Here is a 57,360-nt window from a genome sequence, read left to right on the forward strand (position 1 = left end):
CTTTCTTGATTTAATGGCTAAACATGAAATCAAGTACCATGAAAAAACACTCGGGCAGTTTTTTTGTGATAACTCTGCACAGGATATTATCGACATGCTGCTCGCAGAATGCCGAGATGCAAATGTTGATATCCAAAACCCGGTATCCGTTAAGGGTGTTCGCCCCCTACCTGAAAACCCCAATGCACCTAAATTTTCGCTGGAAACCAGTAACGGTACTCTAACCTGCCAATCGCTGGTCATTGCAACGGGGGGACTTTCTATACCAAAGATCGGCGCCACAGATTTCGGTCACAAAATTGCACGACAATTCGATATTCCCGTTACACCAACCCGTCCAGCCCTTGTTCCCCTAACGCTGCACGCTGATGACAAGGCCTTCTGCAAAACACTGAGTGGTGTTTCACAAGATTGTATTACATCAGTCAAAAAACAGAGTTTCCGCGAGAATTTGCTTTTCACTCACCGTGGATTAAGCGGTCCGGCTATCTTGCAAATTTCCTCTTATCTCGAACCAGGAAAGTCACTTTCCATTGACTTATTACCCGGCCAGAACATTGAAGAAGTACTCATCGCAGATGCAAACAAAAAAAAGACACTGACCAATGTCTTAGCCCCCTTTATGAGTAAGCGCTTTGCGCAGGAATGGGTAGAAAGGTTCAGTGAAAACCGAACGCCAGCAGATATGGGCAGCAAAAAACTTCGAGCCGTGGCTGAGGCTATCCATAAGTGGGTCATTAGTCCCTCAGGGGATGAAGGGTACGCCAAGGCCGAAGTTACGCTTGGTGGCGTAAATACAAAAGATCTTTCATCCAATACCATGGAAAGTAAAACCCGACCCGGCCTCTTTTTTATCGGCGAGGTCGTTGATGTAACCGGACATCTTGGCGGCTTTAACTTCCAGTGGGCATGGGCATCTGGCCACGCAGCTGGGCAAGCTGTCTAGGTCGTTTATTAATACCCGACAGATCGTTCAACCTGCTTTGATATCTGCCCTGTTTTTCTATAGTTCGCAATATTGCCAGCAACAATATCAACAGCGGTTCCAGGGTTGGTTGGTGCTGCGACGTGCGGTAAAAGTGTGATATGTGGGTGCCGCCACAAAGGGTTGTTCGCCGGAAGAGGTTCTTGAGAAAAGACATCAAGCACTGCATGGGACAGTTGCCCACTATCCAACGCCGCAAGAACATCGCTCTCTACCTGATGTCCGCCACGACCAAAATTAATCAAGCCAGCGCCTTTGGGAAGCTGTGAAAACAAATTCTCAGACAGTATCCCCACCGTCTCTGGTGTCAGAGGCAACAAATTAACCAACATGTCCAACCCAACAAGGAATTCGCTGAGATTGTCTTGCCCAGCATAACACTCAACACCTTCAATATTTTTTTGCGACCTGCTCCATCCACGAACATTAAACCCCAATGCCCGCAGCTGTCGTGCAGATGCGACACCCATTTCCCCAAGTCCAAGAATACCTATCGTACGGTCAGATGATCGTAGCAATTCATGTTGCCACCATTCCTGACGCTGTTGTTGCAAAGCGTAGCGTGGCAGATCACGATGCAAAGCCAAAACATGTGTTGCCGTTGCTTCAGCCATAGCCGCCGATAAAGTCGGATCAATCAAACGAACAAGGGGAACATTCTCGGGCAAGGTTGGATCAACCAGTAATGCATCTACCCCCGCCCACAAACTCTGGATCCATTTTAAATTGGAAAGTGTATGCAACACCTCCCGAGGCGGGTTGGCAACAATTGCGATATCAATCTCGGCTTTGTTATTTAGCTCAGGCAAAATAACAATATCTTCTTCTGGCAAGGCAGATCTAAGCTTGCTCGACCACATGGCCTCTTCTTTGGAAGAGACAGATGTCAGCAACAGAATACTCATGACGCAAAAACCTTATCCATAGACTTAAAGCCCTTAATCTCTATTGGATTACCAGATGGATCAAAGAAAAACATTGTCCACTGTTCTCCAGCTTCATCTTCAAAACGCACCATAGGCTCCAATAAAAACTCAATCCCAGCCTGTTTAAGCTTTTCAGCTATACAAACCCAATCCTTGTGTTCAAGGATCACTCCAAGATGCGGCATGGGCACCAGATGTTCGCCAACCCTTCCCGTTGCTTGCACATCAAAAGGCGTACCAAGATGCAAAGAGATTTCATGACCAAAAAAATCATAATCCACCCAACTGTCAGATGATCGCCCCTCTTCGCAGCCAAGAACACCGCCGTAAAAAGAACGCGCTTCATCCAGATCCCGAACATTATACGCTAAATGAAAAAGGCTTCGCATCATGAACTCCCCTAATGAGCCAGAACCAAAATTATTGTTTAAATACTACCTAGCATGAGGAAGAAATAACAATTACTGTATTATTGTTTCTTTAAACAACAGGATATGTTTGTTTTGAATAGTAATTTTCTTCGAAGCCTGATCGCCTTATCACAAGAAGGGTCTATCGCCCGGGCAGCTCAATCTCAGGGCCTCACCCCCACAGCTATAAGTCAGCGAATAAAAGCCCTTGAAGAACAGATGGGATGTTGTCTGACCATAAGATCTGGCAAAACTGTTCAACTGACAGAAGCAGGACAACGCATTCTGCCCTACACAAAACAGTTACTCAGGGCTGAACAAGATTTGGTAAACAGCTTAAATCAGGATCGGATATCCGGGCGGTTAGAGCTTGGTGTCATCTCCACAGCGATGACAAGCATGATACCCGGCGCATTAAATCTTTTACAAAATGATCAACACGATCTGGATATCAAGCTACACCCCGGCACATCAAAACAACTCTACAATCAACTGCTTTCAGACGATCTGGACGCAATTATTATCAGCGCGCCGCCATTTTCCCTGCCAAAAGAATTTAAAGTCAAGACCATAACCCAGGAGCCACTTTGCCTTATCAGTGCAAAAGGATCTTTACCAGAACATACGCAACAAAAAGCCTGTACCGAACTTCCAGAACTTCCTGCTGAGTTAATCAATAGGCTACGGAAAAAACCCTTTATCCGCTATGACCACCGAGCATGGGGTGGCAAGCTGGTCACACAGTTTTTACGTGACCATAAAATGTCGGTTCATGATTTTTGTGAACTGGATGCTTTAGAAGCCATAACCGTCCTCGTAAACTCAGACCTTGGCTTCGCTCTTATTCCTGATTGGCGAGGCCCTTGGCCTGAAGATCTGAAGCTAAACAAAATCACAATCACAAATACACGCTATTATAGAAAAACAATTTTATTGCGAAAAACTTCGACAGCGAAAGAAACCGCTATTTCCTACTTTGAAAAATTACTTAATTCTCTTCAAACTAGATAGGTAGCAACGATCAAGAGACTCACACCACCAAATGCAACAGCACAGATAAAAATATAAATCGGATGCCAATAGAGTAAGAGCGGATTCTTTTCTCGTTGCCGATCCGGATTCTTGATGCGGCCTTGGAAATAGATTCCCGTTTCATAAAGCTGTAACGCCGAATCGATATTTCGGGAAATTTGAGATGCCTGATGCCGACGACGTCCATGCCGAATCAGAAGCATCACAATAACACCAAACAGAAGCCCGTTGACCAAGAGAATCGCACTGACCAATTGAACAGCCAGTTCAGCCTGATTCGTAATCCATCCAACCAGAATAAATTGAGCCGTCAGGTACCCAAGGACAAGGCGCAGATCCAGATTCGCCATAAACCTTAGCTGTTCGCCCTGTTCTTTTGCCAGTTCAGCCAGAACATGTGCTTTTACACTATCAACTTCGGACATCTAATCTCTCCCAACATCTAGGAAACAAAAGGAATACTTTCCCATTTCCATAGAGGTCTAAATTTATAATTTTGCTGGGTGTATCCGCTGTCGAATAAACGAATCCAAAAACCTGCTAAACGGCGATTTGCGGAAATAAATGGTGCCCCCGGCCTGAGTCGAACAGGCACATCCGAAGATACGAGATTTTGAGTCACGCGCGTCTACCAATTCCGCCACGGGGGCACTTGTGGGTGCGCATATTACTGATGCTTGCGCCTTTGGCAAGTTTCGATTTCATTTTTATAATTTATCTAAAATTAGGCACAAAAATAACACAGAAATCAGGGGTTTTTGCTTTTCCAGATGAATTTCAGTAAACTATGACTAGAACTTAACTATTGATTAAGGTTACTATTAGTTTAAACGGCCTCTTTCTTGGGGGGAAGAGTTTCACAAAAAATGGCCGTTCATAATTCCCCCAAAAGCTCAAATTACACCCTCGGGAGGGGTTAATATTTGAGTTCTACATTTAGGTTAGTCTGGAGCAACCGTGCGCCATGTTGGATACCAGTGTAATAGTAGATCAAACAGAAAATGAGATGCCTGACATACAGGCACGCGTAAAGTGGTTTAATGCCACTAAAGGCTTTGGATTTGTCCAGGCCGGGGAAGAATTACCCGACGCATTCCTTCATATATCCGTTTTAGAAAAAGCAGGACACCGATCTTTGCCCGAAGGGGCTGAGCTTATTTGTGACCTGACTAACGGTGATAAAGGGCTGCAGGTCAAACACATTCACAGTGTCGAATCCATGCCGGAACCACCGCCGCCCCCCGGCAGTGAAAGTGGCGAGCCAACCATCGAAGGTATTGTGAAGTTTTTCAATGCCGACAAAGGCTATGGGTTTGTTTCACCAGATGATGGCAGCAGGGATATTTTTATTTCTGCACGAATTCTGGAGCGATCAGGCATTTACCGCGTTGCCCAGAATCAACGTATCAAGATGGAAACCGAGGATAGCGACAAAGGCCCCTTAGCAACAATTGTTCAGCTCCTTGAATGAATACTGCTCATCTTGGTCAGCATCAAAGCAACTTAGGAACCACATTCCTTAAGAGTTAGAGATACGGGGTAACCCTCTTACCTCGTATCTCTGCTTGACCTTCACGCTTTAGTCCTGTTTTCTTCGCTTCCTGATTAACAAAAGGAAGCTCATCGTGTTTCGTAGCCTTTATAACTGGACCATGGGTCTCGCAGCGCACCCCCATGCGCTTTTAGCTCTCGGCTTTATCGCCTTTATTGAAAGTTCAGTTTTTCCAATTCCACCGGACATTTTGATTATTCCAATGGTCTTGGCGGCACGTGATCAAGCCTGGAAAATAGCCCTCGTTGCCACAATCGCTTCTGTTTTGGGGGGGATGTTTGGCTATGGAATTGGTGCCTTCCTGTTTGAATCTATTGGACAACCAATCATAGAGTTCTACGGAAAGACAGAGTATCTGGAAGATTTCAGAACGAGATATAACGACTGGGGCGCCTGGATCGTATTTATCGCAGGGGTAACACCTTTCCCCTACAAGGTAATTACGATTGCTTCAGGATTTTTTGAGCTTAACTTTACTGTTTTCAGTATATCTTCTCTTGGCGCTCGCGGGCTTCGGTTCTTTTTTGTCGCCGGACTTTTATGGTATTTCGGACAACCCATAAGAATATTTATTGAGAAATACCTCAATATTCTTGCCACAATCTTCTGCATACTACTGATCGGCGGCTTCGTTGCCTTGAAGTATCTTCTCTAAAAACTACAGGTCAGCAAAAATGGCTGCACTTATCGAGATTGTTAAAGATATCAAAACAGGATCAATGGCACTCATCGCCATTGCATCCAGTGTAGCCGTTCTGGGGGCCGCCCTCGCATTCCAATATATTGGTGGCCTTTATCCCTGCGTTCTCTGTATGTATCAACGCTGGGCCTATGTTGTCGCGACAGGTTTCGCCCTGTTGGCCTGGATTCTAAGGAAGCATCCAAGCTTCGCCCGATTGACACTTGGCGCAAGCAGTTTGTCATTTCTTGCTGGCGCTGGCATTGCTGGCTTTCACGTTGGTGTAGAAAAGCAGTGGTGGGAAGGCACCAGTGAGTGTCAGGGCGATGCTCTTGATTTATCTGCATCTATAGAAGACCTGACAAGCCAGCTTATGGACCAGCCAATTGTGCGTTGTGATGTTGTGCCTTGGGAACTCTTTGGCATATCAATGGCAGGCTACAATATCATCATATCCCTCGCCCTTGCTTTGTTGTGTCTATGGACAATCAAGGACTCAAAACACGCTTGATGAACACGTCCTGAGCTTCACCCCCGAAGTCGAACACGCCAGTCAATCAAGGCATAGAGAGCCGCTATCCCGCTCAAGTTCAGCATCCCAATATAGAAAATCGTGCCAGCTTTCGTGAAGATAGTTTGGTGGAAAAGCTCGACCATTTTGATTCAACTCGTGCACGGTCGGACAACGAGGCCAGGATTTTAGCATCATCCGCGCTTCTGACGGTGATCGGCCACCCTTTGACAGGTTACAGGACTGACAGGCGGTAATAATATTTTCCCATGATGTACCGCCCCCTTGGCACCGGGGAATAACATGATCGAAAGTCAGATATTCCGATGCCTCCTGCACACCACAATACTGGCAGGTAAAAGCATCTCGTAAAAATACATTAAAACGGGTAAATGCCGGACGACGATCCATTTCTACATAACTTCTAAGGGCAACAACACTCGGAATACGCATCTGGAAAGATGGCGAATGGACCTCGCTTTCATATTCAGAAACAATCTGAACCCGATCAAGGAACACAGCTTTGATGGCATCTTGCCAGGACAAGAGAGAAAGAGGGAAGTAACTGAGTGGACGAAAGTCCGCGTTTAGGACCAACGCCGGATTAGCTGAAAAGGAAACCACGTTTTTCCTCCGTGGGATCTCAAAACACCAGGGCGAATAATACCAAAGCACCAAAACTGAACGATACTGAAGTATCTATTTAAAAGTAATGCTCTTTTCCCCAACATACAACATTTTGTGTCACAGTAACAAAAGAAACACAAAATTCAGATTCAACTGTCATAATTCAATCCAGCAAACCACAATAAAGTTCATACAAAAAAGGTCCTTTTTCAGCACGAAAAAGGACCCTTACTCAACACCGCAAAATGCGTATTTCTCTTAGCCTATTCATCTTTAACGGCATAACCAAGCAGCTCAGTTACAAAACCAACCCCCATACGAATGCCATTTTCATCAATACCATGCCCAAGTTCGGAAATCATTTCCTGATACACGGTAATGTCATGTTCCGTCATTGCTTCTACTGCAGCAGGAAGTGCTTCCGGAGGAACAACTTCATCCTGATCACCGTGGATCGCAAGTACTGGACATTTGCTTGATAGCTCGTCCTTGAGTAAATCCGGGGCAACCAGCATACCGGAAAAACACATCATGCCAGCAAGGGGGGATTTCTGTCGAAAACCGAGATGATAGGCCATCATGGCACCTTGAGAAAACCCCATTAGGAAAACACGCTCAGGCGGCAGATTATAATGCGCCATTTCCTGCTCAATAAAGGCCTGCACAATAGGTGCTGCCTTTTGAATTCCGTCAAGGATAAGATCCCGATCCCTGCTCATCAAACTGAACCATTGTCGGCCCATAGGCGCCATGTCACAAGGTTGATGAGCATCAGGAGAAACAATTGCAGCATGCGGCAGGGCATTCGCAAAATAGGGGGCAAGACCAATTAAATCCTGCCCATCTGCACCAAGACCATGCAGCATGATGATTAGTTCTTTTGCTGGCCCACCCGAGCTCGGCTCGTGACGAGGTCCAGTTAATGTTACCTCTGACATTTACATGCCCCCCATGAATAACTACCTACTTTTACACGATTTTTTTCCGCAGGTCATCAATTTTAGCCAAATGGTTAACAAATTCTCAATAACGGAGCCATCAGAAGAAGTAAAAAATTGCCAAAATCAGGCAATTCCTGCATGGCGATAATAGTGCCATAAAAACCGGGCACCAGTACTGCGGTAGGGACGCCAGCTTTCGGAAAGCTCGTACATTTCGTGAGGCGTTGGGCGTGCTTCCAAACCCTTGAGATGCTTCATGGACTCTTGCAAAGCAAGATCAGCTGCGGGCATGACATCTGGGCGTTTCAATGCAAACAAAAGGTATACTTCGCAGGTCCAGCGTCCAATGCCTTTGGCCTGTATCAAGTGATCAATAACGTCCTCATCCGGCATGTCAGGTAAACGCTCCAACTGTAAACGGCCCGCCAGGACATCTTCGGCCAGCGCGCGCGTGTAGCGTTGTTTCGGGCGGCTCAACCCCGCCGCCTTCATACCATCATCATCCAAGGCCAAAATATTTTCCGGCGTAATTTCCCCGACCTGTCCTAATAATCGCCCCAAGATAGCTTTTGCTGATTGTACGGAAACCTGTTGGGAAATAATCATTCCGACTAAACCATCAAATCCGGCATCCTGCGATCGTGTTGGCGGCAAACCACATTCAAGATATGCTTTGGCGATGTCTGCATCTTGTCTGGAAAGAGTTTCCAGAGGAACACGTAAAGCTTCATCAGGCATTATTTTATCACTCACGGCTGGACTTTTTCCCTCTTCTCGTTGCACATTCCATTTGATGACAACCCATTCGATAACAACATTGCCTCAACAAATCTTTCGCTTTGCGCCTTCGCCCAGCGGATATCTCCATCTTGGACATGCTTATTCCGCTCTCTATAGTTGGACCCAAGCACAAAAAAACGATGCTCAATTTATTTTGAGAATTGAAGATATAGACACCACGCGATGCCGCAAGGAATTCGCAGAGGCTATTTACGAAGATCTTTCCTGGCTTGGCCTAAAATGGCCTGATCTCCCGCGTGTTCAGTCTGAACATATGGATGATTATCAACAAGCTCTCACAAAGCTAAAAGATCACAATCTCCTTTATCCGTGTTTTTGCACGCGCAAAGAAATTCAGAATGAAGTACAACAATCCGGACGCGCCCCACACGGGCCAGATGGATTAATATATCCGGGCACCTGTAGAAACCTGTCTTTGTCACAAAGAGAAAGACGCATCGCGCAAGGAGACGGCTATGCGTTACGCCTGAACATGGCTCGGGCCTGCCCTTTAGCAGGAGAGCTATATTGGCTGGATCAGAGGAAAGGCAAGATCAAGGCAACACCTGAAATTTTTGGCGACATTGTCCTTGCTAGAAAAGACATTCACACCAGTTATCATCTATCTGTTACTGTTGATGACGCGCTTCAAAATATATCCTGTATAACCCGAGGCACAGACCTCTTTGAAGCCACACATATTCACAGACTTTTACAAGCCTTGTTAAAATTACCTGTGCCGACATGGCATCATCACGACCTGATCCATGATGACAAAGGCAACCGGCTCGCCAAACGACATAACGCCCTCGCCATCAGAGAACTCAGAGAACAGGGAAAAAATCCTGACGACATCAAAAAGATGGTTGGGTTGGCAAATGAGGGATAAAAACCCTTAATCTAAAAATCAGCTTAATTGCGGCCAGATAAAAGCCCACGCGCAATGACCTGTGCCTGTATTTCCGCCGCACCTTCGAAGATATTCAAGATACGCGCATCACATAGTACCCGGCTGATTTTGTATTCTTCGGCGTAGCCATTACCACCATGAATTTGCAGTGCGTTATCTGCATTTGACCATGCAACACGAGCCCCAAGTAGCTTAGCCATGCCAGCTTCGATATCACAGCGACGATCCGAATCCTTCTCTCGCGCGGAAGCGTAGGTCAATTGACGCGCAATCATGGTTTCAACTGTCATCCAAACCAGCTTCCCGTAAACTCTGGGAAAATTGTACAATGACTTACCAAACTGGATACGGTCGTGTGCGTATTGCATCCCAAGTTCCAGGGCACACTGAGCAACCCCAACCGCCCTTGCAGCTGTCTGAATTCTTGCAGATTCAAAAGTTGCCATTAGCTGTTTAAATCCTTGCCCCTCTTCCGCCCCAAGCAGGTTTTCTTTTTTGACTTCAAAACCGTCAAAACCAAGTTCGTATTCCTTCATACCGCGATAGCCGAGTACCTTGATTTCTCCGCCAGTCATGCCCTCAGCCGGGAAATCTTCGACATCATTTCCTCTGGGCTTTTCCGCAATAAACATGGAAAGACCTTTATAACCGGGCTCATCCGGGTTGGTTCGTGCCAACAAGGTCATCACATCGCTTCGAGATGCATGTGTAATCCAGGTCTTGTTACCTGTTATTTTGTAGCAATCTCCAGACAACACTGCCCGTGTTTTTAAAGAGCCCAAATCTGACCCGGTATTAGGTTCGGTAAAGACAGCCGTTGGTAAAATTTCACCTGAGGAAATCAGCGGGAGCCACTTTTGTTTTTGCTCTTCAGTCCCCCCCAAACGAATGAGTTCTGCGGCAATTTCCGACCGTGTTCCCAAAGATCCCAACCCGATATAGCCACGGGACAGTTCTTCGGTCACGACACACATCGCCGTCTTTCCCATTCCTAAGCCACCATATTCTTCAGGAACTGTAAGGCCAAAAATGCCTAACTCCGCCAGTTGCTCGACAACTTCTATTGGAATGAGCTCATCCTTTAAATGCCATTCATGCGCGGCATCACTGTAATCATCGGCAACTTTTCCGAACTGATCCCTGACCATCTCCAGTATTTCATCGCCAAGCCCCAAAGTCCCGAAATCCTTGCTCTCAAGACTGTTCACCAACAGATCAGCCAAGGCTTTTCTGTTCTCTTTTGTATTCCCATCAGCAATCAACGCACGAACATCGTTCGTATGAAAATTTAACAATTGAGTTTCTTCTAGTCCCAAATCCTGAGGACGCAGGATTTCAACCTGGCTAATTGCAATCCCACCAGATAGCTGAGACAGATATTCGCCAAAGGCTATTTTGAGGATAAGCTGCTCGAGTTCGCGAAACTCAGTTTCATTATCCAACCGCTGCGCCCAAAGCAGCATATTCTCCAATGCAGATACATAAGTCGCCATCCAGGCATAGCCATGAGCTGCAAACTGGTTCTCTTCGATTAAGCTTGCTGATATACGATCACCATCAGTCGTTTGCTCCACCAGATAATCGTGCGCTTTTTCCTGTAAGGATTTGGCCAAAGTAATTGCTTTTTCACAACGAGAAAAAAGCACATGATTTTCAGACATTTTTCTGCCTCTAAAGAATTAACCGGATATAGATCTTCTAAATAGCTAGCCCGCCATTAATCAGAGGGAAAATAGCTAAATAGAAGTCTGTCAAAACAAGACATAGCAACGAAAAAGGCCGATAAGCGCAACGCCTCTATCACAAAGAGCGACAGAGATATGCATCCGTATTTGCATAACCATCACACTTATCGGCAGCAGGAAACTTTAAGCGTCAATCACATCTTCCAGTGTACGTAACCCTGGTCGTGTTGACTGAACCAACACAGCCATATTTCCAGGCTTGTGTTCGTTATTCATCATCTTGGTATGCGCCCGCGGGATATCATCCCATGAAAAGACTTCTGACATACAAGGGTCCAGGCGCTGTTCAATAACCAGTTGATTTGCCTGCGAGGCCTGTTTCAGGTTTGCAAAATGGCTTCCCTGAATTCGCTTTTGACGCATCCAGACAAAGCGCGCATCAAACGTCAGGTTAAAGCCCGTCGTTCCCGCACAGAAAACGACCATGCCGCCACGTTTCACAATATTACAGCTAACCGGGAAGGTTTGTTCACCTGGATGCTCAAAGACAAAATCAACATCATTCCCCTTGCCCGTAATATCCCAGATTGCCTTCCCGAACTTGCGAACTTCTTTCATATATTCTTTGTAACCTTCGACATCATTCACCTCGGGCAGACGCCCCCAGCAATCGAAATCTCGACGGTTCAAAACGCCCTTGGCACCAAGAGACATCACAAAGTCACGTTTGGTTTCATCAGAAATAACACCGATGGCATTTGCACCAGCTGTGGCAATTAGCTGAATAGCCATCGACCCCAAACCACCGGAAGCCCCCCAAACCAATACATTATGGCCCGGTCTCAAGATATGGGGGCGATGCCCAAACAGCATGCGATAGGCCGTAGCCAGAGTCAGAGTGTAACAAGCGGACTCTTCCCATGTCAGGTGACGAGGACGATGCATAAGCTGTTGGGACTGGACCCGTGTAAACTGTGCAAAAGATCCATCTGGTGTTTCGTAACCCCAAATACGTTGGGAGGTAGAAAACATGGGGTCACCCCCATTACACTCTTCATCGTCCCCGTCATCCTGATTACAATGAACAATGACTTCATCGCCGACTTTCCAGCGGGTCACCTTTGACCCCACGGCCCAGACAATCCCGGACGCATCAGATCCCGCAATATGGTAGGGTTCCTTGTGTACATCAAAAACTGAAATTGGCTTACCAAGACCCGCCCAAACACCGTTGTAATTCACACCAGCGGCCATCACGAGAACAAGAACTTCGTTATTCTCTAACTTTGGAATATCGACGACTTCAACCTGCATCGCCTGTTCAGGGTTCCCTTGACGCTCCCGGCGAATAGTCCAGGCATACATCTGCTTGGGCACATGCCCCATCGGGGGAATTTCCCCAACTTCATAAAGATCTTTTTTTTCCTGATGTGCCGTAATGTCCACGACTTTTGCTGTTTCACTCATCTTAGCCTTATCCCCATTCATGCCACCTTGCTGGTGGTCTTTAATGTCGCCCGGAATGGCAAAAAATTTCACTCTCGTTAGAAATCAGTTTAGCTCGAGTTGATTTTTTTGCAATGCACAATTATTATATTTTTACTAAACACTGGATAATATAGTAATTTTATGTCCATATCTTAATAAAATAACGACAAAAACGAAATATTTAGGGAAATTTCGAATGCCAGAGGCCTCAAAAAAAACAATTAATGACGCACATGCAGCAAAGCCTGCTGATCGCCCTTGGTTATTCAGAACCTATGCGGGGCATTCCACCGCCCAAACATCCAATAAACTATACAAAACGAATCTGGAAAAGGGGCAAACTGGTTTGTCTGTAGCCTTTGATCTTCCAACTCAAACAGGTTACGACTCGGATCATGTATTGGCACAAGGCGAAGTAGGTAAGGTGGGCGTTCCGATCTCTCATCTGGGGGATATGGAAACACTGTTTCACGAAATTCCGCTGGATCAGATGAATACATCCATGACTATCAATGCGACTGCACCGTGGTTATTGGCACTCTACATTGCCTGTGCAGAAAAACAGGGCGTGGATCGCAGCAAACTTTCAGGTACAACACAGAACGATCTGATCAAAGAATATCTGTCTCGCGGCACTTATATTTTCCCACCACAGCAATCCATGCGCCTTATTACTGATGTGATTTCCTTTACCTACAATGAAGTTCCCAAGTGGAACCCCATGAATGTCTGCTCCTACCACCTTCAGGAAGCAGGCGCGACACCCGTACAGGAACTTGCTTACGCATTGGCAACTGCCATATCCGTGCTTGATGCTGTCAAAGCTTCCGGACAAGTACCGGATCATGATTTTTCAAGAGTCGTTGGCAGGATTTCATTTTTCGTAAACGCCGGAGTGCGCTTTGTAACCGAGCTTTGCAAAATGCGGGCCTTCACAAGACTCTGGGATGAAATCTGCCAGGAACGATACGGCGTGACGGAAGAAAAATATCGACGTTTCAGATATGGCGTTCAGGTTAATTCCCTTGGCCTCACGGAACAACAACCTGAAAATAACGTCTATCGTATCCTGCTCGAAATGTTAGCCGTTGTTCTTTCCAAAGATGCCAGAGCCCGCGCGGTCCAGCTTCCGGCCTGGAACGAAGCTATGGGACTCCCACGCCCTTGGGATCAACAATGGTCTCTCAGATTACAACAAATTGTGGCCTTTGAATCCGACCTCCTTGAATATGGTGATATCTTCAACGGCTCGACAGAAATTGAGAATAAAGTTCAAACGCTCATGGACGAAGCAAAAGAAGAGCTTGCCCGCATAGAAGAAATGGGGGGCGCAGTCGCTGCGGTTGAAAGCTCTTACATGAAAGGTAAACTGGTTGAATCAGCTGCACAAAGATTCAGGGATATCGAAAGCGGCGATCTCACGGTAATCGGGGTCAACAAGCATACAGAAACAGAGCCCTCTCCCCTTACCACGGGCGAAGATAGCGGCTTCCTAAAAACTGATGATGCAGCAGAAGCGCAACAAGTTGAAAAATTAAACCTCTGGCGTCAGAACAGAAATGCTGATGACGTTGAACAAGCACTTTCTCAACTTCGAACTGCGGCCTTGGAAAACAACAATATCATGGAAAGCTCCATCGCCTGTGCGCACGCCGGGATCACAACAGGCGAATGGGCGCAAACTCTTCGGGAGATCTTTGGTGAGTTCCGCGCCCCAACAGGTGTTGGCCAAAGCATGTCAAACGAGAATGACAGACATAGCATTGCAAAAATACGCGCAGATCTGGATCAACTGACCAAAAATCTGGGGCGTCGCCCCAAAATGCTTGTTGGTAAACCGGGACTCGACGGCCATTCAAACGGTGCAGAGCAAATCGCAGTGCGTGCAAAAGAAGCTGGATACGAAGTCGTCTACGAAGGCATTCGGCTAACACCTGCACAAATTGTAAATGCCGCACTGGAAGAAGGTGTTCACATCATAGGTCTCTCTATTCTTTCCGGGTCCCACATTCCCTTGGTCAAAGAGATCATCCTGAAAATGGAAAAGGTCGGAATTACCGACATCCCAGTAGTTGTTGGCGGCATTATTCCAAAAGAAGACGCCGAACAACTGTTGGAATTGGGTGTATCCGCTGTCTATACGCCAAAGGATTTTGATCTTGGCTCAATCCTAAATGATATAACGAGCATTTTGTCCGCTCCCTATAAAACGACTGCAGAGTAACTTTCTGTATCTGTTTTATTAGACAAAAAGCAACTTCAAGAGAGAATGAATGGCGCACATTTCATTCAAGCAAGAACGAATAAGCTTTAGCGTTAACTCGTGCTCACTAAAAAGTGAGTTCCAATCGCAAAAATCCACTCCCATTTAATCTTAAGAAAGTTCATGCATGGCCCTTGTAATAGCTGATGCCATCCATACATAGATCATCAAATTCAATTTTTCGTACTTAGACATTTGTTTTGTCAGTACTTTTAAGCCCAATTGATGGGCAAAGAGATCAAAATGAACCTTTTATTCCGTATCGCTTTTTCAGCCGCTCTTCTCGTCTTTGGCGTTATGTTCCTTGGACGGTCCCATGCGCCTAACATTCAACCAACAACTATTCTCGAATCAAAAAGTTCTACTGACGCTCCTCAAGAATTAATGGAGCTAAACAGCACAACATCAACCAAACACAGTTAATATAAACATTCAAAGCCGATTTTAATCCAAATCAAGTATTTTACTTTTGATTATCGTACATAAATCCCATTGCTAATAAATCTGGGGAACCGCAATATACTCCTGAAATAATGCATCCCCGCAGCAAATAGTTCAGGAGTTTTCTTTGTCTCTAATAGAGCGCGTCAAAACTTGCCATTTCTGGCAGCCAGAAAATTATCGCCCCTTCATCGTCAACAATGAAATTCATGGGCATATCACACATAACTTGGCAACGAAGCTCAAAGATTTTAACTCCGTCTTTAACGTATCATCAAAAAGTGTCGCCCTGTCAGATAAACTGACAACATTCGAAAGTCGCACACGCGAAATCGAGGGTGTGATCAAAGTGTTGGTAAAAGAAGGCATCATCCCCAGATGGCGAGATGAAGAATACGCCGTAACTAATAGTTGGCACTTGTCCCCTTTATTTAAAATGGATCGCGGAGCTTCTGGCCACTTTGGTATTCGCAGTTACGGTGTTCATGTAAACGGCCTCGTAAAGAGCGAAGAAGGTTTAAAAATTTGGATTGGAAAACGCTCCCTCACAAAACCCAACGCACCAGGAGAGCTGGACCATATCGTCGCAGGGGGGCAACCTTATGGATTGAGCATACTGGAAAATCTGATCAAAGAAGCTGAAGAAGAAGCCAACATACCCCGCGCGATATCCTCAGCAGCCAAAGCAACAGGTATGGTTTCCTATCGATGCGAACGCCCTGATGGTCTGAAAAATGATCATCTCTATACTTATGACCTGTATCTGGATGAAAGCTTTGTTCCACAAAACATGGATGGTGAAGTAGAGGAATTTTACCTTTGGCCCATAGAAAAAGTCATTGATCGCATCACAAATACAGATGATTTCAAATACAATGTCAGCCTTGTTTTAATACATTTCCTGATCAGAGAAGGGTATCTCACCCCTGATGACGATGCTTATTCAGATCTGATCAAAGGTATGCACCGTCAAGACATAACATCGTAATTTGTAAAACCGGAAAAAACATTAGCCAGATGCAGAGATAACTCCCCAAATACACGGGTAATTTCGGGGAAATAATTCAGGGAAATAATTATGGATAGTTTTTTAAATATCTTGATGGTGCTTTCGCTAGTTATCGTCGTCGTCATCCTTTTTGCCGGACTTATCAGTATGGCGCGTGGTGGTGAATACAACAAAGAACATGCGAATAAATTCATGCGCTATCGTGTCTTGGCCCAAGGAATTGCACTCATCGTTTTCCTGATCGCGTTTTGGGCCAAAAACCAATAAGCGCAAACTAAAACAGTTGAACGTTTTTCGTGTAAGAAAATTTCAGCCTAATTCGTCAAAAGTCAGTCGCATCGGTGATATATCCCTCAAGTTCTTCCAGGGTATTCTTCTTCTGACAGTTAAAGAAAAAGGAAGGACGATAAACTCAACCCTTTAGAAAGAGAGCTTGCTGTCATGGTCCAATTGACACGTATTTACACAAGAGGCGGCGACAAAGGTAAAACGTCGCTTGGTTCCGGGAAACGCGTTCATAAACACGACCTGCGTGTCGAGGCTTATGGGACTATTGACGAGACCAACGCCATCGTTGGTATTGCGAGATTGCACAGCAAAGATCTTGTTGATGATATTCTGGCACGTATTCAGAACGATCTCTTTGACCTCGGCGCAGACCTCTGTTGCCCGGAAGAAAAAGATCCTGAATATCCTCCCCTGAGAATCACTGCCGATCAGGTAGAGAGGCTTGAACAGGAAATAGATGATTTAAATGCTGACTTATCGCCTTTGAAGTCATTTATTCTTCCCGGGGGAAATGAAATTGCAGCTTACCTGCATCAGGCCAGAACCGTTTCACGCAGAGCTGAACGCTTGGTATCAGCGCTGAGTCAGACAGAGGAAATCAACCCTGAGGGATTGAAATATATCAACCGTCTTTCCGATTTGTTTTTTGTTCTTGCTCGCCATGTCAATGACAAGGGAGCAAAGGACGTGCTCTGGATACCCGGGGCAAACCGATGATCTTCGGGAGAAAGTCTCCAGGGGATCATTGACAGTGTATGTCGGCAGGCCTAATCTTCCCGCCGACTGGCTGTTAGAGAGTAAAGTGACGGATCTTTAGATTCTTGTCATTTTGCTTAGGTAAAGCGCGAATATTAAGGATACTTCTAGATGAAAGTACTCGTCCCAATCAAACGCGTTATAGACGCGAACGTGCAGGTTCGGGTTAAATCTGACCAGACTGGCGTTGAATTAACAAACGTCAAAATGGCGATGAACCCGTTCTGTGAGATTGCGGTTGAGCAAGCTGTACGCATGAAAGAAGCTGGCATCGCCAGTGAGATCATTGTTGTTTCAGCTGGACCAGCCCAGGCTCAAGAAACCCTCCGTACTGGCCTTGCTATGGGCGCAGATCGTGGTATTCACATTCAAAGCGACGAAGATTTACAGCCATTGGCAATTGCCAAGCTGCTAAAAGCTGTTGTGGCAAATGAAGAACCAGGTCTCGTGATCCTTGGAAAACAGGCAATTGATGGTGACAACAATCAAACCGGTCAGATGCTTTCTGCCCTTCTTGGTTGGTCACAAGGCACTTTCATCTCTGCTGTAGAAGTGGCAGGTGACAAGCTAAACATCACCCGTGAAGTTGACGGCGGCCTGCAAAAAGCAAGCCTTGCAATGCCGGCAGTTCTGACAGTTGACCTTCGTTTGAACGAGCCTCGCTATGCGTCGCTCCCAAACATCATGAAAGCAAAGAAGAAACCTATGGACGCGACATCACCTGCGGATCTTGGCGTTGATGTAGCACCGCGTATCAGCACACTGAAGGTGACAGAACCCCCAGCACGTGATGCTGGCGTTATCGTTGGTTCCGTTTCTGAACTGGTCGACAAACTCAAGAACGAAGCAAAGGTGATCTAACGATGTCTATTCTTGTTATCGCCGAACACGACAACGCAAGCATTAAACCTGCGACACTAAACACTGTTACCGCAGCAACACAGCTGGGTGATGACGTTCATGTTCTTGTTGCAGGCTCTGGCTGTGCCGCAGCTGGTGAAGCTGCTGCAAAAATTGCGGGTGTTTCCAAGGTTCTTGTTTCCAATGCTGCTGAATACGCACAGGACATTGCTGAAAACATTGCGCCATTGATCGTTAATCTTGCTTCTGGCTACAGCCACGTACTGGCACCAGCAACGACCTATGGAAAAAACATCCTTCCACGTGCGTCTGCTTTGTTGGATGTTCAGCAGATCTCAGAGATTACAGCAATTGAATCGGCAGATACTTTTGTCCGTCCGATCTATGCTGGTAATGCCCTGGCAACTGTTCAGTCTTCAGATGCAGTCAAGCTTATTACCGTTCGTGGTACCGCGTTTGACGCTGCAGCTGAAGAAGGTGGATCAGCCACAGTAGAAACTGTTGATGCAACAGGGAATGCCGGCCTTTCCACTTTTGAAGGCCAAGAGCTAACGAAATCCGAACGCCCTGAACTGACAACCGCTGGCGTTGTTATTTCTGGTGGACGCGGCATGCAGAACGGTGAAAACTTTGCAATGCTCGAGCGTGTTGCAGATAAACTTGGCGCTGCTGTTGGTGCGTCACGTGCTGCTGTGGATGCCGGGTATGTACCAAATGACTATCAGGTCGGTCAGACAGGTAAGGTCGTAGCACCTGATCTCTACATTGCTGTAGGGATCTCCGGCGCTATTCAGCATCTAGCCGGCATGAAAGACTCAAAGGTCATCGTTGCTATCAATAAAGACGAAGAAGCTCCAATCTTCCAGGTTGCTGACTATGGCCTGGTTGCGGATCTCTTCGATGCAGTTCCTGAGCTTGAAACAGAGCTTGGATAAGTTTTTTGCTTTATCTCTCTCACTTATTGAGACTTGATATTTCAAAGATCGATCTGCAATGATACCCTACGACAAGACGCTATCAAACATGGTAGCGTCTTGTTTTAAATTATAGAGTAGCGGAAAGGCTCGTGAGGAGTATGACTATTCAGGATATTAAATCCGTTGGCATTATTGGCGCAGGGCAAATGGGCAGTGGCATCGCACACGTTAGCTCGATTGCTGGCTTTGATGTTCACATGGTCGATGTCAATCAAGATCAACTTGATACAGCACTCGCCACCATCAAAAAGAACATGCAGCGCCAGGCTTCCAAGGGAAAGATATCTGAATCTGACATTACCACAGCCTTGGGAAGAATTAAAAATTCGCAGGAACTGGAAAGCCTTTCTGACTGCGATGTGGTTATTGAAGCTGCTACTGAAAATGAAGAAATAAAAAAGGATATCTTCCGCAAAGTTTGTCCTTTGATGAAACCGGAAGCCATTCTCTGTTCCAATACCTCGTCCATTTCAATCACGCGTTTGGCCGCAGTTACAAGTCGCCCGGGACAGTTCATGGGCATGCATTTCATGAATCCTGTTCCAATCATGCAACTTGTGGAATTGATTCGCGGCATTGCAACAGAGGCCGACACATATCAGGCTATAAAGGATATGACCCACAAGCTGGGCAAAACGTCTGCTTCATCCGAAGACTTTCCAGCATTTATTGTAAACCGTATCCTTCTGCCTATGATCAATGAAGCAGTTTACACCCTCTACGAAGGTGTAGGCACAGTTGATTCGATTGATACTGCCATGAAACTGGGCGCGAACCATCCTATGGGACCATTGGAACTGGCCGATTTTATCGGACTCGATACCTGCCTTGCCATTATGTCCGTACTTTACGACGGGCTCGCCGATACTAAATATCGCCCCTGCCCTCTACTGGTAAAGTATGTAGAAGCAGGCTGGGTTGGCAAAAAATCAGGCCGTGGTTTTTATGATTACGGTGGCGACACACCTGTGCCAACGCGTTAAAACGAATTTACAAACCAATAAAGAAAGAGCAATCACAGTTTACGCAGATGGCTCTTTCTTCATGCCTTACGGATGAGCTATTCAGACCCAATCCGAGATTTAATTCAGGCTTCCTATTTCGCTGTATAAAAATCAACCAGCGTTTTAACTTCTGGGGCATCCCATTCAAAAGGCCCGATGAGTGCCCCGACAATCATGCTCTCTTTGCTGATCAGATAAGTTGATGGTAGCCCCCGCAGCCCAAAAGCTCGAGAAACACGGCCTTTGGGATCAACATAGGCCGGTAAATTTTTCAAATCTTTATCTTCGAAGAAAGGTAGGACTTTTTTTAGCCCGGCTCTATCTTCAGAAAGAGTGACAACCCGAAACAGATCACTTCCCAATTCAGCCTGTAACCTGTCCAGATCCGGCATTTCTTTTACACAGGGCGCGCACCAGGTTGCCCAGAAATTCAAGAGAATAACCTGCCCCTCCATTTCCTTGAGTGAGCGGAGTTTTCCCTCTTCATTCTGAAAGGTTTCGATCGGCACTGGAATAGGTGGATCGAACAGAGTAAAGTTCCCTTCGAGTCGTCCTTCGAGTGGAGGTTTATCTATTGCTCCAGCTAATGATACGCTTATTAAAAGTGTTACAAATGCTGTGAATAGCATGTGAAGAAAACTGGACAGGCGAAGGGCTTTAATCTGGATCATTTGTACTAGTCCATAAAGTCGTAAGACCGAATAAGGCGAAAGAGAATACCGTGTCAGAACCAAAAACAACCAGCGAGACATCTGCGAATGCAATGTGGGGCGGACGCTTTAGCGTTGGACCTTCCGAAGTTATGGAAAAAATCAACGCTTCCATCGATTTCGATAAACGCATGTCCGCACAGGATATTGCCGGGTCAAAAGCTCACTGTAGTATGTTGGTTAAGCAAGGTATTATCAGCACTGAAGATGGCAATGCAATACTCCAGGGTCTAGACACAATTTCGCGAGAAATTGAAGACGGCAGCTTTACCTTCTCAGCAGCACTGGAAGATATTCACATGAATATCGAAAACAGGTTGCGCGAGCTTATTGGCGATGCAGCAGGCAGACTTCATACAGCACGCTCGCGAAACGACCAGGTAGCAACGGATTTCAAGCTTTGGGTTCGAAGTGCGATTGACGAATTGGACAAGCAAACGGGTCTTCTGATCGAAGCTTTGATCAAGCAGGCAGAAGAAAATTTCGACGTTATTATGCCCGGCTACACCCACCTTCAGGCAGCTCAGCCTGTGACATTTGGTCACCACATGCTTGCCTATGTTGAAATGTTCGGGCGTGACAGAAGCCGACTACAGGATTGCCGGAAACGATTGAATGAATGTCCGCTGGGTGCTGCCGCTTTAGCCGGAACATCTTTCCTCATCGATCGGCATATGACAGCTGAAGCGCTCGGCTTTGAACGCCCAACGGCAAATTCACTTGATTCAGTATCTGATAGAGATCACGCACTAGAATTTATGTCTTCTGGCGCAATTCTAGCAACTCACCTTTCGCGTTTTGCAGAAGAGCTCGTAATCTGGTGCTCTCAAGGTTTCGGCTTTGTCACACTTTCCGATGCCTTCACCACGGGCAGCTCTATCATGCCACAAAAGAAAAACCCGGATGCGGCAGAGCTCATTCGCGGTAAAGTTGGACGCGTCATAGGTTCAATGAACACCCTGTTTGTTGTCATGAAGGGTCTGCCCCTAACCTATGGCAAGGACATGCAAGAAGATAAAGAGCCTGTGTTTGATGCTGCCGACACGCTGATATTGAGCGTTACAGCCATGACAGGCATGGTCAGTGATATGGTTGCCAATCGGGACAAACTTCATGCAGCAACAGCTGACGGATTTTTGACAGCTACAGACCTTGCTGACTGGCTGGTTAAGGAACTTAACCTTCCTTTCCGGGATGCCCATCACGTTACAGGTACAATTGTTAAACTAGCCGAAGACAAAGGCTGTGATATAAGTGATTTGAGCTTAGAGGAAATGCAAACTGTAGAAGCCCGCATTTCTCAGGATATATTCAGAGTTCTTACTGTTGAACAGTCTGCACAAAGCCGCACAAGTTTTGGCGGCACGGCACCTGAAAATGTTAAGGCCGCTGCGAAAGCTGCCAGAGAGAGATTTTTGTCATGAAGCAGGCCCGAACCAGAAAACTAATTGAGACCGGAAAACAAACTGGGACCATGAAGCTAAATCGGATTGTACTGGGACAACAAGTTTTCAATAAAAGATCTCTTGCAACAGCAACTCTTATTGGCGCAGGTTTACTTCTTGCCGCGTGCGGTAAAGTTGGGAGTCTTGATCGCCCCGGCGGAGATTGGGAATACCCACAACAGTACCCTTATCCACCTGCCGTAACACCAAACTCTTCAACAACAGGCACGCAGAATACGGATCAACAAAACGCTATACCCGAGAGTTTACAAATACGTAAGAATTCGAAGGTCAAGACAAAGACATACGGACAGTAGAAATTATGAGTGCCTTTGAATACCGCCATGGCCAGCTTCATGTCGAAGATCTGCCACTGGAAGAAATTGCCCAGGAAGTTGGAACGCCTTTCTTTTGTTACTCCAGTCAAGCGATGGTGAATGCATACACCTCTTTTGCTGATGCCCTTGCAAAAGCTGGTGTTAAAGGTACAATTTGTTATGCGCTCAAGGCAAATTCTAACCAATCCGTTATCCAGACACTTGCCAAAGCTGGTGCCGGAGCAGACGTCGTTTCAGAGGGGGAATTACGCAGAGCATTGGAAGCTGGCGTTGATCCCAAGAAAATTGTTTTTGCCGGTGTAGGCAAAAAGCCATCCGAGATGGCTGTTGGTTTAAAAGCAGGCATTTTGCAGTTCAATGTTGAATCTTTACCTGAATTGGAAGCACTTTCGGCTGTCGCACAAAAAATGGGTATTACCGCCCCGGTTGCTTTCAGGATCAATCCCGACGTCGATGCAAAAACCCATGCAAAAATTTCGACCGGCAAAGCTGAAAATAAATTTGGAATTGACATTCCAAGCGTTCGGAACTTCGTTGAACAAGCCAAAACACTGCCCAACATTGCGGTCGAAAGTCTGGCAGTTCACATCGGTTCACAGTTAACGGATGCCAGCCCCTTTAAAGATGCCTTTGCGCGATTGGCAAGCCTCTACAAAGAACTTCAAAGCGCTGGCCTTCCGCTAAAGCGGATTGATTTTGGTGGCGGACTAGGCATTCAATACAAAGACGAGACGCCACCAGACCTCACCGAATATGCACAGGCTGTTAGTGAAGCCATGCAAGACCTGGATGCCGAGTGTATTTTTGAACCAGGGCGTTTTTTGGTCGGTAATGCAGGCGTTCTTGTCACGGAAACCATTTATGTAAAGGATGGCACAAATCGCCGTTTTCTGATCATTGACGCCGCCATGAACGATTTGATCAGGCCGTCGCTTTATGATGCCTGGCACGACATCACACCATTAAAGCAGCCCCTTAACGATGCTGCACTCACCCCTTGTGATATCGTTGGTCCAATCTGTGAGTCTGGTGATACCTTTGCTACTCAACGCCCTCTTCCAGAAATAGAAGCGGGTGATTTATTAGCAATGGAATCAGCGGGTGCCTATGGTGCAGTAATGGCCTCAAGCTACAACACACGACTGAATGCTCCCGAAATTTTGGTCAAAGATGATCAATATGCAATTGTACGAAAGCGTATTGATTATGATACACTTATAAAACAGGACATTCTGCCTCAATGGTTGTCAGAATAATATAAGCAACCTTTTCTCCCCTCTTTAAAGGGCGGTATGTCCAAATGAGCCTACCAAAGGAACATATGGACCGATGGATAGTACCGCCCAAAGAAGATCGCAGCTAAAGAAACAGGCCGCAAGACAGAAAACAAGGCCAGAGCTTGGATTACCGTGGAAGATTCAGGCTCAAACCACCTTGGCTCAAATCGTCCTGTTTTGGGAAAACTTCTGGAAAGCATCTTGGCTGTTCTGGGGAACTCTTGGCGCTGTAACTACACTTATTCTTCTTGATCTCCTCGCTCAGTTCCCGATCTGGGGGCATATTACCTTCCTTGTCTTATCTGGAATTCTGATCATCTACGGTGGCATAAAGGCGCTTGTGGGAACAAAGTTTCCAACCCGTTATGAAGCTTTGAGACGCCTTGAACAAGATAATCATCTCTCTCACCGCCCTTTGAGCAGTCTCGATGATCGCCCCATAAAAGTATCAAAGGACGGCCTTGGTCTTTGGCTTAACAACAAAAAACGCCTGGCTGCCTCATTCAGTTCGCTAAAACTAACACGACCAAGCCCTCAGCTTTTTAAACTGGATCCCTATGGGCTACGCGCATTAATTATAGTGGGGCTCTTCATCGCCACTTTTTCATTGCATCAATGGCCAGATCGGCTGGCTTCTGCTTTTGAACTCAAGAAACTAACATCTATAACAGATCAACAGGGAACAACCTTTAGCCTGTGGTTAACTCCGCCGGACTACACCGGAATATCCCCTCTTTTTTACGATCAGAGCTTTGCACCACCTGAAGAAATAAACCTTCCCAGAGGAAGTAAAGTAATTGCTCAGTTCCACGGCGAAGAAACGGCACCGGATATTCAACTCGATGCACGTGCCTTCCCAACAGAGCAAACAGGTAAGCTCAATCATCAAAGTGAATTTACGATACAGCAAAGCGGCACATTACAGATTGGGGGGGCATTCACCACATTACTTAGTACCAAGATTAACCTCATTGAAGATTCTCCGCCAAAGATCTTTCTAACGGAACAGCCCCAAGGTAATGACTTGGGATTACTCAGAATCAACTACGAAGCTCATGATGATTATGGCACCAATCTGTTGACCATAGAATTTTGGCCTACAGATAGTACCGGGAAAACAGAAAGTACCGAAAAAACTCAAATAGAGGTTCCACTCCCGGCCAGTAAAGTCGCTGCATACAAAGGACAACACTATCTGGATCTGACAGACAATATCCTCGCTGGCGAAGAGGTCTGGTTTCAGCTTTCTGTACGGGATGTTATCGGGCAAAGAAGTCAAACTGACACCATAAAGATTACAATCCCTGAGCGTGATTTCACGCATCCCTTGGCCCAACAGCTTGTACAACTTCGCAAGGATCTAAACATTCCGGGAAACAAGCTGGATGTTATCGCAACGCTCGGGTTACTGGTGAAAGAACCGGCAACTTATAATCACGATAGCCTCGTGGCTTTAACAATGAGTATTGCCGGGAAACACCTGCTGTTTGATCACACGCCATTAGCTGTAAAAGAAAGCCAGAATATTCTTTGGAAAACAGCATTGCACCTTGAAGATGGTCGCATCAGCACGGCGCAAAGAGAGCTTAGAAACATTCAACAGCAATTACGTGATGCCCTTAGTTCAAATGCAGATCAGAACGAAATTTCACGCCTTATGGACCAATTACAACAGGCCGTGGATCAACTGCTGACCAATATGCTGGAAGATTTCTTAAACAACGCCGACAAAAAAAACCCTGCACAATCATCCGAAAATGCGCAAACGATTGAAAGTAAAGATCTCCAGAACATGATCGAACAAGCCCGTATGCTTGCTGAAAATGGATCAATGGAAGAAGCAATGGAGATGCTGTCTCAACTTCAAAATATGCTCGAAAACCTTGCCTTTCAACAAGGTCAACAACCTGGCAACAATGCCAATGATGTGGGGCGGGAAACCTTTGAGAAGCTTCAAGAACTTACAAAGAGACAGGAAGAGCTTCTTGAAAATAGCTATAAACGGCAACAAGAAGCCCAGAAGCAGCAAGAAGGCAATGGAGCTAAACCCTCTCCTCAGACCATGCCGGGCGATGGTCGTCCCGGGGAACAGGCCAGAGAACAAAGAGACGAGCGCTATCGCGATGCCAAAAGTCAGGAACGTATAAGACAAGAACTCGAACAGATGATGGAAAATATTCAGGAATTACTGGGTAATTTACCTGAAGATTTTGATCAGGCTGAACAGTCCATGGGCATTGCCCGAGATGCCCTTCGTGGTCAGGACGGTGAAGGAAAAGAAAATGAACAGGCTGTTCGTGCTCAAACCAGAAGTTTGAGAAAACTTCAAAACGGCACTGAGCAAGCAGCTGAAAAATATTTAAAAATGCTCAGTCAGGCACCTGAACGGGGAAGTGGCTGGGTCAGAGGCAAAGATGGATCAGGGAGAGACCCATTTGGGCGAAACATCGGAAACAAAGGTGGCAGCATCGCCAAACAAGGTGTCCCTTTGCCAAATGAAACCGACGTTATGAGAAGCAGATCTATTCTTGAAGAACTCAGAAACAGACGAAATGACAGGCAACGATCTAAAGAAGAGAGAACCTACATACAGAAACTACTGGAACGCTTCTAAATATCCCTATTATCAAGAAATAATACAGATAATTAAGCCTTAGCTAGCTTCAACGCCTAAAGCTTCCTCTGCTGCGTCACAAATTTCCTGAAGGCTAAAGGGTTTTGTCACAACCTTGAAAATCAACTCTTCCAGATTATGAGCTCGTTGCTTTTCAGCAGAATATCCGGTCATGAGCAACACAGGCATATCAGGAGAATCTTTTGCGACCTTGAGGGCAAGGCCGATACCGTCCAGACCCGGCATCACAATATCGGTAATCAATAAATCAAACTTACCTTCACCCAGAGCCTCTAAGGCCTGCATACCGTCACCAACGGCAGTTACTTCATGATTTTTATGCGTTAAAGCCCGTGCAACAAAACTGCGTACAGCATTGTCATCTTCGGCTATCAGGATCTTAGACATACAGGCCCACCGCTATCGCATTCCACTTATAGTTAACATTACGTTAAAGCAAATGATATCACGGAGTTAGAAATGATGCCATGTTTGAAAAACTGTTACCAGTAAATGACATACTGGCTAACGCCCCATAAAACTATTCTCCGACAGGATCAAAGTCCGGGTTTTGCAGCGCATCATCATCCGAAATAAAGCTTGTGTTAACACCGACCGCTTTTGGACTGATTTCAAGTTCAATCAAAAAATCAACTTCTTCTTTTGGATCCAGATATGGAACATCCAATGTAACGGTTTTCCGTGAAACAGCCGCACCACGATTATCTGATAACCAGCCAATCAACTTTGGAACGACAACTTTCTTATCCAGCTTGTTGTGAATTTTCCCAGCCAAAGTAACGACTTTCACACCATCGCGTACGCCACGTTCTGGATCCTTATTTTCAATCTCAAGGCCATATCCAACGGGATAAACCTGGAGATCAAGAAAGTCATAGACCTTCATTGCTTCAGGAACAGTATTCACAATTTGGATACGCGCAGACTGATCAGCAACCGCATATCCTGCACCCCCACCCAAGATAAGAAGCAATAGCCAAGCGATAAGACCGCCTTTGCCTTTTTTCTTTTTGTCTGGGGCAAAGCCTTTCGGGCGCTTGGAGCGAACGTTTCCCGGCTCAACAAAATCATCATCCAGAGGTGAAGGCTCCGGTGGGATCGGTGGCGGAGCGCTTTCCGAAGATGCAACAACATCTTCTACATCCGAAGAAACGTCATTATCCTCAGCTGGAATGTCCGCATCTGTCGGGGTAAATTCCAGCTCAGGTTCTTGAAACCACGTATGTCGGCAGCTACTGCATCGAACTTTTCGTCCGGAGGCCCCCAAAGCTTCAGGGGCAATTCGGAATTTGCTACTGCATTCAGGACAAGAAACAATCATTCGATTTTTCACCAGCGAAGAAACTAAATTGGCCTTAATTTATACGGTCCATAAAATACGATGGCAAGTAAGGCCTTACACAACAGAGGTTTTTGTTCTCTGAGGAGTGTTTTATCAAGGGACAAGGCTTTACGCTAGCAGACAAAATATGTCATTGTTTCCCAGTCATTCACCACTATGGATTTCAAACTTTTGGTCCGTTTTCAAGATGTTCATCTGCGTTATGGCTCTGGCCCCGATGTCCTGCATCAGGTCAACTTAACTCTTGCACCGGGGTCATTCCATTTTATGGTCGGACCAAGTGGTGCAGGGAAATCATCCTTGTTGCGTCTCATGTATTTAGCCCATCGCCCGTCATCTGGTCGTTTGAGTATTTTCGGGCGGGATGTGTCCCAACAAGATCGTAAAGAACTGACGATGCTAAGGCGGCGGATTGGCATTATCTTTCAAGACTTTCGACTTCTTGATCATCTGACCGCATTGGAAAATGTTGCTCTACCTCTCACGATTACCGGGCAATCTCTTGATAAAGTCAGGCGAAATGTCAGTGAACTCCTCTCTTGGGTCGGCTTGGCTGATTATCTGGATGCAAAACCACCTACGCTGTCTGGCGGGCAACAGCAACGTGTCGCGATTGCTCGCGCAGTCATCGCACGCCCCAGCCTTCTTTTAGCAGATGAACCCACAGGAAACCTGGACGATAAAATTGCAGAACGACTGCTGTTTTTGTTTGAAGAACTCAATAAACGCGGCACGACCATTGTCGTTGCCTCTCACAACGAAGGACTTGTAAACCGTTTTAATCATCCCGTTTTTAAAATCGTAAATGGCGAAGTGAGACTGATTAGAAGTGAGCAAAATTCTCCTGCGGCATCAACAGCAGGGAGTGTATAATGTTTGGGAACAAGAACGATGTCCCACTCGACAGAGATGCATCCAGCAGATTTTTACCCTGGTTGATCGCCATGATGGTCTATCTGGCAACAATGTCATTGGTTATTGCAATCACAATGAACAAATTAGCCAACCGCTGGGATCAAGGGCTCTCAAGTAGTTTGACCATACAAATCCCGGCAGAGCCTTCGACAGAAAAACGAATTGTCATAGAGAAACAACTCAAAGCCTTTATTTCCAAGACCGAAAGTCTGGATAATATCTCTCAGGTTGAGCAACTGAATGACACCGAGTTAAACAAACTTATGGAACCTTGGTTGGGTAAGGATATATTGCTTCATGATTTACCTATTCCTTACCTGATATCAATAGAACTTGATAGCTCCAGCGCCCAAACAATCGACGAAATAAAATCCCTTCTTGCGCAAGATATTCCCAATGCCAGTGTCGATGACCATCAACGATGGCTTGGCAATCTGTTGGGCCTAACGAAAATAATTCAAATCATCGCCCTGCTTGTTGTGATACTAGTTGGCGGAGCCGCCGCTTTAATGGTTATTCTGGTCACACGTATGGGTCTTGCGATCCATCGACAGGTCGTAGAGCTTTTTCACCATATGGGCGCACACGATTCATACATCGCTTCGCGTTTTCAATTCCATGCCCTAAAACTTAGCATTGTCGGAGGCTTCGCTGGATTACTTCTCGCCGGAATCACGGTTGCCAGCTTCAGTTCTTTGTTAGGACAAGCGAACAGCGCTATCCTTCCGACGCTCACATTCACTTCTGGCGAATGGGGTTTGCTCTTATTAATGCCATTATCTGCTTCTTTAATTGCCATGATGACCGCAAGGTTAACCGTTTTGAGAAGCTTGGCACTGATGCCATGACGAACAATACCATGAAGAACTGGGAAAATTGATCGTTGTTCCATAAACCTATTCGCAAAAGATACATTCTTTTAAAGCTCGGATCCTTCACCACCGTCGCAGCCTTATTATCATGGGTGCTCGGTTTTTTCTGGTTTGCAACCAACTTGCCAGAAGATGTTACAAACAGCACTGAAGGCGCTGATGTTATCGTCGTGTTGACAGGGGGCAGTGACAGAATAAACACCGGCCTTGATTTGCTAGAGTTGGGATCAGCGAAAAAACTTTTCATCTCAGGCGTTTATAAAGGTGTAGAGGTACAAGAACTTCTAAGGCTCTCACAACGTTCTCCGAAAAATTTAGAGTGTTGCGTCAAACTGGGTTATCAGGCTGACGACACACGGGGCAATGCACTTGAAAGTCAAAACTGGATAGAAGAAGAAGGTTATACCTCATTACGACTTGTCACAGCGGCCTACCATATGCCAAGAAGTCTTCTGGAATTCAGAAATGCGATGCCAGAGATAAAAATTCTGCCTCATCCTGTCTTTCCACAACACGTTAAACAGAAAGACTGGTGGCTCTGGCCCGGCAGCATGACACTGATTTTATCGGAATATGTTAAATTTCTAATGGCTCATGTCCGGATCTGGCTAGAAGGCATACAGGCAATATTGATTGGATAAAGACCCTATGATTTTTCTAAGATCCCTTACGTTCAATATTTGCTTTCTAATCTGGTGTGCCATTTTCTTCACTCCATGCCTTCTATTGATGTTATTTCCTCAACGCTTTATGTTGCAAGCTGGTCACTACTGGGCGCTTGTGACCTTCTGGCTTCTCAAGGTTATTTGTGGCACCACTTATGAAATCCGTGGTCAAGAGAATATCCCAAAAGAAGGTGGCTTCTTACTGGTCAGTAAACACCAGTCAGCATGGGAAACAATCGCTCTGATGGCTTTTCTGGACAACCCCTGTTTCATTCTAAAAAGAGAACTCCTGATAATACCTTTTTTTGGATGGTATCTATGGAAGGGCGGCGTTGTTGCCATTAACCGCAAAGCAGGCATAAAAGCTCTTCGCCAAATGATTAAGGAAGTAAAAGAGCCATTGGACAATGGACGCCCTGTAGTGATTTTCCCGGAAGGCACACGCGCCACCCCACATCAGGAGCCAAACTACCAGACCGGAATTATTGCTCTCTATAGCGGTTTAAATGTTCCCGTCTGCCCTGCTGCTGTAAACTCTGGCCTGTTCTGGGGCAAAGACGCTTTTGTGAAAAAACCAGGTAACATTGTACTTGAATACCTTCCTGTCATCCCCGCAGGCTTAAACAAAAAAATCTTCATGAAAACAATGCAGGACACCATCGAAGACGCCAGTAATCGTCTTATGGATGAAGCCGAGCAGAGAAAAGAGGCGTAATGGCAAAGCCACGGAAATGTCCAAAGTGTTCAACGGAAATCGGCATCGACGAAGATATCTGTTATGCCTGTGGTGAGAATGTTCCCTTTAATCACCCTTGGTACATAATGCCCTTAGGCGGCATTATTGTTATAGGTCTCTTCTGGCTTCTGACCGATTTTGATGCACTGATCCAATATATAACGCAAAGTATTCCCAATAAATAGATCGGCCATAGAACCATATCTATACCTACTTTTCTTTGGTATTTTTTGGGGATTGAGATTTTCTTGAAATCACGGAATGTGTTTTTGTGCCTCAATCACTTTTTTCAAAAGATCTTCAAGCCCCGGATCATCGATACTCAGTGCTTCAAGATGGGACACGGTATTTTCAAGATATTCAACGCATCGACCATTACTTCCAACACCTTGTAATATATGCGAAATCAGTTCCTGGTTGTTTAAGCGACCGGCATATTGGTCATGCTCTATATCTGCCACGAAAGTCGCAGCTGTTACCTTCTTACCAGACTTCAAAGCAACCTCATACCACCCCGGATGATACACCCCTGAAATCATCTCGCGCTCAAAGAGATAGTCCATCACAACGGCCCGTTCGGCAGCAGGAACTTTATAGGCCATACCAACACAAGAACCGCCTCTATCCAACCCAAGAACAAGTCCTGGGCATTCAGGGGTTCCCCGGTAAAAGAACGAATAAATACAGAAATGCCGATGAAAGCCATCTAGCACAGCGGGTTGAACTTCGATATGTGGAAAGCCAGGATTCCACATTAAAGAGCCATAGCCAAATACCCAAAAATCCTGACCCTCTTCGAGCGGTAATTTCGAATCATAAAAGGCCCTTAATTCAGGGGTCGACATTGCTCTGTTTCTCCGAATCGTCTATGGCTAAAGAAAGATGAGTGTAACGATTGCTTTGCAAAACGAAAAGCGACGCCCTCAATTAAAATAATTTAGTCTCACAGAAACCAAGGGTCGACATAGAATGACTGTAGATACTGACACCCCCCCCCGTCAGTCATCACCTATTGCAAAGAAGCTGATCATATCTGGTCTTGTATTATGCATACTCTTCGTCTGTTTTTCTGTTGCCTTTTGGTTCTGGGCAGCAAACCAAATGGAAACAAGCCTGAACAGGTGGAGTGAAAAGCAACAATCACGAGGCTTCGAAATTTCTCATGGCCCCCTATCCACAAGCGGTTTTCCTTTTTTGGTTCGGGCGGAATTGGAAGAACCAAGAATAAAATCCCCCGAAGGATGGTATTGGCAAACATCGCGCCTGAAAGCAGAAGCCACACCTTGGTCGCCCCTGAGTATGGAAGTAGATCTTAGCGAAGAACATATCATTGACGGCCTTCCAAACAATCATCCCGCTATAACGATCAAAAGCGATCAGGCAAAATCGACAGTACAGCTAACTCTCGAAGGAGAACTACTCAACGCTCGCCTTCAGGCAGATAAGCTCGTCGTGATCCGTGAAAGCCATCATCCTCTCACCATCACAACATTGGACACAACACTGGGTCCTCTGAAGCCAGCGTCAACAGTAAACCCGCTTCAAGAATTCAATATCCTAATTAAAGCGCAGGATATAAATCATCCTGAGTTGGACAAAACACCTCTAGAGGGTCCCATTACTCAGTTGAATCTTGATGGCACACTTTATGGCGCAGTTCCAAAAGCCAAGCTGAAAAAAGCCCTTCATATATGGCGGGATACGGGTGGTTTTCTATCCCTGCACGATATGAGTTTGCGCTGGGGGCCTCTGCTGATGGATGCCAGAGGGAAAATAACCATAGATAATTTACTCAGACCTTCAGGTAATCTTGATAGCAGAATTGAAGGGGCGGGCGCAGTTGTCAAAAAACTGGAAAAAACCGGCCTCATCAATAAGGGGCAAAGCTTTGGAATAAAGCTATCGCTGGCAGCATTGGGAAAAACAAATGAGCGCGGACGCCATGAAATAAACGTACCACTTATCATGAAAGACGGCTGGCTATCTATTGGCCCTGTCACCTTGCTTCGGCTTCCTCCTATTGCCCAATAAAAGCCTTAACAAAAAAGCTCACTTCAATAGAAGCGAGCTTTTTGATTATCAATCCTGAACACTATCAGGCTCTCGTGCATCAAAGGTACCCGCCTGATGGGCATCAACAATCCCCCGCCGAATATCACGGGTCTTCCGAAAGCGATCTTCCAGAACATCGCCTTCACCCCACCTCACTGCTCTTTGCAACACCGAGAGGTCTTCGGAAAATCTTTGCAGCATCTCCAGAACGGCCTCGCGATTGTTCAAGAAGACATCGCGCCACATAATAGGATCAGAGGCGGCAATTCGTGTAAAATCACGAAAGCCCCCCGCAGAGAACTTCACAACATCAGCTTGCTGCGTTTCTTCCAGATCAGTTGCCGTTCCGACAATTGTGTAGGCAATCAAGTGTGGTAAATGAGATGTAATCGCCAGAACTTTATCATGATGATGAGCTGTCATGATTTCGACCATACTCCCCATCGCAGTCCAATAGTCAGTAATCTGATCTAACGCTTTGCTATTCGTTCCGGGAACAGGCGTTAAGATACACCAGCGCCCTTCAAACAACTCTGCAAAGCCAGCTTCCGGGCCGGAATGTTCTGTACCAGCAATGGGGTGCCCTGGAACGAAGTGCACGCCATCTGGCAAATGTGGTCCGACATCACGAATAACAGACTCTTTGACCGAGCCAACATCTGTGACAATAGCGCCTACCTTCAAAGACGGAGCCATTGCACACGCCAAGTCATCATAAGTACTTACAGGTGTACAAAGAATAACCAGATCAGCATCGACCACAGCTTCAGCCGATGTTTCATAAACAGCATCAACCAACCCCAATCGCATAGCTTTATCGCGCGTACTCTGACTGCGAGCACAGGCAACTATTTCTTTTGCCAAGCCATTTTTACGGGTTGCCCGGGCCAGAGAAGAGCCAATCAGCCCAATACCAACCAAAGCGATCTTATTAAAAAGTGGATCTTTTTTTTCAGTCATTGATAAATGCGGCAAGACTATCGACCACCACCCTCATCTCATCTTCGGTTCCGATTGAAATGCGTATATGTTCTGCCAATCCATAGGCCGACATACCACGTACCAGAACACCTTTGTTTTTCAGGAATGCCAGAGCTTCTGCTGCACGTTCGCCAGAACCAAAGTTCACAAGAACAAAGTTACCAACAGAGTCATGCGTACCTAGACCGAGCTCAGACACCTGTTGGCGGAACCAGTTAAGCAAACGATTATTCAGCTCTTTTGATCGGGTAATGTGCTCTTTATCCTTGATCGCCGCGGCCCCCGCAGATTGAGCAGCTAAACTAACATTAAAAGGTCCACGCACACGATTGAGAACATCAGTAACTTCAGCTGAACAATAGGCCCATCCCAGACGAAGTGAAGCAAGGCCATGTATTTTAGAGAAAGTGCGTGTCATTACCACATTATCATTCTCTTCAACCAAGGTCGCACCACTGATATAATCGGCGTTATCAACATACTCACAATACGCCGCATCAATAACCAGCAACACATCATCCCGTAGCTCAGCACGCAGCCTTCGCAGTTCTGTTTCAGTGACATAGCTTCCTGTAGGATTGTTCGGGTTCGCCAAGAACATAATTCGCGTTTTATCAGTGACAGCTGCCAACATGGCATCAATTTCAATACGCAGATCTTTTTCCCGTGCTTTCACGGGTATGCCTCCGGCAATTTTGGTTCCAATCGGATACATTAGGAAGCCGTGCTCGTTATAAACGACTTCATCCTCAACACCAACATATGCATTAATCAAAAGCCCCAATAGTTCGTCAGAGCCAGCACCACATACAATCCTGTCTGCATCCAGATTTTCTGCTTCTGCTATTCCTGTTCTCAGTAAATAAGAGCCGCCGTCCGGATATCGATGAAGGTCTTCTGCAATCGCCAGATAAGCTTTTTTAGCCGCGTCTGAAGCACCAAGTGGGTTTTCATTCGAAGCCAAGCGGCAAATCCGATCGACACCTTCAACTTTAGATTCTCCACCAACATAAGGGGATACATCCATAATTCCGGGTTGCGGTTTTAAAGCCATTGTAAAAACTCTCTTATTTTACTGAATAGTTATCGGCAACGTGCCGATGAAGTTATGCGCCCATTAATGGAACGGCATAACCACCAATTGTCCAGGCATGGGTAATCCTTTGATCAGACAATTCGGCTAGTTTGGCCAGGCGCTCATCACCTGGGGCCACATAGTCATCCACCTCAATCAGTTGTAAACAAACTGATGGATCAGGCGTATGAATCTGAATATTCACGGGTTTCAAATCTGACTTTTCCAATAGACGTGTCAGAGTTGAACGGGACAAAGGCTCAGCAGATTCAACCACGATATAACTGCGATCATAACCTGTTTTTTCCGGTGCGCCCAATCCAACAACAACGGCTTCTGGCCCATCCATGCCAGATGCTTGATAAAAAGGTAAACGTGCAATAATTCTGGCATTTGTCGCACTTTCCCCCTGTGCAAGAGAAAGCCACCAGGGGTTGCCTTCTCCAGCCTGTGGCAAAGGAAGAATACCAACAGTTGAGGCTTCATCTGTAACCTCACGAAGGACACTCATCACTGTCTGTCGACTGGAAATCGGCGTCTCCATACCAAAGTGTTCCCGAGACAGATCGTAATAAGTATTATCGCCCTCCGGGACATGTACAGAAACTGAAAATTTGCTTTCCAACTGTAATGTACTTGCAAAAATCTCTCGCCAAAGACGGACGATAGCTGATTTAGGAAGGATGCCATCATGCCGCCTAACAAGACAGCGCAAAACCTCCGCTTCCCTTCCGGCATTAAGGCTTGTAGAAGATTTCCCCTTTTCCTTAACGATCGACTGGATAACTTCTGCCCGCGTCATAAGAAGATCATGAAGCTGGTTATCAATTTTATCAATCTGGCTTCGCAAAGAAGAAAGTTTATCTTGTTCAGACATAGTTTTTAAAGGCCTGTGATTCTCGGTTCCAGAGAAGAGATAGACATAGCAGAGTTAAAAAGTAAAAGGAAAGATTCAGGTATTTGGGTCAGTTTCACATCAAATTACCCCCAAACGCTCAACTGACTGCAAGAAGCTTCAAAGAACTGGGGTTATTGATTTGCCAGCCGATATCGAAACAGTGGTCCCCTATTATGACAAACAGATCAAAGATCACTATTAGGATCGGGAAACTTTTAATGATTTCGACCTACGTTGGGCACTCGATGTATTTTGAAAAGCCTGAGGAGCACTCACCAAACCTGGCTGGCGAATACTCTGAACCTTCTTTGGTGTCCCCGGAACATATAACTGCTTTCCAGCTTCAACGGTCAAAACCCCTGCAAAAGTAGGGAAGAATTTTTTTCCCATTCTTTCCCACGCTGATGCTGATTGCAAAAATGTCAAACGTTGGCTTGGTGGTACATAAAGTGAACGATTGGTGCGCATTGGCACAAATAGCGTATCATGCAAAAGCTGTGATATTTGAGATCGACTAAAAGGATGCCCCCAGCCGAATGGCGTTTTATCCACACGTGCCCAGATGCCTCGTCTGTTGGGCGCAACAATCAGTAATCGGCCATCGCTTGTCAAAACCCGCCATATTTCTCTCAGCATATCTCTCAGGTATTCACTGCTTTCCAGGCCGTGGACAAGCAAAACTCTATCAATAGAATAATCTGGTAAAGGTAACTTTGTTTCGTCGACCAGGGATGTTTTGCCGGGCCCTCCGCGAGGCCAGTGGCAAACACCTTGCAATGCAGGCATAAAAGCCAGTACACGATCCGCTTCATCTTCAAATTGTGTTAGATAAGGTGTCGTGTAACCAAGGCCCAGAACAGATTTGCCTTTTAGATTTTTCCAATGCTCGCGAATGTTACCACGGATGACGTGCGCGGCCGTTTCCCCCAAACGGGTGCCGTAAAACCCCTGAAGATCAACAACGTCAGTCCACATTGTTTTCCCTGCTTCTCATTCGGTACTTTGTGTCGCCCAAACCCAACGACAGAGATCATAACCAAAAATAAAAACGATGGTCGATCTTTAAAACATAGGTCGCTAAGATCACCTTAACAAATGAAAAGCAAAAAACACTTCTAGCCTGTGTACGACGACAAGCCATCAACTGGGAAAAACAGATCATGCTCGATGTCAAACAAATCCCCATACTCAGCGATAATTATAGCTATCTCATCAGAGATACTCAAACAGGTGCCGTCGCTGTCATTGACCCCGGTGTTTCAGACCCGATCCTTGAAAAAGCTGATAAACTGGGCTGGCAGATCACCGATATAATTCTAACACACCATCATTATGACCATATCGATGGCTTGGCAGACATAAAACAAAGTACCGGCGCAAAGGTAACTGGCCCCAAGAAGGATCAGCACCGTATTGATGGGATGGATATTGTTGTAGATGGTGGGGACAACATCTTGTTCGGGTCAAGAACAGCCAAGGTTTTCTATGTACCTGGTCATACTCTGGGACACATTGCCTATTGGTTTGAGGACGACAACATCCTGTTTCCCGGTGATAGTCTTTTCTCGTTGGGATGCGGGCGCTTGTTCGAAGGTACTCCGGAAATGATGTGGCAATCTCTTCAGCAATATCTCGCTCTTCCAGAAAAGACGCTTGTCTATTCAGCGCACGAATACACTCTTTCAAATGCAGAATTTTCCCTGACAATTGAGCCTGATAATCCAGACCTGAAAAACAGAGTTGAAAAGATTAGGAGTCTACGGAAAAATAATCAACCAACAGTACCAAGCCTGTTAAGCGAAGAATTTAAAACCAACCCCTTCCTTAGACCTCACGATATCGAAATTAGAAAAAGGCTGAACCTGATCTCAGCGACAGATGCAGATGTGTTCAAGGAAATCCGCAAACGCAAAGACAACTTTTAAAACCCTCATCTAAAAAATATTATTCGTAACACACCTAATTACCGGAGCCATCAATGTATTTATGTTTTTCCCCTACCTCCCCATACGTCCGCAAGGTGCTGATGCTTGCCATGGAAAAAGGAATAGAAAATGAAATCAATCTTGTCCCAATGGGAACCTTTACGACTGAATCAGAAATTTGGCAGAAAAATCCACTGGGAAAAGTTCCCGCGCTTGAAACCCACGAAGGAACAATCTTATGCGATTCACCGCTGATCTGTGAGTATCTGGAAAGCCTGAACCAGTCACCTGCACTTGTTCCTGTATCAGGAGAAGACCGCTGGAAGAGCCTCAACTTTCATGCCCTTGCAGATGGTATTATGGACGCCAGCCTCATAAGAACAATGGAGCGCCGTCAACGCCCAAGTGAACATCAACTAGAGTCTGTACACGAAGCCCAAAAATTCAAAATAGACACAACATTGGATGTGTTTGAGCAAGCCGTAACAGATAAAACTCTCGGGAACGATTTTGGCCTCGCAGAAATCAGCCTTGCCTGTGCCCTCGCTTATCTGGACTTCCGATATGCAGATGAAGACTGGCGTACAAACCGCCCGAACCTTTCCAGTTGGTTTAAAGGTGTTTCAGAACGATCTTCCTTTGTAAAAACATCCCCACCCGCAGGTTCATAAAGATTATGAAAAACTATTCAGCACAAGAGATAGTCAAACATCTCGACCTTCAACCCCATCCGGAAGGCGGTTGGTACAAAGAGACCTATCGCCACCAGCCATCCGATGGTAGCAGAGGCGACCAGACTGCAATTTTCTTTTTGCTGGAAAAGGGACAGGGCTCTCATTGGCACAAAGTAGATGCGGTAGAGATGTGGCACTGGTACGCAGGTAGCCCCCTTACCCTGAGATCTCACAATGGGAAATTTCATAACGAAGAAAAACAAACCGTTGTCACTTTAGGACCCGACGTTATTGCAGGGCAAACACCACAACACGTCATTCCCAAAGATCACTGGCAAGCGGCAAGCGCAGAGCAGGGGTGGGTTCTTGTCGGGTGTACTGTTGCGCCCGCGTTTGAATTTGATGGCTTCGAACTGGCTGCACCCGGTTGGGCACCGGGAAAATAACTCGGATCTAATCCATCCAAAAACATATTATGCTACAGCATAGTCCTTTAACATCATTGAGAGTTGGCGCATATCATCAAAAACAGCATAGGCGCCAGCTTCCATCAACTTCCGCCCCTGCGCCTTTTTGTCTGTAATGTGTTCTGCGCCAACAAAGCCAAGAACAGCAATGCCTGCGTTCTTGGCTCCAGTAGCTCCAGCCACAGTATCTTCGATAATAAGAGCCTGTTCAGGTTTCACCTTCATCATTTCACAGGCCATCAGATGTAAATCGGGTGCTGGCTTGGGGTATTGCACCATTGAAGAGCTGAAACGTCTCTCTTTGGGGAAAAATATCCCTAATCCTGTTGTATCAAGGGCACTGTCCAAGCGATCCGTTCGGCTGTTCGAAGCCACACAAAAGGGATATTCAAATGTTGAAAGTGTTTCTTTGATAAAGGGCAGCGTTTCCAGTGCTCCAGCCATTTGATCAATTGTGTTACGCTCGACAATTTGCGCAAAATCTTCCGGCACTTTTGTTTCAGAAATCTTATTAAAATGGTCCCTTATGGCATCATCGGTATACCCTGCAAACTGATTGGCAACATCTTGCGGATTTAACATAATATTGTATGCCGCCAGCGTCTGAGACACAATTCGAGCCGCCAGTGCTTCGCTATCAACAAGCACACCATCACAATCAAAAATGACCAGCTCGGGAAAAATCGTCATAGACTTCTTATCGCTTTCAATAACACTCTGATATTCCAGAGAACTACCTGTGGTTTGCGGCACAATCAAGACAGATACAAAGAACACCGTTGTCTCAATCTTCTGCCGAGACAACGGTGTTTAAATCACAAGCCAAATACCCTAGCTTCCATAATCTCTAATCTATGGATATCATACTTAATCCATATACTGACCACCATTCACGCTAAGGGTTGAACCCGTCACAAAACCAGATTTTTCTGATGCCAGAAACACAACACAATCAGCCACTTCTTCCGGCTCACCCAAACGCCCGACAGGTATCTGAGAGATTATCTTGCTATTGAGAATTTCTTCGGGAACGGCGCGCACCATTTCTGTACCAATATATCCCGGCGCCACAACATTTGCCGTGATCCCTTTACTCGCATTCTCTTGGGCAACAGATTTGGTAAATCCAATCACGCCAGCTTTCGCCGCAGCATAATTCGCCTGACCAAATTGTCCCTTTTGGCCATTGATTGATGAAATACTGATCACCCGTCCATATTTGCGTTCACGCATGCCATCAATAACGCCCCGCGTCATATTGAACAGAGAATTAAGATTGGTATCCATCACAGCCTGCCATTTGGCCTGATCCATTTTATGCAAAGTCGTATCCCGTGTAATACCCGCATTATTCACGAGAACATCTATTGCACCCAACTCTTTCTCTACCTGGGCGATACCTTCCTGACAGGCGTCAAAATCGCCAACATCCCATTTAAATACCGCGATTTTATTTTCATCGCGGAACTTCTGCGCAGCTTCATCATTTCCAGCATAACTGGCTGCAACACTATACCCCGCCTCTTTCAAGGCAATTGAAATGGCCGCACCAATTCCTCTGGTACCTCCGGTCACAAGAGCAACACGAGACATTTTATTTCCCTTCGTTATTTGCTGCCTCAGGGCCATAGCCCCAAATTTCTGTAACTTAACCCACGATTTTTGAATAAGACCGAGAGTTATCTACAAAAAAGGGCCACCTTGAAAACAAAGGCAGCCCATTCACAAAGAGTTGCTGCCGATGATATTTTTGTTTTTGTTTCATCGACAATCTCCCTGATTTCCTTAATCGCGCTCGACACAAAGAGCAATTCCCTGCCCACCACCAATACAAAGGGTTGCAAGCCCTTTTTTAACATCACGGCGTTGCATTTCATGAAGCAATGTGACCAAGACACGGGCTCCTGAAGCCCCAATGGGGTGTCCCAAGGCGATCGCGCCACCATTTACATTTACAATATCTTCATTCCAGCCAAGTTCTCGGTTAACGGCAATGGCTTGCGCAGCAAAAGCTTCGTTAGCTTCAACCAACTCGACGTCATCGATTGTCCATCCTGCTTTTTCTAATGCCTTACGACTGGCCGGAATAGGACCAGTCCCCATAATGGCGGGATCCACACCCGCGGTCGCCCATGACACAATTTTCGCCAGCGGCTTAATACCATCAGCTTGCGCCTTGCTTTCAGACATCATCACAACAGCAGCAGCGCCATCATTGATACCAGACGCATTTCCTGCTGTTACCGTACCTTCACGGTCAAAAGCAGCTCTCAATTTGGCCAAGCCTTCTGCCGTTGTGTCTGGTTTTGGATGTTCATCGGTCGCAACAACAACTTCACTACGACGGGTTTTCACCGTAACGGGAACAATCTCATCGTTGAAATATCCGGCTTCCTGAGCAATCGCAGCTTTTTGTTGAGATCCCGCCGCAAAGGCATCTTGATCTTCGCGGGATATATTAAACTTCGTCGCAATATTTTCGGCTGTTTTCCCCATGTGATAATCATTCATTGCGCACCACAATCCATCTTTGATCATGGTATCAACAAGTTTGACATCACCCATTTTGGTACCAGTACGCATGTGGGAAACATGTGGGGCCAAGCTCATATTCTCTTGGCCACCAGCCACAACAATCTCTGCATCGCCTAAAGCAATGGATTGATAACCCAAAGCCACAGTCCGCAAACCTGATCCGCAGATCTGATTAATAAGATAGGCAGTTTTTTCGTGTGGGATACCTGCGCCTAAAGCAGCTTGACGCGCAGGGTTTTGTCCGTCTCCGGCCGTAAGAATCTGCCCCAATATCACTTCATCAACATCTTCAGGCGAAACCCCCGCCCGCGCCAGAGCTTCGCGAATAGCAACCGTTCCAAGTTCCGCAGCCGGAACTGTCGAAAGCCCGCCCCCAAAAGCGCCAACCGGGGTTCTTGCAGCCCCAACAATTACAACACCAGACATTACAGATACCTTTCAGAAAAGCTGTATCTCAAAATTATGATCAGAAAAAACCAGACATTCGTTCGCCAGAGCGACCAACTCGTACTACCCTATTCACTGGCAGCGCATGCTGCATCGCAAAATTATTATATAAACCATAACGAAACTACGCATAAAAAATCAAGAGATTATTACATCAATATGACATAAAAATTTACTTTTACGCATTAATATTGAAATTATATTGCATTTTTATGCAACTATTTGTTTCATCCAGTCAGAAGCTGGGGTCCAGAATTTTGATTGTGCACCGCGACTTGCCATCATACCAATATGCCCCAAAGAAGTCCGCATAACTGTGCTATTCACAATTACTCTCGTCGCAGCAAGCGACGAAGGTTTTGGCACAATACGATCATTGTCAGATACAACAGACAGAGTTGGTAATAGCACTTTATCCAAGGTAATAGCTTCGCCAGCAATAGACCAGAGACCCTTTTCTGTCAGATTCTCTCCATACCACCCCGAAAGACATTCTTCTGCAACTTTCTGGGTAAGAGACACACCATCATTTAACCAATCTTCCAAAGCTATGAATGTTTTTCCCTGCTGGGTCTTTTCATCAAGGGACCTGAAGTTTGAAAACTTTCTCAAAGATAGTGTCGGGTCTAGTGACGCAAACAACCCTTGCAAGATTTCACTGGGCAAATGCCCTATCGCCTGAACCATAGGTAAAATGCATTGAAGCCACTTACCCTGTTGAATAGCTCTGTCGTCTTGCCCCTCATGGAAATCCCAGGGGCTGGCAATCAAAACCAACGAACGGATTATAGACTGACTCAAAACAGCCAGAGCTATCGCCAAAGTCCCCCCCATACAATAACCAACAACTATTGGCTTTCGACTGGACTGATCTTTAACTTCTTTCAAAGCTGGCTGCAGGTAGTGAATAATATACTTTTCAAGTCCGAAATCACTTTCTGCCAACCCCGGTTGTCCCCAGTCCATGACATACGGTGCCCATCCGCCCCTGGTTAACCACCTGAGGAAGCTGTTTTCCTGCATTAAATCCAGAATGTAATAGCGATTAACCAGAGAAGGAATAATAAATAGAGGGTATCCCCCCCTTCTTTCCGAATAATCCACAAGAGAAGCAGAACCTTTTGACCAGACAACAGGCATTTCATTTCGGGTATTTACATGATCAGCATCCTGATATTTCTTGATCCCCTCTTGATAAAGAGAAAATCGCCGTACAATTGCCCGGTCTATCGCCTGGGGAAACTCCAAGGAATCTACCCCGGCGAGCTTATTCGAGATTTGTGCCCTCATCGTTTCCGGAATTTTTGGCACCAGCTTCGAGTTCGGCAACTTGTTTTGCAAGATCCCCAAGCCGAGCTTTGAGCTCTGCAAGGTCATCAGCGCTGACATCATGTGCAGAGGCAACGGAATCGGTCTTGTTTTGCGATTGATCCCCACCAGATTCAGCCCCTTCTGCTTGCTCGGAATCTTGTTTTAACATCAATTGGAAGAGATTAATTTCTCCCTTGGCATCTGGATGATAAACCTTATGGTAGAAAGCTTCCCACTGCCTGTACAGATCAATTATTGCAGAATCGAGATCAGCCGACAAATCTGCCACTAGATGCCACGGCGTAAGCTGTAATCTGGAAAGATGATTAATCCATAAATCCAAATATTCATCAGCAAGCAGGTCAATGTCTTTTTCCCTGTCCAAGAAGCCCTCTCTCACATAATATACACACTCGTATTGCGTTGGCTAAAAGCTATATTCGCACAAGCAATGAGAAAAACAGACAAAAAATTCTCTTTTTTTAAGGCTTTTACGCCCTATTCATTGACAGATACCATCGCAGCGCAGCAATATTTGATAAGCAGTGCACAAACAGCAATGAGCCAGCATTAGAAACTGGCGTATATAATAAGCATTGGAGGCGAGGACCTTGGCGACCTCAAAATCAGGGAATACTGACGACGCAATCGTCATAAAAAAATATGCAAACAGGCGTCTGTACAATACAGCGACGAGCAGTTACGTCACTCTTGATCATTTGTGTCAGATGGTGAAAGACAACATCGAGTTTGTTGTCTATGATGCAAAATCAGGAAATGATATCACACGATCAGTCTTAACCCAGATCATTGTCGAAGAAGAATCCAAAGGGCAAAACCTGTTGCCAATCTCCTTCTTACGTCAATTAATCAGCCTCTATGGCGATTCCATGCAATGGGTTGTTCCCAAATATCTGGAACACATGATGGAAGGCTTTTCCGAGAATCAGGACAAAATGCGCCAGTCAATGCAGGAAACCTTTGGCGGCATTTTCCCCTTTGGCAATCTGGATGAAATGAACAAACAAAATATGGCTCTGTTTGAAAATGCCATGCGCATGCTGTCACCTTTCCAAAACACAAAACCGGAAACAGAAGAATCAGAAGAAAAGCAAGCAATGCCGCAAACAGATAACGGCGGATTCGACGATTTGAAAACACAGGTTGAACAGCTGCAAAAACAACTTGATGCCCTGAGCAAAAAGAAATAGTGGATAACAATACTGCTAAGCCAGAGCAAAAAAGGGCCTCCAAAACCACATGGAGGCCCTTTGATTTAAATGCGGCAGGACGTCGTTAACCAGGAAAAACGATCGGTTTCTTCGCAGCTGTATTTTCAACAAGCCAATCAGGATTAATTTCCGGTTTTCCGAAATAAAACCCCTGAAGCAAGTCAATCCCTTCGCGAGAGAGAAACGCAGCTTCTTCCGCTGTTTCCACAAACTCTGCAATTGTTGTGTGATTCAACGCCTTTGCCAGGCCGAGAAGATTTCGAACAAAAATCTGATTTTCTTCATTATCAAGAATTCCAGCGATAAAAGAGCCATCAATTTTGATAATATCGACGGTAAGGGTTTTCAGATGCCTGAATGTCGTATAGCCCGCCCCGAAATCATCAATCGCAACTTTACATCCTAACTGTCGAACCGCCGAAACAAAGCGCGCCGACTCTTCCAAATCATGAAGTGCCGCCGTTTCTGTAATCTCGACAATTAAGCGTTTTGCAATATCTGGCCTTGATTTCACACGCGAAGATAACGCCCTTAACCAACTACGATCTGATGCCGTTAAGCCAGATATATTCAAAGACATTGTAATGTTCGGAAAGCGCGCCAGATCTTCCAGAGCAAGTTCTAACACTCTGCGATCAATAACCCGCATCATCCCCAGCTGCTCAACTACGGGAATGAACTTGCCCGCAGGAACGATTTTGCCATCGCGATCAAACATGCGCAAAAGAGCTTCAACCAAAACGAGTTCATGACTTTCAGAATCCACAATCGGTTGATAGGCCAAAGCAATACGATCTTCTTTCAACGCAAGCTTTACTTCTTCACCAATAATCATACTGGTTCGATAATTCTCGCACTGCTCGGTTGTCAATTGGTACGGCTTGACACAGTCACGCCCATTTGACTTTGCATCCAGCAATGCACTCTCAGCCTTTGCAAAGGCGTCAAAACTTGTCTTCGTTTGCTCTGGAAAATCAACAAAACCAACAGAAACAGTCACATAAATACGTTCACTACTGATTTGAAAAGGAGTCTCACGAACCGTCTGCAGGATTCGTTCAGCAATTGCATCAGCTTCTTCATGAGAGGCCACACTCATAATCACACCGAATCGATCCCCACCCAGGCGGCCAACGATATCTGCCCCACGGACGCTTTTATCCAGCCGTTCCCCAACCTCAACCAAAACAGCATCCCCAGCTTCAAAACCGTAGGCTGTATTAATCATACCAAGGTGATCAACACCGACAGCCAGGAAAGCACCGACATTGCTATACCGGAGAGCTTGTTCCAAGGAGAAATCCAGAGACTCCCGTAGCCTTAACTTATTAAAATGCCCAGAGAGTTCATCATAACTCGCCAAATATTCAAGTCGAGCTTCGGCCTGTTTCTTAACTGTTACAGGGCGCAACACTCCGGTTAATCGCGTCGGTGCACCTGTGGTTGAAACCTCGACAGCGCCACGGTCATGAACCCATTGGAAATTACCCGCGCCATCGCGAACACGGTATTCACAATCATAATAGGCTTCGCCGGCAAAATGGTCCGTCAAATTCCGCATTCTGGCGGGGAGATCTTCTGGATTAATACGGTTATGGTAGGTCTCACCGGTAGCTGGAATAAAATTATCTTCCAGACCAAAGAGAGAAGCTGCCCTGCCCAACCACATCAGGCTATCTGTTGCCAGGTCCCATTCGTACACAACATCGCCAGATGACTCCAGTGCAGTTGTCATCTGATCCAAAAGAGAAAGATCTATGTTATTATCATGAGCGGACCGGAGCACGGTCTGTCTACTCCTACCTGAAGATTGACAACTATAAATACCCGTAAAGACACTGATATTCACGTTAAATTTCGTTAAATAATAACGATTGAGTCATTAACGAATACTGAATCTGACTCAGAATTAATCGCAAGAAAAATGGTTGCTTTTGTATATTGACTTTTTGTAACCCGGCTGCAGGAAACTTGTTTATTCTTTGGAAACAAACTCTTAGAAAATTACATGCAATATATAGTCAATGAAAAACCATGTAACGCACCCTATGAAATAAGTAAAGCAATTAAGAATCTGCATACTTGACGTTAAAACAAATCAGCACATCAATATTAGTTAATAAAAAGTTAACACCATCCAGAATAAGTAAAAAATATTATTTTTCAAATATTTTACAGAACATCTATTGAAATCTATTCTTAAAAGGTCTATTTCACACTAAAAACAATGAAAACATCTACTATATACGAGTAAATTTGGTGACTAGTGTAAAAAAAAATCTGTCTAACACGCATCGTATTGAGAACCATGTAGGGCAAAAAATACGTGAACGTAGAACCATGCTGGGTCTGACACAGCAACAACTAGCTGATTTAATCGGGGTTACTTATCAACAAGCCCATAAATACGAACGCGGCATAAACCGAGTCTCTGCGGGGCGCCTGTTCGAGATTTCTCAGGTCCTAGGCGTCGGGGTGAGTTTTTTTTACGAGGGGCTGGATAGTGATCAAGATACTGTTAGCGAGCGCCAACGCATGTGTCTGGATCTAGCCCGGAATTTTACCAATATTAAAAATGAAAAACATCAGGATGCTCTGAGTATGCTATGCAGAGTCCTGTCAGAACAATCACTATCAGACCCGGAGGCAGCCTAAGCATCTCAAGAGAAAGCGGTAATGACAGATTACTCTATCATTGGTTTATTACTCATTACCGATTCTATCGATTTTATTCCTTGATGATGCCCAACCTTTCCTGATTATACGTTTCCATCTGAATCTGACGCCACCAGGGTTGATTTCGTACATACCAGTCAACAGTGTTCGCCAAACCCTGATCGAAAACCACTTTAGGAAACCACCCCGTTTTTGACTTGAACTTGGAGGCATCCAGAGCATAGCGCTGATCGTGCCCGGGGCGATCTTCGACATTTTTTATCAAGGCAGAAAACGGGGAACGTTCTGGATAAATCTGGTCCATGCAATCACAGATGCTATTGACCACAGATAGATTTGTTTTCTCTTCGCCGGATCCAATTAAATAAGTTTCTCCTGCATCACCTTTTTGCAACGCTAAAAGTAGAGCTTCAACATGATCAGTGACATGTATCCATTCACGAATCTGATTCCCTTCGCCGTAAAGAGGTAATGTCTTACCGTCAATCGCGTTGGCGACCATCAAAGGAATCAATTTTTCCGGGAATTGCCATGGCCCATAATTATTCCCGCAGTTTGTTGTGATCGTTGGCAATCCATAGGTATGCCACCAGGCTTTTGCCAAGTGGTCCGACGCCGCTTTGGAAGCAGAATAGGGAGATCGAGGGTCATATGAACTGGTTTCACTAAAAAAACCGCCCTTCCCAAGTGATCCATAAACCTCATCAGTTGAAATATGAAGAAAGCGAAATTGGTTAGGTTTTTCTTTTTCGCTCCAAAAACTCAATGCAGTCTGCAACAGGTTAAATGTTCCGACGATGTTACTTTGTACAAAGTCGCCTGGGCCATCAATTGATCGATCCACATGGCTTTCTGCCGCCGCATGGATCACGATATCCGGTTGAGAATCTCTGAATGCATCCTTTACGGCACTACTGTCTTCAAGTGCAACCTTCTTTAAGGAATAACAACCTTCCAAACTTGCCAACCGTCCTAAATCAGCAGCATAGGTCAGTTTATCAAGAACAACTGTTTCTCTGACACTAAAAAAACTTAGCTGCCGAACGATCTCTGCACCAATAAATCCAGCGCCACCGGTCACAAGAACACGTTTGTCTTTCCAATATTGCTCTGCACTCATTTAGAACCCTCAATCAAAATGGAGCGTTATAAAACAAAAGAAACAAAAAACCATACACATCAAAAACTTAAACGAACAAATAGTTGAAGGAATCATCCGATTTCCAAAAAGTCTTCATCCTCAGAATCATCAACGACAGACATAGATGAAATATCAACAATTCTGCATAAGCGGCGGTGAAGAATTTCAATTGAAACAGGTTTCGCCAAAACATCACTAACGCCAGACTGGATTGCCTCCATCACACGCTCATATTCAGTATGTCCTGTTAAGAGGATAACGGGTACACGACTGAAAAAACCACCCTCTTTCCTGATATCACGGGTAAACTCCAAACCATTCACAGGTTCCATTTCCCAATCCGTGATAATAATATCAGGCTTTTTAAACCTTAGTTCTTTCCGGGCTTCTTCAACATCAGAGATATATTGAACGCTAAAAATCCCCATCGCATTGAAAATCGTCTTCACAATGCGCAACATGTGCACACTGTCGTCGATCACCATTACATTCAATCTCGACAGATCGTAGGCGGACAAATTAACCTCACAAACTTCCTTAAAACCGTCATTTACAAAACTATAGCAGAAATATCTACCTTAAAAGGTCATGCCAGACTTATAGCCTGAAGCCAGACATAAAAAAAAGTAACGATATGAATCTCAAAAAAAACTTTTAGCTGAATTAGGTTCAGCGGATGATCTGCAAATAAAAAAATTCTGGTTGCGCAGAAACACCAACATTTTTCTTTTGGAGGTAGGTTGTACAACGGAAGAAACCAAATCCATTACCGGGCATAAAACCGATGAAATGGTGAAACTATACGCCAAAGGCGTGCGTCAAAAGCTGCTTGCTCAACGGGCAATGGACAAGATGAAAGCCGCCCCCGGATCAAATAAAGTGGCTAACAAAGTGGCTAACATCACTAAAAATCAAAATCGCTGATTTTTTAATGAGCCGTAAATGATTGATATATAAAGGGGAAAATGGCGCACCCGTCAGGACTCGAACCTGAAACCTCTTGATTCGTAGTCAAGTGCTCTATCCAATTGAGCTACGGGTGCGTTTCAAAGCGCTTCCAGAATAAACCCCTGAAAACGAGGCGGAACTTACTCCTGCTTCTGTGAGGACGCAACCCTTAAATCGCAAATTCGTATTTTTTTTTAATCTCATGCCTAACTATCAATTACTTGGTGGGAAAACTCTTGTCCCTGAGACTCCCTTCAAGTAGTATCTGGCCTAAGTATTTTGGGGGGTTGGTCAACTCGTGTATCTTTTCGGGCGTTTTTCCCGTATCAATTATAGTAATAGTACTAGATTTGAGAGAAGATATGTTTGGCTGATCACAATCAACAGTGCGGACTTGTCAATGGGATCCATTAAATCCTCTGTTTTGCGTAATACCGTTACAGCCTTGGCTACGGTGATGTTATTAAATGGTTGTTCTTTTACCGAAGAAGCCTTGTGGCCTTCTATTGTCGGAGAAGAAGCTGCGAGAGAAGCAACGACGACTGCTGCAGGGGCACCTGTCGTTCCTGATACAGTTATAACAAATAGTATCTCTGGCTTGCCTTTGCTGGGTTCAACCATTTTTGAATCTCCTGGCGTTACGCCGGGGCAACCAACAGGAACACATGTTGGTAAAAAAGTTGAAGAATTGCGCGGTGATCTTTCGAGGCTTCAGGCTCGCTTGATACATCATAATAATAACTTGCAGACACAGCGTAACAACGCTCGCAGCAGTGCAGGAACTTATCATTCCATTATTGCCGCAATGAATACACGTCTACAGGTTGGCACCACACCGGGTAACCCGCAAATGGTGAACGGCTGGAACAAAGCCCAGCAGGAGCTGGAAGCTGTTGGTGCAAGCATCACAAATTTGAATAGTCTCTCGAATGAAGCCGGATCAACATCCGCACTTGCAGCATTTGTTCTGGATTCAGCGAAATCGACATATGAGCTGCGCGGCGCTTTGGACGAAGATCATAGACAGCTTGCTGTGCTGGAAGACGAAGCCAATCAAACGGTTGTTATCCTTGATCGCCTTATGAACGAGCTAACAGAAGACATTGCACGCACGCAGAACTACTTCTCTGCCGAACGTACAAATCTGACAGCACTTCAGGTGGCAGTTGATAACGGCGAATTTATCGGTGGCAACCTTGGTAGCAGAACCTTTGGCCTTCCTGTTCCCCCTCCACCGGGTGGACCAGCAGGTCTTGTGGGTCGCCAGCCTCCTTTGGCTATCATTCGTTTTGACCAGCCAAATGTGAATTACGAACAGGCACTTTTCACTGCTGTAAGTCGTGCCTTGGATCGTCGTCCGAGTTCAGCTTTTGACCTCGTTACAGTTGCACCTGCACGCGGGAATTCAGCTCAAGTCGCTCTGGCAACAAGCAAATCCCGTAAATACGGTGAGGATGTTATGCGTTCCCTGACAAAGCTCGGCCTGCCAGCTTCTCACGTGTCGCTTTCATCAACCAGCAATCCGGGTGCTCAGGTTCCAGAAGTTCACGTTTATCTTCGATAACCAGCCCTGATAATTACAAAAAAGCGATGTCATTTTGATATCGCTTTTTTTATGCCCGGATACTGGCTCAGCCCAACATTTTCCTGTTCAAACAAAGTTTGTACAGACTACAGACTCATACATAAATCAGAAAAGAACAGACCGCCCTCTCTCTAAAGACTATTGACCCTTCAGCCAAAATACTTCAGAGCAGGGACCGATATCACCAAAACATAATAGTTGATTTTTAATTTCCAACTTGGATTCCCCATTGTCTCAGGAACTTCTTCCGCTTGTCGGCTTAATTCTTTTTATTTCCAGCCTTATTCAAGGGGCTGTTGGCTTTGCATTTGGCTTGATTGCCTTAACGTTCCTGACACTTCTCGGTATAGAATTGAGCGTAATAGTTCCTCTGCTCCTCTCTGCAAGTATCACCCAGCTTGTCGTTGGTGTTTGTAAACTCAGAAAGCACATCAAATATCCGCCCCTGATAAAGGGTTCCCTTATCCGGTATGTCACTTTGCCGCTAGGTATTCTTTCTCTCGGCTACATAACCGCAGCAATTGGCAAAGCCCAGATAGAGCAATTGGTTGGCTTCTTAATTCTGCTCATTGTAGGCCTTCAAATTGTCGTACGACCTGTTCCCAGGAACAAATTGCATTGCTTCTGGACCTTCCTTGCATTTAGCGCCAGCGGGTATTTTGCTGGCTTAATCGCAGTAGGAGGCCCCCCGATCGTCCTGTGGGTAATGACGCACAAATGGACAAATCAACAGATTCGGAGTTTCCTTTTTGCAAGCTTTCTCGCTTCTGCGCCTATCAATTTTATCACCTTGTATTATGTTCTTGGCGATGAGGTCTTCGCCTCTATGTTTTACGGATTTGCTTTTTCACCCCTGATTGCGCTGGGATCACATTTAGGCGTTAAGCTTGGTCATGCCTTTTCACCGGAAAAATTACGAGCAATTGCCTTTTCAATCCTAGTAATAAGCTCTCTTTCATCCATTGCCGCGCCTTTGCTGCACTAGTTTCAAATCATTGCAATCAAGGGAAACGAGGTTTGCCTTTCTAAAGGTTGAGATTTTTCGTTAGTTCTGCTTTATTCCGGCATCTTTTAAAATTGGAGTCGAAAACCGTGACCGAACAACCAAAAACTTTTCCCGTATCCTGGGAACAACTACACCGTGATGCCAAGGCCCTGTCATGGCGCCTGATGAATGAAGGACCTTTTGAAGGAATTCTTGCTGTCACACGTGGCGGATTGGTCCCAGCAGCCATTATTGCGCGCGAACTGGATATTCGCCTTATCGATACTGTTTGTATCGTCAGTTATTCCAGCGACAACAAACAGGGTGAGCTGAAAGTCCTGAAAGACTCACCAAAAGAAAGTAAAGGCTGGTTGATCGTTGACGATCTAGTGGACACAGGAAAAACAGCCCGCGCTGTTCGTGAGATGATGCCAGATGCTCACTTCGCAACACTCTACGCTAAACCTGCTGGCCGGGATATTGTGGACAGCTTCATCACAGAGGTCAGCCAGGATACCTGGATTTACTTCCCCTGGGATCTTGCTCTACAAACTGTTCCACCGTTGGTTCAAGGTAAATACGACTAAAACTCAACGTCGTAACCTATTCGGCTCTACCGGCTGATTGGATAGTTATCAATCAGCCGGGTATTGCCAAGCCATGCAGCAACAAAAATTCGACCACTCAAAAGATCATCCCGGTCCGTGACATCACTTATAAGCTCAAGATCCTCTTCCGATCTGATTTCCAGATAATCGATTCGTTCAAACCCACTATCCAGAATAATCTTCCGCCCCCATTCCAAAACGTGGTCAACGGCTTCGCCTTGACGAATCAGATCTGCTATCGCGCTCTCTACTTTATATAAAGTTGGCGCAATATTACGTTGTTCTTCTGATAATCTGCGATTTCGGGAAGACAAGGCAAGGTTATCATCTTCGCGCACCGTCGGAACCCCGATAACATCAACATCAAGATCCAGATCACCGGCAACACGCTGGATCAAGAGATACTGTTGAAAGTCCTTTTGCCCGAAATAGGCCCGATCTGGTGATGTCTGAATAAGCAACTTTGAAACAACGGTTGTAACACCATCCATATGGCCTGGGCGTGTTGCCCCACACAGGCAATCCTGCATCGTGCCAACTGCTACGGTTGTGCTGTAACCTTTGGGATAAATCTCGTTAACTTGAGGCAAGTAAACCAAGTCTACACCAGCATCTTCAAGCTTTTGCAAATCTGCGTCCGTATCCACAGGATAGGTTTCCAGATCTGCCTTGTTATCAAACTGTTTGGGATTAATAAAAATCGTAACAATAACGCGATCATTATCTGCTTTTGCAGCCCCCGCTAGCGCGAGATGGCCCTCATGCAGCGCCCCCATGGTCATCACCACACCAATTTCCTGTTTATCAGCTTTCCAGCCAGAAACCAGAGCGCGAAGATCCTGTTTGGATTTTACAATACGCATTACTCTTCCCATTAACCCCTAATAAGAGGGTGTTATCTTGAAATGAAATACTTGCGCGCCGTTGTAAACAAACGCCAACGGCAATACAAACAGCTTCGCTGCAAATCCTATCAAAGTAGATATTGCACTGCAACAATTCCTCCTCTCTTCCTCGTTACGCTTTATTGTACTAGGCTACAAGCCTGAGCTTGTAGTCATGGCAGATTTCACTAGACTGCCGTCAAATTTACACCTTACCGAAAGTATTATTATGAGCGCTGCTCTTGATCTCAAACAACGTCCCACCATTCGCCTGAGACCAAAGGCACAGAAGCGGCTTTTGAATGGGTATCCCTGGGTCTTTTCAAACGAAATTGAAGTCAGTGCAGAAACAAAGCAGATCCCGGCCGGAACAGTTGTCAGAATTGAAGCTAATGACGGGCAACCACTGGGAACAGCAATATACAATCGTCAGCCGTTGATTTCTGCTCGCTTGCTCAGCCATAGCGCCAAAACAATCATTGACGAAGGTTTTTTTGCGGAAATTCTACAAAAAGCACTCTCGTTGCGCGAAACCCTGTTTAACGTTCCCTACTATCGTCTGATTCACGCCGAAGCTGATGGTATTCCGGGGACAATCATTGATCGTTACGGAGATACGCTGGTTCTGCAGGTTAATACCGCAGGCATAGAAAACCTTCTTCCTGCATTGCTTGCGGCTTTGGACCGCATACTGGACCCGAACACAGTCGTTCTTCGCAATGATACGCCATCCCGTTTACTCGAAGGCCTTGAATGTTATGACAAGGTTGTCAAAGGCGAACTCAATGGCCCTATCAAGGTGATAGAACACGACGCCACATTCTTTGCAGAGCTTCAGGAAGGTCAAAAAACCGGGTGGTTCTTTGACCAGCGTGATAACAGAAAGCTCGCCGCCCGTTTTGCCAAAGACGCGGATGTGCTCGATTGTTATTCTTTTGCCGGTGGCTTCACTGTTCAATCCGCTCTGGCAGGCGCCAAGTCCGTAACAACAGTCGATCGCAGCCAAGCCGCTCTGGAGCTGGCAGCAAAAGCCGCAGCAGAAAATGATGTTGCCGACAAATGCACTTTCGTAAAAGCCGAAGTTTTTAATCATCTTGCCAAGCTTGCAAATGAGGGGGTGAGCTTTGATCTCGTCATCGTTGATCCCCCCGCTTTTGTTAAAAGCAAAAAAGATATCCAACAGGGATCAAAAGGCTACCGAAAGCTTGCCCGGCTCGCTGCGAAACTCGTTAAACCCGGTGGCTATCTGGTTGTCGCATCATGTTCTCATCACATGGACATCGACAATTTCGCGGATCAGACACGCAAAGGCCTTTTGGATGCGAACAGAAAATCCCGCCTGCTTTTCACCCGAGGTGCCGGGCCAGATCATCCTGTACATCCCTTTTTACCCGAATCTGAATATCTGAAACTACAGCTCTACACACTGGACTAGCCCCATGACAGTCCCCGGGACAACCCCCGAGACAATTAGTGTCGATTTTCTACGTAATCACCCCGATTACATAGAAACTTGCGCGGATTGGGAGTACACAACCTGGGGAAAAAGTTACGGCTGGACCCGAGAGAATGTTCTCAAAAGCTACCAGCAGATGACCGAGAGCGATAATATCGAACAGGCTTTTGTCGCTCTCTCGGGAAAAAAGCCTGTCGGAACGGCTTTGTTAATTGAAAACGATCATGACGATTATAAGCATTACCGTCCATGGTTGGCTGCACTCTATGTTGATCCTCTCTATCGACGCAAAGGCGCTGCTCGAAAATTAGTCGCACTGATTGAACAGGTTGCACGTAACCGGGGAGAAAAACAATTATTTCTCTATACTCTGTCTCCCAATATATACCGTGCAATGGATTGGGAAATCGTCGAGCAATTTGGTGACAATAAATTTCTTATGAAAATTGAACTTTAAGGCGGAAACCTAACCAAACATTTGTGATTTAGAGTTCGTTAAACTAGATTTAATGGGAAGCTCCAAGCAGAAACAGGCTCCCCCCAGTTCCGACACATCAAGCCAGATATCTCCGCCGTGCGCCCGCATTAGATCGCGAGTTATCGCCAACCCCAAACCGGACCCATTTTTACGTGTTGAGCCCTTAAAGGGCTTGAAGAGATTTGATCTGATTTCCGTCGGAATTCCCGGGCCGTCATCTGCAATCGAAATAATCAGACAATCCAATTCAGTCTGCAAACGAATTTCAACGGCCTTGGCACCAGCTTGCTCTGCATTTCGAGCAAGATTTTCAAAAACTCTGTAAAGCTGTTCCCAGTCACCGGAAACATTCGTCCCAGGCGGAATATGATTTTGCACCTTGATATCGACAGATTCGGCAACTTGAAGAGTATCCGCAACTTCACTTGTCAGTTCGTGAAGATCAAAATCCATAATATCAAGTTGAGGCGCCCCTTCTTTGGAGAAATTCAGCATCTGCCCGCAAATATGTACAGCTCGATCAATCGCAGCAAGTAAAACAGGGGCGACTTCACGCACTTCCGGATCTTCACTTCTATTCAAACGATCAGAGATCAGCCTCGCCGTAGCCAATCCGTTTCTCAGATCATGATTAATCTTGGCCGCAGCTGTACCAATAGCTGCCAGTCGGGTTTTCTGTCCCAAAGAAGATTGTAAAGATACCTGCATAGATGCCAGCTCGGTTTCAGCAACACCGACTTCATCTGTACGAGTAGAAGGTCTGATAATTCGAGTCGCGTCTTCCGGTGCATTCCTAAACCGGATCATACTGCGCGTGATCCGTCGTAAAGGCTGTACCATCAACCAATGCAAACTGACAAAAACGAGTGCCGCTGTCATTAGTGCTATACCTAAAGAAAGTGCCAAAATACGCCATGAATATTCATACATATCCCAGCGCATGGGTGTTTCACTCATCATCACTTCAACAAGGACATCTTTATCCTTTGGTGAAGGGCCAACGATTCGCAAAACTCGATGGCGTGTCTGCCCCAACGCAACAAATGCATCCTTGATTAGGCCAAAGAAGCTCTCTTCCCTCAAATCGTAAGTCGCATCAATTTCGACGTCCGCGCTACTCATCAGTTTGAGTTTTCCTTGCCCGGGCCTTTGTAAGGCAATAGCCAAAGCATTCACATGGCTTAGAAGTTCTTTTTCCAGATCTTCACTCACCATCATGTCATCCGTTGCATCCAGTGCAAGTATAGCAAGATGGGCATCTGCCAGATGTTCTTGAAGATAAACCAGACGAAAGCGGGCAATGGACGGTGCAAAAATAAGAATTTCAGCGAGCAGAACAAAGATTGCTGTCAAAATCAGAAGCTTTGCTGACAAACTGGTAATAAAGGGGGGGAGTTGAATTTTTCCGGCCATGGAATCGCTATTTCATTTAAGGGTCAGGTAAAGCTTATCCAAATTTGGCAAGGAAACGAACAACCTTCTTCACACGATCACTAAATAACGATTCTGTATAATAGCTGCCCGCGACACGTTTACTCACTTCAGAAAGAGTTGGATAAGGGGCAATCACATTTGCCATATCGCCGATTTTCATTCCTTTGGACAAGGCAAGTCCCCAAGGCAGTATCAATTCGCCTGCCTGAAGTCCGACAATAGATGCCCCTAGAATTTTACCTTTCTGGCTGGTAATAACTTTGATCTTGCCTTCGGTTCGGCGTTCCGCCCGGGCACGATCATTATCCGCGAATGACCAATACAGAACCTTATACTGAACGCTCTGTTTCTTTGCGTCTGATTCAGACAAGCCAACATGTGCCAACTCAGGATCAGTGTAGGTTACCCATGGTACCGCGTTATACGAAACTTTTGCAGGCAATCGAAACAACGCACTTCGAATAATAATGCCCGCATCATAAGCCGCCATATGTGTAAACTGGTATCC

The 57,360-nt window shown here is 45.6% G+C and carries 62 protein-coding genes and 2 tRNA genes (2 of these 64 only partly in view); 35 read left to right on the top strand and 29 right to left on the bottom strand.

Annotated elements, in window-relative coordinates:
• Positions 1 to 946, top strand: partial view of an NAD(P)/FAD-dependent oxidoreductase gene (locus D9A03_RS13745; RefSeq protein WP_120497798.1) — the 3' portion only. The gene continues 281 nt to the left of window position 1, outside the view; only the last 946 of its 1,227 coding nucleotides appear in the window; its start codon lies beyond the left edge, outside the window; it ends in the stop codon at positions 944 to 946.
• Between the two features lie 8 nt (positions 947 to 954).
• On the opposite strand, the gene D9A03_RS13750 is transcribed toward D9A03_RS13745, so the two are convergent.
• Positions 955 to 1,890, bottom strand: a complete 936-nt coding sequence (locus D9A03_RS13750) for a glyoxylate/hydroxypyruvate reductase A (protein WP_120497799.1) — start codon at positions 1,888 to 1,890, stop codon at positions 955 to 957.
• A complete protein-coding gene (locus D9A03_RS13755; RefSeq protein WP_371682963.1) occupies positions 1,887 to 2,303 on the bottom strand; it encodes a VOC family protein in 417 nt (138 codons plus the stop codon). The genes D9A03_RS13750 and D9A03_RS13755 overlap by 4 nt, the downstream gene beginning before the upstream one ends.
• Before the next feature lie 111 nt (positions 2,304 to 2,414).
• Between D9A03_RS13755 and D9A03_RS13760 the strand changes: the two genes are divergently transcribed.
• Positions 2,415 to 3,332, top strand: a complete 918-nt coding sequence (locus D9A03_RS13760; RefSeq protein ID WP_162938152.1) for a LysR substrate-binding domain-containing protein — start codon at positions 2,415 to 2,417, stop codon at positions 3,330 to 3,332.
• Here D9A03_RS13760 and D9A03_RS13765 read toward each other — a convergent pair.
• Both D9A03_RS13765 and D9A03_RS13770 read right to left on the bottom strand, forming a co-directional pair.
• The gene (locus D9A03_RS13765; RefSeq protein WP_120497801.1) at positions 3,320 to 3,778 is read right to left on the bottom strand and encodes a hypothetical protein; all 459 of its coding nucleotides are present in this window, start codon (positions 3,776 to 3,778) and stop codon (positions 3,320 to 3,322) included. The two genes, D9A03_RS13760 and D9A03_RS13765, sit on opposite strands and share 13 nt — an antisense overlap.
• Before the next feature lie 140 nt (positions 3,779 to 3,918).
• Positions 3,919 to 4,003: transfer RNA gene (locus D9A03_RS13770), tRNA-Leu, on the bottom strand.
• Between the two features lie 356 nt (positions 4,004 to 4,359).
• Between D9A03_RS13770 and D9A03_RS20100 the strand changes: the two genes are divergently transcribed.
• The 3 genes from D9A03_RS20100 (at position 4,360) to D9A03_RS13785 (ending at position 6,095) form a co-directional block, all read left to right on the top strand.
• On the top strand, positions 4,360 to 4,824 hold the full coding sequence (locus tag D9A03_RS20100) for a cold-shock protein (RefSeq protein ID WP_120497954.1): 465 nt from the start codon (positions 4,360 to 4,362) through the stop codon (positions 4,822 to 4,824).
• Positions 4,825 to 4,978: 154 nt separating this feature from the next.
• Positions 4,979 to 5,560 carry a YqaA family protein gene (locus D9A03_RS13780; RefSeq protein ID WP_085900987.1) on the top strand — a complete coding sequence of 194 codons (582 nt, stop codon included), beginning with the start codon at positions 4,979 to 4,981 and terminating at the stop codon, positions 5,558 to 5,560.
• Between the two features lie 19 nt (positions 5,561 to 5,579).
• Positions 5,580 to 6,095, top strand: a complete 516-nt coding sequence (locus tag D9A03_RS13785; RefSeq protein WP_120497802.1) for a disulfide bond formation protein B — start codon at positions 5,580 to 5,582, stop codon at positions 6,093 to 6,095.
• Between the two features lie 42 nt (positions 6,096 to 6,137).
• Here the strand turns inward: D9A03_RS13785 and D9A03_RS13790 are convergent, their stop codons facing one another.
• From D9A03_RS13790 to D9A03_RS13800, 3 genes are all read right to left on the bottom strand, one after another.
• Positions 6,138 to 6,719, bottom strand: coding sequence for an HNH endonuclease (locus D9A03_RS13790; protein ID WP_120497803.1), 582 nt, complete (start codon positions 6,717 to 6,719; stop codon positions 6,138 to 6,140).
• Positions 6,720 to 6,985: 266 nt separating this feature from the next.
• Complete coding sequence (locus tag D9A03_RS13795; RefSeq protein WP_120497804.1) at positions 6,986 to 7,660, bottom strand: alpha/beta hydrolase; 675 nt, start codon at positions 7,658 to 7,660, stop codon at positions 6,986 to 6,988.
• Between the two features lie 126 nt (positions 7,661 to 7,786).
• Positions 7,787 to 8,416 carry a DNA-3-methyladenine glycosylase gene (locus tag D9A03_RS13800; protein WP_162938153.1) on the bottom strand — a complete coding sequence of 210 codons (630 nt, stop codon included), beginning with the start codon at positions 8,414 to 8,416 and terminating at the stop codon, positions 7,787 to 7,789.
• A gap of 40 nt (positions 8,417 to 8,456) precedes the next feature.
• Here D9A03_RS13800 and gluQRS point away from each other — a divergent pair, with 40 nt between their 5' ends.
• Entirely contained in the window at positions 8,457 to 9,332 is an 876-nt protein-coding gene (gene gluQRS, locus D9A03_RS13805) for a tRNA glutamyl-Q(34) synthetase GluQRS (protein ID WP_120497806.1), read from the top strand.
• A gap of 23 nt (positions 9,333 to 9,355) precedes the next feature.
• Here the strand turns inward: gluQRS and D9A03_RS13810 are convergent, their stop codons facing one another.
• Positions 9,356 to 11,014, bottom strand: a complete 1,659-nt coding sequence (locus D9A03_RS13810) for an acyl-CoA dehydrogenase family protein (RefSeq protein ID WP_120497807.1) — start codon at positions 11,012 to 11,014, stop codon at positions 9,356 to 9,358.
• Positions 11,015 to 11,221: 207 nt separating this feature from the next.
• Positions 11,222 to 12,505: a crotonyl-CoA carboxylase/reductase gene (gene ccrA, locus D9A03_RS13815; protein WP_120497955.1), complete on the bottom strand. Its 1,284-nt coding sequence runs from the start codon at positions 12,503 to 12,505 to the stop codon at positions 11,222 to 11,224.
• 217 nt (positions 12,506 to 12,722) lie between these two features.
• Here ccrA and D9A03_RS13820 point away from each other — a divergent pair, with 217 nt between their 5' ends.
• The 8 genes from D9A03_RS13820 to D9A03_RS13855 all read left to right on the top strand — a co-directional run bounded on the left by D9A03_RS13820 (position 12,723) and on the right by D9A03_RS13855 (position 20,104).
• Positions 12,723 to 14,750, top strand: a complete 2,028-nt coding sequence (locus tag D9A03_RS13820; RefSeq protein WP_120497808.1) for a protein meaA — start codon at positions 12,723 to 12,725, stop codon at positions 14,748 to 14,750.
• Positions 14,751 to 15,032: 282 nt separating this feature from the next.
• Positions 15,033 to 15,212: a hypothetical protein gene (locus D9A03_RS13825; RefSeq protein ID WP_162938154.1), complete on the top strand. Its 180-nt coding sequence runs from the start codon at positions 15,033 to 15,035 to the stop codon at positions 15,210 to 15,212.
• A gap of 145 nt (positions 15,213 to 15,357) precedes the next feature.
• Entirely contained in the window at positions 15,358 to 16,218 is an 861-nt protein-coding gene (locus tag D9A03_RS13830) for a DUF4743 domain-containing protein (protein WP_120497810.1), read from the top strand.
• 90 nt (positions 16,219 to 16,308) lie between these two features.
• Positions 16,309 to 16,506, top strand: coding sequence for a twin transmembrane helix small protein (locus tag D9A03_RS13835; RefSeq protein ID WP_120497811.1), 198 nt, complete (start codon positions 16,309 to 16,311; stop codon positions 16,504 to 16,506).
• Positions 16,507 to 16,680: 174 nt separating this feature from the next.
• Complete coding sequence (locus tag D9A03_RS13840; RefSeq protein WP_120497812.1) at positions 16,681 to 17,244, top strand: cob(I)yrinic acid a,c-diamide adenosyltransferase; 564 nt, start codon at positions 16,681 to 16,683, stop codon at positions 17,242 to 17,244.
• Positions 17,245 to 17,394: 150 nt separating this feature from the next.
• Positions 17,395 to 18,144: an electron transfer flavoprotein subunit beta/FixA family protein gene (locus D9A03_RS13845; protein ID WP_120497813.1), complete on the top strand. Its 750-nt coding sequence runs from the start codon at positions 17,395 to 17,397 to the stop codon at positions 18,142 to 18,144.
• Positions 18,145 to 18,146: 2 nt separating this feature from the next.
• Positions 18,147 to 19,079 (top strand): FAD-binding protein, encoded by a 933-nt coding sequence (locus D9A03_RS13850; protein WP_120497814.1) that lies wholly within the window; start codon positions 18,147 to 18,149, stop codon positions 19,077 to 19,079.
• Between the two features lie 140 nt (positions 19,080 to 19,219).
• A complete protein-coding gene (locus D9A03_RS13855) occupies positions 19,220 to 20,104 on the top strand; it encodes a 3-hydroxybutyryl-CoA dehydrogenase (protein WP_174233654.1) in 885 nt (294 codons plus the stop codon).
• 113 nt (positions 20,105 to 20,217) lie between these two features.
• On the opposite strand, the gene D9A03_RS13860 is transcribed toward D9A03_RS13855, so the two are convergent.
• Complete coding sequence (locus D9A03_RS13860) at positions 20,218 to 20,796, bottom strand: TlpA disulfide reductase family protein (protein ID WP_162938155.1); 579 nt, start codon at positions 20,794 to 20,796, stop codon at positions 20,218 to 20,220.
• Between the two features lie 92 nt (positions 20,797 to 20,888).
• Here D9A03_RS13860 and argH point away from each other — a divergent pair, with 92 nt between their 5' ends.
• The 4 genes from argH (at position 20,889) to D9A03_RS13880 (ending at position 26,509) form a co-directional block, all read left to right on the top strand.
• A complete protein-coding gene (gene argH / locus D9A03_RS13865; protein ID WP_174233656.1) occupies positions 20,889 to 22,259 on the top strand; it encodes an argininosuccinate lyase in 1,371 nt (456 codons plus the stop codon).
• Positions 22,256 to 22,597, top strand: a complete 342-nt coding sequence (locus D9A03_RS13870) for a hypothetical protein (RefSeq protein ID WP_120497817.1) — start codon at positions 22,256 to 22,258, stop codon at positions 22,595 to 22,597. Before argH ends, D9A03_RS13870 begins: the two co-directional genes overlap by 4 nt.
• A 5-nt stretch (positions 22,598 to 22,602) precedes the next feature.
• Positions 22,603 to 23,874 (top strand): diaminopimelate decarboxylase, encoded by a 1,272-nt coding sequence (gene lysA / locus D9A03_RS13875; RefSeq protein ID WP_120497818.1) that lies wholly within the window; start codon positions 22,603 to 22,605, stop codon positions 23,872 to 23,874.
• Positions 23,875 to 23,947: 73 nt separating this feature from the next.
• Positions 23,948 to 26,509: a TIGR02302 family protein gene (locus D9A03_RS13880; RefSeq protein ID WP_120497819.1), complete on the top strand. Its 2,562-nt coding sequence runs from the start codon at positions 23,948 to 23,950 to the stop codon at positions 26,507 to 26,509.
• Between the two features lie 39 nt (positions 26,510 to 26,548).
• Here D9A03_RS13880 and D9A03_RS13885 read toward each other — a convergent pair whose 3' ends face one another.
• Entirely contained in the window at positions 26,549 to 26,917 is a 369-nt protein-coding gene (locus D9A03_RS13885) for a response regulator (protein ID WP_120497820.1), read from the bottom strand.
• Between the two features lie 133 nt (positions 26,918 to 27,050).
• Positions 27,051 to 27,851 carry a zinc-ribbon domain-containing protein gene (locus D9A03_RS13890; RefSeq protein WP_120497821.1) on the bottom strand — a complete coding sequence of 267 codons (801 nt, stop codon included), beginning with the start codon at positions 27,849 to 27,851 and terminating at the stop codon, positions 27,051 to 27,053.
• Positions 27,852 to 28,028: 177 nt separating this feature from the next.
• On the opposite strand from D9A03_RS13890, the gene ftsE reads away from it, so the two are divergent.
• The 5 genes from ftsE (at position 28,029) to D9A03_RS13915 (ending at position 31,245) form a co-directional block, all read left to right on the top strand.
• Positions 28,029 to 28,745: a cell division ATP-binding protein FtsE gene (ftsE, locus tag D9A03_RS13895; protein ID WP_120497822.1), complete on the top strand. Its 717-nt coding sequence runs from the start codon at positions 28,029 to 28,031 to the stop codon at positions 28,743 to 28,745.
• A complete protein-coding gene (locus D9A03_RS13900) occupies positions 28,745 to 29,635 on the top strand; it encodes an ABC transporter permease (protein WP_120497823.1) in 891 nt (296 codons plus the stop codon). The genes ftsE and D9A03_RS13900 overlap by 1 nt, the downstream gene beginning before the upstream one ends.
• 35 nt (positions 29,636 to 29,670) lie before the next feature.
• Positions 29,671 to 30,300: a YdcF family protein gene (locus tag D9A03_RS13905; RefSeq protein WP_216825488.1), complete on the top strand. Its 630-nt coding sequence runs from the start codon at positions 29,671 to 29,673 to the stop codon at positions 30,298 to 30,300.
• 88 nt (positions 30,301 to 30,388) lie between these two features.
• Entirely contained in the window at positions 30,389 to 31,039 is a 651-nt protein-coding gene (locus D9A03_RS13910) for a 1-acyl-sn-glycerol-3-phosphate acyltransferase (RefSeq protein WP_216825489.1), read from the top strand.
• The gene (locus tag D9A03_RS13915; RefSeq protein ID WP_120497824.1) at positions 31,039 to 31,245 is read left to right on the top strand and encodes a hypothetical protein; all 207 of its coding nucleotides are present in this window, start codon (positions 31,039 to 31,041) and stop codon (positions 31,243 to 31,245) included. The genes D9A03_RS13910 and D9A03_RS13915 overlap by 1 nt, the downstream gene beginning before the upstream one ends.
• A gap of 69 nt (positions 31,246 to 31,314) precedes the next feature.
• Here the strand turns inward: D9A03_RS13915 and D9A03_RS13920 are convergent, their stop codons facing one another.
• Complete coding sequence (locus tag D9A03_RS13920; RefSeq protein ID WP_120497825.1) at positions 31,315 to 31,905, bottom strand: gamma-glutamylcyclotransferase; 591 nt, start codon at positions 31,903 to 31,905, stop codon at positions 31,315 to 31,317.
• A gap of 124 nt (positions 31,906 to 32,029) precedes the next feature.
• On the opposite strand from D9A03_RS13920, the gene D9A03_RS13925 reads away from it, so the two are divergent.
• Entirely contained in the window at positions 32,030 to 33,091 is a 1,062-nt protein-coding gene (locus D9A03_RS13925; RefSeq protein WP_120497826.1) for a DUF2125 domain-containing protein, read from the top strand.
• A 48-nt stretch (positions 33,092 to 33,139) separates the two neighbouring features.
• Here D9A03_RS13925 and D9A03_RS13930 read toward each other — a convergent pair whose 3' ends face one another.
• From D9A03_RS13930 to D9A03_RS13945, 4 genes are all read right to left on the bottom strand, one after another.
• Entirely contained in the window at positions 33,140 to 34,072 is a 933-nt protein-coding gene (locus D9A03_RS13930) for a prephenate/arogenate dehydrogenase family protein (RefSeq protein ID WP_120497827.1), read from the bottom strand.
• A complete protein-coding gene (gene hisC, locus D9A03_RS13935) occupies positions 34,065 to 35,147 on the bottom strand; it encodes a histidinol-phosphate transaminase (RefSeq protein WP_120497828.1) in 1,083 nt (360 codons plus the stop codon). Before hisC ends, D9A03_RS13930 begins: the two co-directional genes overlap by 8 nt.
• 52 nt (positions 35,148 to 35,199) lie before the next feature.
• Positions 35,200 to 36,045, bottom strand: coding sequence for a chorismate mutase (locus D9A03_RS13940; protein WP_120497829.1), 846 nt, complete (start codon positions 36,043 to 36,045; stop codon positions 35,200 to 35,202).
• A 219-nt stretch (positions 36,046 to 36,264) separates the two neighbouring features.
• Positions 36,265 to 37,041, bottom strand: coding sequence for a class I SAM-dependent methyltransferase (locus D9A03_RS13945; protein ID WP_120497830.1), 777 nt, complete (start codon positions 37,039 to 37,041; stop codon positions 36,265 to 36,267).
• Between the two features lie 185 nt (positions 37,042 to 37,226).
• Here D9A03_RS13945 and gloB point away from each other — a divergent pair, with 185 nt between their 5' ends.
• The 3 genes from gloB to D9A03_RS13960 are packed head-to-tail and all read left to right on the top strand — an operon-like array spanning position 37,227 to position 39,111.
• Entirely contained in the window at positions 37,227 to 37,991 is a 765-nt protein-coding gene (gloB, locus tag D9A03_RS13950; RefSeq protein ID WP_120497831.1) for a hydroxyacylglutathione hydrolase, read from the top strand.
• Between the two features lie 53 nt (positions 37,992 to 38,044).
• Positions 38,045 to 38,662, top strand: a complete 618-nt coding sequence (locus D9A03_RS13955) for a glutathione S-transferase N-terminal domain-containing protein (protein ID WP_120497832.1) — start codon at positions 38,045 to 38,047, stop codon at positions 38,660 to 38,662.
• A 5-nt stretch (positions 38,663 to 38,667) separates the two neighbouring features.
• Entirely contained in the window at positions 38,668 to 39,111 is a 444-nt protein-coding gene (locus D9A03_RS13960) for a cupin domain-containing protein (protein ID WP_120497833.1), read from the top strand.
• Between the two features lie 27 nt (positions 39,112 to 39,138).
• On the opposite strand, the gene D9A03_RS13965 is transcribed toward D9A03_RS13960, so the two are convergent.
• The 5 genes from D9A03_RS13965 to D9A03_RS19785 all read right to left on the bottom strand — a co-directional run bounded on the left by D9A03_RS13965 (position 39,139) and on the right by D9A03_RS19785 (position 43,810).
• Positions 39,139 to 39,909 (bottom strand): HAD family phosphatase, encoded by a 771-nt coding sequence (locus tag D9A03_RS13965; protein ID WP_120497834.1) that lies wholly within the window; start codon positions 39,907 to 39,909, stop codon positions 39,139 to 39,141.
• Between the two features lie 90 nt (positions 39,910 to 39,999).
• Positions 40,000 to 40,725: an acetoacetyl-CoA reductase gene (gene phbB / locus D9A03_RS13970; protein ID WP_120497835.1), complete on the bottom strand. Its 726-nt coding sequence runs from the start codon at positions 40,723 to 40,725 to the stop codon at positions 40,000 to 40,002.
• A 192-nt stretch (positions 40,726 to 40,917) separates the two neighbouring features.
• A complete protein-coding gene (locus D9A03_RS13975) occupies positions 40,918 to 42,093 on the bottom strand; it encodes an acetyl-CoA C-acetyltransferase (RefSeq protein ID WP_120497836.1) in 1,176 nt (391 codons plus the stop codon).
• Between the two features lie 231 nt (positions 42,094 to 42,324).
• A complete protein-coding gene (locus D9A03_RS13980; protein WP_162938156.1) occupies positions 42,325 to 43,362 on the bottom strand; it encodes an alpha/beta fold hydrolase in 1,038 nt (345 codons plus the stop codon).
• A gap of 19 nt (positions 43,363 to 43,381) precedes the next feature.
• Entirely contained in the window at positions 43,382 to 43,810 is a 429-nt protein-coding gene (locus tag D9A03_RS19785) for a hypothetical protein (protein WP_162938157.1), read from the bottom strand.
• 226 nt (positions 43,811 to 44,036) lie between these two features.
• Here D9A03_RS19785 and phaR point away from each other — a divergent pair, with 226 nt between their 5' ends.
• Positions 44,037 to 44,636 (top strand): polyhydroxyalkanoate synthesis repressor PhaR, encoded by a 600-nt coding sequence (gene phaR, locus D9A03_RS13985; RefSeq protein ID WP_120497838.1) that lies wholly within the window; start codon positions 44,037 to 44,039, stop codon positions 44,634 to 44,636.
• Between the two features lie 85 nt (positions 44,637 to 44,721).
• Here phaR and D9A03_RS13990 read toward each other — a convergent pair whose 3' ends face one another.
• Positions 44,722 to 46,443, bottom strand: coding sequence for a bifunctional diguanylate cyclase/phosphodiesterase (locus D9A03_RS13990; RefSeq protein WP_120497839.1), 1,722 nt, complete (start codon positions 46,441 to 46,443; stop codon positions 44,722 to 44,724).
• Positions 46,444 to 46,913: 470 nt separating this feature from the next.
• Between D9A03_RS13990 and D9A03_RS13995 the strand changes: the two genes are divergently transcribed.
• Positions 46,914 to 47,312, top strand: a complete 399-nt coding sequence (locus D9A03_RS13995; RefSeq protein ID WP_120497840.1) for a helix-turn-helix domain-containing protein — start codon at positions 46,914 to 46,916, stop codon at positions 47,310 to 47,312.
• A 73-nt stretch (positions 47,313 to 47,385) separates the two neighbouring features.
• Here D9A03_RS13995 and rfbB read toward each other — a convergent pair whose 3' ends face one another.
• Together rfbB and D9A03_RS14005 are read right to left on the bottom strand one after the other, a co-directional pair.
• Positions 47,386 to 48,453 carry a dTDP-glucose 4,6-dehydratase gene (gene rfbB, locus D9A03_RS14000; protein ID WP_120497841.1) on the bottom strand — a complete coding sequence of 356 codons (1,068 nt, stop codon included), beginning with the start codon at positions 48,451 to 48,453 and terminating at the stop codon, positions 47,386 to 47,388.
• Positions 48,454 to 48,545: 92 nt separating this feature from the next.
• Positions 48,546 to 48,992, bottom strand: a complete 447-nt coding sequence (locus tag D9A03_RS14005) for a response regulator (protein ID WP_162938158.1) — start codon at positions 48,990 to 48,992, stop codon at positions 48,546 to 48,548.
• Between the two features lie 184 nt (positions 48,993 to 49,176).
• Here D9A03_RS14005 and D9A03_RS14010 point away from each other — a divergent pair, with 184 nt between their 5' ends.
• Positions 49,177 to 49,398, top strand: coding sequence for a hypothetical protein (locus D9A03_RS14010; RefSeq protein WP_162938159.1), 222 nt, complete (start codon positions 49,177 to 49,179; stop codon positions 49,396 to 49,398).
• 42 nt (positions 49,399 to 49,440) lie between these two features.
• Here the strand turns inward: D9A03_RS14010 and D9A03_RS14015 are convergent.
• A tRNA-Arg gene (locus D9A03_RS14015) sits at positions 49,441 to 49,517 on the bottom strand.
• A gap of 305 nt (positions 49,518 to 49,822) precedes the next feature.
• Here D9A03_RS14015 and D9A03_RS14020 point away from each other — a divergent pair.
• The 3 genes from D9A03_RS14020 to gpt all read left to right on the top strand — a co-directional run bounded on the left by D9A03_RS14020 (position 49,823) and on the right by gpt (position 52,579).
• Positions 49,823 to 50,986, top strand: coding sequence for a hypothetical protein (locus tag D9A03_RS14020; protein ID WP_120497844.1), 1,164 nt, complete (start codon positions 49,823 to 49,825; stop codon positions 50,984 to 50,986).
• A 250-nt stretch (positions 50,987 to 51,236) separates the two neighbouring features.
• Positions 51,237 to 51,992 carry a TSUP family transporter gene (locus D9A03_RS14025; RefSeq protein ID WP_162938160.1) on the top strand — a complete coding sequence of 252 codons (756 nt, stop codon included), beginning with the start codon at positions 51,237 to 51,239 and terminating at the stop codon, positions 51,990 to 51,992.
• Between the two features lie 107 nt (positions 51,993 to 52,099).
• Positions 52,100 to 52,579 carry a xanthine phosphoribosyltransferase gene (gpt, locus tag D9A03_RS14030; protein ID WP_120497846.1) on the top strand — a complete coding sequence of 160 codons (480 nt, stop codon included), beginning with the start codon at positions 52,100 to 52,102 and terminating at the stop codon, positions 52,577 to 52,579.
• Positions 52,580 to 52,605: 26 nt separating this feature from the next.
• Here the strand turns inward: gpt and panC are convergent, their stop codons facing one another.
• Positions 52,606 to 53,463, bottom strand: coding sequence for a pantoate--beta-alanine ligase (panC, locus tag D9A03_RS14035; protein WP_120497847.1), 858 nt, complete (start codon positions 53,461 to 53,463; stop codon positions 52,606 to 52,608).
• A 250-nt stretch (positions 53,464 to 53,713) separates the two neighbouring features.
• Between panC and D9A03_RS14040 the strand changes: the two genes are divergently transcribed.
• A complete protein-coding gene (locus tag D9A03_RS14040; RefSeq protein ID WP_120497848.1) occupies positions 53,714 to 54,919 on the top strand; it encodes a class I SAM-dependent rRNA methyltransferase in 1,206 nt (401 codons plus the stop codon).
• A 4-nt stretch (positions 54,920 to 54,923) separates the two neighbouring features.
• Positions 54,924 to 55,397 carry a GNAT family N-acetyltransferase gene (locus D9A03_RS14045; RefSeq protein ID WP_120497849.1) on the top strand — a complete coding sequence of 158 codons (474 nt, stop codon included), beginning with the start codon at positions 54,924 to 54,926 and terminating at the stop codon, positions 55,395 to 55,397.
• Positions 55,398 to 55,406: 9 nt separating this feature from the next.
• On the opposite strand, the gene D9A03_RS14050 is transcribed toward D9A03_RS14045, so the two are convergent.
• On the bottom strand, positions 55,407 to 56,831 hold the full coding sequence (locus tag D9A03_RS14050) for a HAMP domain-containing sensor histidine kinase (protein WP_120497850.1): 1,425 nt from the start codon (positions 56,829 to 56,831) through the stop codon (positions 55,407 to 55,409).
• A 34-nt stretch (positions 56,832 to 56,865) separates the two neighbouring features.
• Positions 56,866 to 57,360 carry the 3' portion of an NAD(P)/FAD-dependent oxidoreductase gene (locus D9A03_RS14055; RefSeq protein WP_120497959.1) on the bottom strand. 921 nt of this gene lie beyond the right edge of the window, so only the last 495 of its 1,416 coding nucleotides appear in the window; its start codon lies beyond the right edge, outside the window — the gene reads right to left on this strand; its stop codon occupies positions 56,866 to 56,868.

This window comes from Kiloniella sp. EL199 (assembly GCF_900313065.1).
Lineage (GTDB): Bacteria > Pseudomonadota > Alphaproteobacteria > Kiloniellales > Kiloniellaceae > Kiloniella.

Coding starts and splice junctions, on each gene's coding strand:
- D9A03_RS13835 (WP_120497811.1), top strand. CDS start 16,309: ATGGATAGTTTTTTAAATATCTTGATGGTGCTTTCGCTAGTTATCGTC.
- ftsE (WP_120497822.1), top strand. CDS start 28,029: ATGGATTTCAAACTTTTGGTCCGTTTTCAAGATGTTCATCTGCGTTAT.
- D9A03_RS13945 (WP_120497830.1), bottom strand. CDS start 37,041: ATGTGGACTGACGTTGTTGATCTTCAGGGGTTTTACGGCACCCGTTTG.
- D9A03_RS13975 (WP_120497836.1), bottom strand. CDS start 42,093: ATGTCTGGTGTTGTAATTGTTGGGGCTGCAAGAACCCCGGTTGGCGCT.
- D9A03_RS14020 (WP_120497844.1), top strand. CDS start 49,823: ATGGGATCCATTAAATCCTCTGTTTTGCGTAATACCGTTACAGCCTTG.
- D9A03_RS13825 (WP_162938154.1), top strand. CDS start 15,033: ATGAACCTTTTATTCCGTATCGCTTTTTCAGCCGCTCTTCTCGTCTTT.
- D9A03_RS13930 (WP_120497827.1), bottom strand. CDS start 34,072: ATGACTGAAAAAAAAGATCCACTTTTTAATAAGATCGCTTTGGTTGGT.
- D9A03_RS13820 (WP_120497808.1), top strand. CDS start 12,723: ATGCCAGAGGCCTCAAAAAAAACAATTAATGACGCACATGCAGCAAAG.
- D9A03_RS13795 (WP_120497804.1), bottom strand. CDS start 7,660: ATGTCAGAGGTAACATTAACTGGACCTCGTCACGAGCCGAGCTCGGGT.
- D9A03_RS13785 (WP_120497802.1), top strand. CDS start 5,580: ATGGCTGCACTTATCGAGATTGTTAAAGATATCAAAACAGGATCAATG.
- D9A03_RS13765 (WP_120497801.1), bottom strand. CDS start 3,778: ATGTCCGAAGTTGATAGTGTAAAAGCACATGTTCTGGCTGAACTGGCA.
- D9A03_RS14045 (WP_120497849.1), top strand. CDS start 54,924: ATGACAGTCCCCGGGACAACCCCCGAGACAATTAGTGTCGATTTTCTA.
- hisC (WP_120497828.1), bottom strand. CDS start 35,147: ATGGCTTTAAAACCGCAACCCGGAATTATGGATGTATCCCCTTATGTT.
- D9A03_RS13960 (WP_120497833.1), top strand. CDS start 38,668: ATGAAAAACTATTCAGCACAAGAGATAGTCAAACATCTCGACCTTCAA.
- D9A03_RS14040 (WP_120497848.1), top strand. CDS start 53,714: ATGAGCGCTGCTCTTGATCTCAAACAACGTCCCACCATTCGCCTGAGA.
- D9A03_RS14050 (WP_120497850.1), bottom strand. CDS start 56,831: ATGGCCGGAAAAATTCAACTCCCCCCCTTTATTACCAGTTTGTCAGCA.
- D9A03_RS13880 (WP_120497819.1), top strand. CDS start 23,948: ATGGATAGTACCGCCCAAAGAAGATCGCAGCTAAAGAAACAGGCCGCA.
- D9A03_RS13890 (WP_120497821.1), bottom strand. CDS start 27,851: ATGATTGTTTCTTGTCCTGAATGCAGTAGCAAATTCCGAATTGCCCCT.
- D9A03_RS13925 (WP_120497826.1), top strand. CDS start 32,030: ATGACTGTAGATACTGACACCCCCCCCCGTCAGTCATCACCTATTGCA.
- D9A03_RS20100 (WP_120497954.1), top strand. CDS start 4,360: ATGCCTGACATACAGGCACGCGTAAAGTGGTTTAATGCCACTAAAGGC.
- D9A03_RS13840 (WP_120497812.1), top strand. CDS start 16,681: ATGGTCCAATTGACACGTATTTACACAAGAGGCGGCGACAAAGGTAAA.
- gloB (WP_120497831.1), top strand. CDS start 37,227: ATGCTCGATGTCAAACAAATCCCCATACTCAGCGATAATTATAGCTAT.
- D9A03_RS13810 (WP_120497807.1), bottom strand. CDS start 11,014: ATGTCTGAAAATCATGTGCTTTTTTCTCGTTGTGAAAAAGCAATTACT.
- phbB (WP_120497835.1), bottom strand. CDS start 40,725: ATGTCTCGTGTTGCTCTTGTGACCGGAGGTACCAGAGGAATTGGTGCG.
- D9A03_RS13870 (WP_120497817.1), top strand. CDS start 22,256: ATGAAGCAGGCCCGAACCAGAAAACTAATTGAGACCGGAAAACAAACT.
- D9A03_RS13850 (WP_120497814.1), top strand. CDS start 18,147: ATGTCTATTCTTGTTATCGCCGAACACGACAACGCAAGCATTAAACCT.
- D9A03_RS13855 (WP_174233654.1), top strand. CDS start 19,220: ATGACTATTCAGGATATTAAATCCGTTGGCATTATTGGCGCAGGGCAA.
- lysA (WP_120497818.1), top strand. CDS start 22,603: ATGAGTGCCTTTGAATACCGCCATGGCCAGCTTCATGTCGAAGATCTG.
- rfbB (WP_120497841.1), bottom strand. CDS start 48,453: ATGAGTGCAGAGCAATATTGGAAAGACAAACGTGTTCTTGTGACCGGT.
- D9A03_RS13920 (WP_120497825.1), bottom strand. CDS start 31,905: ATGTCGACCCCTGAATTAAGGGCCTTTTATGATTCGAAATTACCGCTC.
- panC (WP_120497847.1), bottom strand. CDS start 53,463: ATGCGTATTGTAAAATCCAAACAGGATCTTCGCGCTCTGGTTTCTGGC.
- D9A03_RS13885 (WP_120497820.1), bottom strand. CDS start 26,917: ATGTCTAAGATCCTGATAGCCGAAGATGACAATGCTGTACGCAGTTTT.
- D9A03_RS13900 (WP_120497823.1), top strand. CDS start 28,745: ATGTTTGGGAACAAGAACGATGTCCCACTCGACAGAGATGCATCCAGC.
- gluQRS (WP_120497806.1), top strand. CDS start 8,457: ATGACAACCCATTCGATAACAACATTGCCTCAACAAATCTTTCGCTTT.
- D9A03_RS13750 (WP_120497799.1), bottom strand. CDS start 1,890: ATGAGTATTCTGTTGCTGACATCTGTCTCTTCCAAAGAAGAGGCCATG.
- ccrA (WP_120497955.1), bottom strand. CDS start 12,505: ATGAGTGAAACAGCAAAAGTCGTGGACATTACGGCACATCAGGAAAAA.
- D9A03_RS13755 (WP_371682963.1), bottom strand. CDS start 2,303: ATGATGCGAAGCCTTTTTCATTTAGCGTATAATGTTCGGGATCTGGAT.
- D9A03_RS13955 (WP_120497832.1), top strand. CDS start 38,045: ATGTATTTATGTTTTTCCCCTACCTCCCCATACGTCCGCAAGGTGCTG.
- D9A03_RS13860 (WP_162938155.1), bottom strand. CDS start 20,796: ATGATCCAGATTAAAGCCCTTCGCCTGTCCAGTTTTCTTCACATGCTA.
- D9A03_RS13845 (WP_120497813.1), top strand. CDS start 17,395: ATGAAAGTACTCGTCCCAATCAAACGCGTTATAGACGCGAACGTGCAG.
- D9A03_RS13910 (WP_216825489.1), top strand. CDS start 30,389: ATGTTATTTCCTCAACGCTTTATGTTGCAAGCTGGTCACTACTGGGCG.
- D9A03_RS13915 (WP_120497824.1), top strand. CDS start 31,039: ATGGCAAAGCCACGGAAATGTCCAAAGTGTTCAACGGAAATCGGCATC.
- argH (WP_174233656.1), top strand. CDS start 20,889: ATGTGGGGCGGACGCTTTAGCGTTGGACCTTCCGAAGTTATGGAAAAA.
- D9A03_RS13940 (WP_120497829.1), bottom strand. CDS start 36,045: ATGTCTGAACAAGATAAACTTTCTTCTTTGCGAAGCCAGATTGATAAA.